Annotated in this window: 52 protein-coding genes and 2 tRNA genes (1 of these 54 running past the window's edge); 35 read left to right on the forward strand and 19 right to left on the reverse strand. The window is 61.4% G+C overall.

From position 1 onward, the window contains the following. Positions 1-102 precede the first annotated feature (102 nt). The 4 genes from CN673_RS17515 to CN673_RS17530 form a co-directional block, all read right to left on the reverse strand. On the reverse strand, positions 103-474 hold the full coding sequence (locus CN673_RS17515) for a hypothetical protein (protein WP_099867706.1): 372 nt from the start codon (positions 472-474) through the stop codon (positions 103-105). A gap of 141 nt (positions 475-615) precedes the next feature. Then, positions 616-1194: a transglycosylase SLT domain-containing protein gene (locus CN673_RS17520; RefSeq protein WP_099867707.1), complete on the reverse strand. Its 579-nt coding sequence runs from the start codon at positions 1192-1194 to the stop codon at positions 616-618. A gap of 77 nt (positions 1195-1271) precedes the next feature. After that, positions 1272-1421, reverse strand: coding sequence for a hypothetical protein (locus tag CN673_RS20945; protein ID WP_157928938.1), 150 nt, complete (start codon positions 1419-1421; stop codon positions 1272-1274). 166 nt (positions 1422-1587) lie between these two features. Continuing rightward, entirely contained in the window at positions 1588-2775 is a 1188-nt protein-coding gene (locus CN673_RS17530; RefSeq protein WP_099867808.1) for a cystathionine beta-lyase, read from the reverse strand. 324 nt (positions 2776-3099) lie between these two features. Between CN673_RS17530 and CN673_RS17535 the strand changes: the two genes are divergently transcribed. The 4 genes from CN673_RS17535 (at position 3100) to CN673_RS17550 (ending at position 7467) form a co-directional block, all read left to right on the forward strand. Beyond that, positions 3100-4119 (forward strand): amino acid ABC transporter substrate-binding protein, encoded by a 1020-nt coding sequence (locus CN673_RS17535; protein WP_099867709.1) that lies wholly within the window; start codon positions 3100-3102, stop codon positions 4117-4119. A 177-nt stretch (positions 4120-4296) separates the two neighbouring features. Continuing rightward, positions 4297-5496 (forward strand): amino acid ABC transporter permease, encoded by a 1200-nt coding sequence (locus CN673_RS17540; protein WP_099867710.1) that lies wholly within the window; start codon positions 4297-4299, stop codon positions 5494-5496. Between the two features lie 15 nt (positions 5497-5511). Then, positions 5512-6666: an amino acid ABC transporter permease gene (locus tag CN673_RS17545; protein WP_099867711.1), complete on the forward strand. Its 1155-nt coding sequence runs from the start codon at positions 5512-5514 to the stop codon at positions 6664-6666. Between the two features lie 15 nt (positions 6667-6681). Further along, positions 6682-7467, forward strand: a complete 786-nt coding sequence (locus CN673_RS17550) for an amino acid ABC transporter ATP-binding protein (protein WP_099867712.1) — start codon at positions 6682-6684, stop codon at positions 7465-7467. A 21-nt stretch (positions 7468-7488) separates the two neighbouring features. Here CN673_RS17550 and CN673_RS17555 read toward each other — a convergent pair whose 3' ends face one another. Continuing rightward, positions 7489-8649, reverse strand: a complete 1161-nt coding sequence (locus CN673_RS17555) for an FAD-dependent oxidoreductase (protein ID WP_099867713.1) — start codon at positions 8647-8649, stop codon at positions 7489-7491. Positions 8650-8664: 15 nt separating this feature from the next. Then, positions 8665-8910, reverse strand: coding sequence for a zinc-finger domain-containing protein (locus tag CN673_RS17560; protein WP_099867714.1), 246 nt, complete (start codon positions 8908-8910; stop codon positions 8665-8667). A 170-nt stretch (positions 8911-9080) separates the two neighbouring features. Between CN673_RS17560 and CN673_RS17565 the strand changes: the two genes are divergently transcribed. The 9 genes from CN673_RS17565 to CN673_RS17605 all read left to right on the forward strand — a co-directional run bounded on the left by CN673_RS17565 (position 9081) and on the right by CN673_RS17605 (position 20947). Further along, complete coding sequence (locus tag CN673_RS17565; RefSeq protein ID WP_099867715.1) at positions 9081-9863, forward strand: alpha/beta fold hydrolase; 783 nt, start codon at positions 9081-9083, stop codon at positions 9861-9863. A 103-nt stretch (positions 9864-9966) separates the two neighbouring features. Continuing rightward, positions 9967-10040 (forward strand) — tRNA-Cys (locus CN673_RS17570). 123 nt (positions 10041-10163) lie between these two features. Continuing rightward, the gene (locus CN673_RS17575) at positions 10164-10838 is read left to right on the forward strand and encodes a protein-L-isoaspartate O-methyltransferase family protein (RefSeq protein WP_099867716.1); all 675 of its coding nucleotides are present in this window, start codon (positions 10164-10166) and stop codon (positions 10836-10838) included. 201 nt (positions 10839-11039) lie between these two features. Next, positions 11040-12392, forward strand: coding sequence for a TolC family outer membrane protein (locus CN673_RS17580; RefSeq protein WP_099867717.1), 1353 nt, complete (start codon positions 11040-11042; stop codon positions 12390-12392). 154 nt (positions 12393-12546) lie between these two features. Further along, entirely contained in the window at positions 12547-13401 is an 855-nt protein-coding gene (locus tag CN673_RS17585) for a PopZ family protein (protein WP_099867718.1), read from the forward strand. 140 nt (positions 13402-13541) lie between these two features. Then, on the forward strand, positions 13542-16448 hold the full coding sequence (locus tag CN673_RS17590) for a valine--tRNA ligase (RefSeq protein ID WP_099867719.1): 2907 nt from the start codon (positions 13542-13544) through the stop codon (positions 16446-16448). Between the two features lie 421 nt (positions 16449-16869). Next, complete coding sequence (locus CN673_RS17595; RefSeq protein ID WP_099867720.1) at positions 16870-18147, forward strand: OmpP1/FadL family transporter; 1278 nt, start codon at positions 16870-16872, stop codon at positions 18145-18147. Positions 18148-18417: 270 nt separating this feature from the next. Beyond that, positions 18418-20142 (forward strand): dihydroxy-acid dehydratase, encoded by a 1725-nt coding sequence (gene ilvD / locus CN673_RS17600; protein WP_099867721.1) that lies wholly within the window; start codon positions 18418-18420, stop codon positions 20140-20142. Beyond that, complete coding sequence (locus CN673_RS17605; protein WP_198586045.1) at positions 20129-20947, forward strand: tetratricopeptide repeat protein; 819 nt, start codon at positions 20129-20131, stop codon at positions 20945-20947. The genes ilvD and CN673_RS17605 overlap by 14 nt, the downstream gene beginning before the upstream one ends. 21 nt (positions 20948-20968) lie before the next feature. Here CN673_RS17605 and CN673_RS17610 read toward each other — a convergent pair whose 3' ends face one another. Both CN673_RS17610 and CN673_RS17615 read right to left on the reverse strand, forming a co-directional pair. Then, complete coding sequence (locus CN673_RS17610) at positions 20969-21274, reverse strand: hypothetical protein (protein ID WP_099867723.1); 306 nt, start codon at positions 21272-21274, stop codon at positions 20969-20971. A 199-nt stretch (positions 21275-21473) separates the two neighbouring features. Further along, positions 21474-21548: transfer RNA gene (locus CN673_RS17615), tRNA-Asn, on the reverse strand. 162 nt (positions 21549-21710) lie between these two features. Here CN673_RS17615 and CN673_RS17620 point away from each other — a divergent pair. Beyond that, positions 21711-21995 (forward strand): hypothetical protein, encoded by a 285-nt coding sequence (locus CN673_RS17620; RefSeq protein ID WP_099867724.1) that lies wholly within the window; start codon positions 21711-21713, stop codon positions 21993-21995. Between the two features lie 37 nt (positions 21996-22032). Here the strand turns inward: CN673_RS17620 and CN673_RS17625 are convergent, their stop codons facing one another. The 3 genes from CN673_RS17625 to gltX form a co-directional block, all read right to left on the reverse strand. Beyond that, the gene (locus CN673_RS17625; RefSeq protein WP_099867725.1) at positions 22033-22656 is read right to left on the reverse strand and encodes a MarC family protein; all 624 of its coding nucleotides are present in this window, start codon (positions 22654-22656) and stop codon (positions 22033-22035) included. A gap of 69 nt (positions 22657-22725) precedes the next feature. Next, the gene (gltA, locus tag CN673_RS17630) at positions 22726-24018 is read right to left on the reverse strand and encodes a citrate synthase (RefSeq protein ID WP_099867726.1); all 1293 of its coding nucleotides are present in this window, start codon (positions 24016-24018) and stop codon (positions 22726-22728) included. Positions 24019-24220: 202 nt separating this feature from the next. Continuing rightward, on the reverse strand, positions 24221-25642 hold the full coding sequence (gene gltX / locus CN673_RS17635; RefSeq protein ID WP_099867727.1) for a glutamate--tRNA ligase: 1422 nt from the start codon (positions 25640-25642) through the stop codon (positions 24221-24223). Between the two features lie 163 nt (positions 25643-25805). Here gltX and CN673_RS17640 point away from each other — a divergent pair, with 163 nt between their 5' ends. Beyond that, positions 25806-28256: a ComEC/Rec2 family competence protein gene (locus CN673_RS17640; protein ID WP_210200121.1), complete on the forward strand. Its 2451-nt coding sequence runs from the start codon at positions 25806-25808 to the stop codon at positions 28254-28256. A gap of 7 nt (positions 28257-28263) precedes the next feature. Here the strand turns inward: CN673_RS17640 and lexA are convergent, their stop codons facing one another. The 6 genes from lexA to CN673_RS17670 form a co-directional block, all read right to left on the reverse strand. Continuing rightward, positions 28264-28980, reverse strand: coding sequence for a transcriptional repressor LexA (gene lexA / locus CN673_RS17645; RefSeq protein WP_099867729.1), 717 nt, complete (start codon positions 28978-28980; stop codon positions 28264-28266). A gap of 106 nt (positions 28981-29086) precedes the next feature. Beyond that, on the reverse strand, positions 29087-30301 hold the full coding sequence (locus tag CN673_RS17650; protein WP_099867730.1) for a molybdopterin molybdotransferase MoeA: 1215 nt from the start codon (positions 30299-30301) through the stop codon (positions 29087-29089). Positions 30302-30305: 4 nt separating this feature from the next. After that, complete coding sequence (gene moaC / locus CN673_RS17655; RefSeq protein ID WP_099867731.1) at positions 30306-30812, reverse strand: cyclic pyranopterin monophosphate synthase MoaC; 507 nt, start codon at positions 30810-30812, stop codon at positions 30306-30308. After that, positions 30812-31630 (reverse strand): indole-3-glycerol phosphate synthase TrpC, encoded by an 819-nt coding sequence (trpC, locus tag CN673_RS17660; protein ID WP_099867732.1) that lies wholly within the window; start codon positions 31628-31630, stop codon positions 30812-30814. The genes moaC and trpC overlap by 1 nt, the downstream gene beginning before the upstream one ends. Positions 31631-31640: 10 nt before the next feature. After that, the gene (gene trpD, locus CN673_RS17665) at positions 31641-32660 is read right to left on the reverse strand and encodes an anthranilate phosphoribosyltransferase (protein WP_099867733.1); all 1020 of its coding nucleotides are present in this window, start codon (positions 32658-32660) and stop codon (positions 31641-31643) included. A gap of 18 nt (positions 32661-32678) precedes the next feature. Then, on the reverse strand, positions 32679-34559 hold the full coding sequence (locus CN673_RS17670) for a peptidylprolyl isomerase (RefSeq protein WP_099867734.1): 1881 nt from the start codon (positions 34557-34559) through the stop codon (positions 32679-32681). Between the two features lie 157 nt (positions 34560-34716). Here CN673_RS17670 and tpiA point away from each other — a divergent pair, with 157 nt between their 5' ends. From tpiA to CN673_RS17750, 16 genes are all read left to right on the forward strand, one after another. Further along, positions 34717-35481 carry a triose-phosphate isomerase gene (gene tpiA, locus CN673_RS17675; RefSeq protein ID WP_099867809.1) on the forward strand — a complete coding sequence of 255 codons (765 nt, stop codon included), beginning with the start codon at positions 34717-34719 and terminating at the stop codon, positions 35479-35481. Between the two features lie 120 nt (positions 35482-35601). After that, entirely contained in the window at positions 35602-36093 is a 492-nt protein-coding gene (gene secG / locus CN673_RS17680) for a preprotein translocase subunit SecG (protein ID WP_099867735.1), read from the forward strand. A gap of 147 nt (positions 36094-36240) precedes the next feature. Beyond that, entirely contained in the window at positions 36241-37869 is a 1629-nt protein-coding gene (gene pyrG / locus CN673_RS17685; protein WP_099867736.1) for a CTP synthase, read from the forward strand. 109 nt (positions 37870-37978) lie between these two features. After that, positions 37979-38854, forward strand: a complete 876-nt coding sequence (locus CN673_RS17690; RefSeq protein ID WP_099867737.1) for a VOC family protein — start codon at positions 37979-37981, stop codon at positions 38852-38854. A gap of 4 nt (positions 38855-38858) precedes the next feature. Next, positions 38859-39689, forward strand: coding sequence for a 3-deoxy-8-phosphooctulonate synthase (kdsA, locus tag CN673_RS17695; protein WP_099867738.1), 831 nt, complete (start codon positions 38859-38861; stop codon positions 39687-39689). Positions 39690-39855: 166 nt separating this feature from the next. After that, complete coding sequence (locus CN673_RS17700; protein WP_099867739.1) at positions 39856-40416, forward strand: DUF992 domain-containing protein; 561 nt, start codon at positions 39856-39858, stop codon at positions 40414-40416. A 166-nt stretch (positions 40417-40582) separates the two neighbouring features. Continuing rightward, positions 40583-41857 (forward strand): phosphopyruvate hydratase, encoded by a 1275-nt coding sequence (eno, locus tag CN673_RS17705; RefSeq protein ID WP_099867740.1) that lies wholly within the window; start codon positions 40583-40585, stop codon positions 41855-41857. 154 nt (positions 41858-42011) lie between these two features. Next, positions 42012-42320: an FtsB family cell division protein gene (locus CN673_RS17710; protein WP_099867741.1), complete on the forward strand. Its 309-nt coding sequence runs from the start codon at positions 42012-42014 to the stop codon at positions 42318-42320. Between the two features lie 150 nt (positions 42321-42470). After that, complete coding sequence (pdhA, locus tag CN673_RS17715; RefSeq protein WP_099867742.1) at positions 42471-43547, forward strand: pyruvate dehydrogenase (acetyl-transferring) E1 component subunit alpha; 1077 nt, start codon at positions 42471-42473, stop codon at positions 43545-43547. 19 nt (positions 43548-43566) lie between these two features. Next, the gene (locus CN673_RS17720) at positions 43567-44976 is read left to right on the forward strand and encodes a pyruvate dehydrogenase complex E1 component subunit beta (protein WP_099867743.1); all 1410 of its coding nucleotides are present in this window, start codon (positions 43567-43569) and stop codon (positions 44974-44976) included. Between the two features lie 15 nt (positions 44977-44991). After that, positions 44992-46365, forward strand: coding sequence for a pyruvate dehydrogenase complex dihydrolipoamide acetyltransferase (locus tag CN673_RS17725; protein WP_099867744.1), 1374 nt, complete (start codon positions 44992-44994; stop codon positions 46363-46365). Between the two features lie 10 nt (positions 46366-46375). Further along, positions 46376-47014, forward strand: a complete 639-nt coding sequence (locus tag CN673_RS17730) for an SGNH/GDSL hydrolase family protein (RefSeq protein WP_099867745.1) — start codon at positions 46376-46378, stop codon at positions 47012-47014. 20 nt (positions 47015-47034) lie between these two features. Further along, positions 47035-48480, forward strand: a complete 1446-nt coding sequence (gene lpdA, locus CN673_RS17735; protein ID WP_099867746.1) for a dihydrolipoyl dehydrogenase — start codon at positions 47035-47037, stop codon at positions 48478-48480. A gap of 103 nt (positions 48481-48583) precedes the next feature. Beyond that, entirely contained in the window at positions 48584-48838 is a 255-nt protein-coding gene (locus CN673_RS17740; RefSeq protein WP_099867747.1) for a GlsB/YeaQ/YmgE family stress response membrane protein, read from the forward strand. 127 nt (positions 48839-48965) lie between these two features. Beyond that, complete coding sequence (lipA, locus tag CN673_RS17745; RefSeq protein ID WP_099867748.1) at positions 48966-49937, forward strand: lipoyl synthase; 972 nt, start codon at positions 48966-48968, stop codon at positions 49935-49937. A 6-nt stretch (positions 49938-49943) separates the two neighbouring features. Beyond that, positions 49944-50423, forward strand: a complete 480-nt coding sequence (locus CN673_RS17750; RefSeq protein WP_099867749.1) for a type II toxin-antitoxin system RatA family toxin — start codon at positions 49944-49946, stop codon at positions 50421-50423. Here the strand turns inward: CN673_RS17750 and CN673_RS17755 are convergent, their stop codons facing one another. Both CN673_RS17755 and CN673_RS17760 read right to left on the reverse strand, forming a co-directional pair. Next, on the reverse strand, positions 50424-50921 hold the full coding sequence (locus CN673_RS17755) for a CinA family protein (protein WP_099867750.1): 498 nt from the start codon (positions 50919-50921) through the stop codon (positions 50424-50426). Further along, entirely contained in the window at positions 50918-52144 is a 1227-nt protein-coding gene (locus CN673_RS17760; protein WP_099867751.1) for a bifunctional 2-C-methyl-D-erythritol 4-phosphate cytidylyltransferase/2-C-methyl-D-erythritol 2,4-cyclodiphosphate synthase, read from the reverse strand. Before CN673_RS17760 ends, CN673_RS17755 begins: the two co-directional genes overlap by 4 nt. 261 nt (positions 52145-52405) lie before the next feature. Here CN673_RS17760 and dusB point away from each other — a divergent pair, with 261 nt between their 5' ends. From dusB to CN673_RS17780, 4 genes are all read left to right on the forward strand, one after another. Then, positions 52406-53407, forward strand: a complete 1002-nt coding sequence (dusB, locus tag CN673_RS17765) for a tRNA dihydrouridine synthase DusB (RefSeq protein WP_099867752.1) — start codon at positions 52406-52408, stop codon at positions 53405-53407. A 41-nt stretch (positions 53408-53448) separates the two neighbouring features. Continuing rightward, positions 53449-54579, forward strand: coding sequence for a two-component system sensor histidine kinase NtrB (locus CN673_RS17770; RefSeq protein WP_280951200.1), 1131 nt, complete (start codon positions 53449-53451; stop codon positions 54577-54579). Then, on the forward strand, positions 54576-56030 hold the full coding sequence (gene ntrC / locus CN673_RS17775; RefSeq protein WP_099867753.1) for a nitrogen regulation protein NR(I): 1455 nt from the start codon (positions 54576-54578) through the stop codon (positions 56028-56030). Before CN673_RS17770 ends, ntrC begins: the two co-directional genes overlap by 4 nt. A 100-nt stretch (positions 56031-56130) precedes the next feature. Next, a protein-coding gene (locus CN673_RS17780; protein WP_099867754.1) for a sensor histidine kinase NtrY-like crosses the window boundary here: on the forward strand, positions 56131-57671 show its 5' portion. It continues 739 nt past the right edge of the window; 1541 of the gene's 2280 nt are visible here — the first part of the coding sequence; it begins with the start codon at positions 56131-56133; its stop codon lies off the right edge, out of view.

Below are 57671 nucleotides of genomic sequence, written 5' to 3' on the forward strand. Positions count from 1 at the left end.
CTGATGCGCTCGATCGCGATGCCGAGCCTTAGCCAGAACACCGACAGCTTCGACAGGTTGTAGAGCCCGTTCGGCGAAGTGAGTTCAAGGAAATTGCTCTGGTCATCCCAGGGCGATGATCACATCATCCGGACAAAGAGGACGATTCATCCAGATGCGCACCCTTGTCCGCGCATCGGGAACCTCCATCGAGAGAATCTCCGGCATGTTGGCGTCGAAGAGGTCCACTCGATATTCCGGGGTACGGAGCACGCCATCAAATCTCGGGAGAGCGGCCTGCGGAGGCAGTTCCTCGAAACGACCGAGCGTGATGGTCGTTTCGCCCTCATTCCAAGGAAGGGCGCTGACGTTGATGCAGTTGTCCGAAGCCACGACACCACGCAGGTCGTGGTCGAGGGGGACGCTCACTTCGTCCACACCTGCAATGTAGAAGCTGCAATAATCGAGCAACACAGCGGCTCTTTTGATCGTCATTCAGAAATCCTCCGGCGATAGGCTCCAACCAGCCCGCCCTGGCTCGCGCTGCAATGGAGGCAATGCGGATAGATTCTCGTCGGCGTTCCCATCGACTTTGGCACCTGATGGTCGCCGATGAAAAAGCCCGATTTCGAGCGGTCAGGTCATGCCGCAGGCACGCATCTGATTGGCGTACTTTTGGGCCATGCCGGCGGCGCGGCTGGCGCCGTTTTTGGCGATGGAGCTGTTTCGCCAGGCGCCGCGTGAATAGCCGCCGTGGCCGGAATAGTAGGCGAGGTAGAGATTGTACATGTCGTTGAGCGCGATGCCGTTCCGCCGGTTGCTCTGCGCGTGGTACCAGGCAACGAACTGGACGGCGTCGCCGAAATCGGCGCGTCTGGCGCCGAACCGCCCGGTCTTCGTCTGATACTCCGACCAGGTTCCGTTGAGCGCCTGGGAATAGCCATAGGCCGTCGACTGGCGCTTCCACGGAATGACGCCGAGCAGCTTCTTGCGCGGCGGACGGGCGCGCGCCTTGAAGCTGGATTCGGTGTTGATCGTGGCCATCAGGATCGGCACGGGCACGCCATACATGCGCTCGGCGCGCTTGGCATCCCGGTACCAGTTGTTGATGAAGCCACTTTTCTGATCGAAGACCGCGCAGACGTTACCCGTTTGCGACGGCGCGCTTGCGCAGCCCCCGATAATCAGGAGCAGTGCGATGAGCATGGTACGCATTCAACAACCTCATGCTTTGGCGCGTACCATTTGATGAAAAACGTAACGATCGCGTTAATGCGATCGCCGATTTCTGCTCAGCACGATTCCTCTCCCTGAAAGTCCCGCGAAGCGCAGGCAAGATCGTCAAAGCTGTCGTTGACGTTCGGCATGGCGCCGGCGCCGCAACCAGTGAGCGCGGCGACGGCAAACAGCAGGAGAATGGCATGCCGGCTTATATGTGCCATCAGCGTTGCGGGCGCTGAGGCTGAGTGCCGCGACGGCGGAACCAGTTCCACAGGCGCTTGGCGATCAGGGCGTAGATGATCTTCTTCATCGGGTGTCTCCTCGGTGTTCGCTCTGGTGTCGTCCGAGGAAGAAGCCGGAACGGAGGCGATGGTTCCGGCGTGGCGGTCAAGCAGCGGCCGCCGCCGCCAGTCCGCGCTCCAGATCGGCAAGCAGGTCGTCTTCATCCTCAAGGCCGATCTGAAGGCGGATCACCGGGCCTTCCGTTGGCGGCGAGGCGACGGTGCGATCGGACAGATTGGCGTGGACGGCAAGGCTTTCGTAGCCGCCCCAGGAGTAGCCGAGGCCGAATATGCGCAGGGCATTGAGGAAAGCGTGGGCCTTCGGCTTGTGATGATCGGCGTCGGCACCTGCAAGGACGATTGCGAAAAGGCCGCTCGCACCCTTGAAGTCACGCTTCCAGAGATCATGGCCGGGATGGCTCGGCAGGGCCGGGTGGAGAACGCGCGCCACGCCCTCACGCCCTTCCAACGCACGGGCAAGGGCAAGCGCGGTTTCCTGGTGACGCTCCAGCCGGATGCCCATCGTGCGCAAACCCTTGAGCACGGCATAGCAATCGTCCGGCGCGGCGCAGACGCCGAGCGCGTATTGGGCATCCTTGAGTGTCTGCCATGTCCGGGCATTTGCCGAGACTGTGCCGAGCAGGACGTCGGAATGGCCGCCAGGATATTTGGTCGCCGCATGGATCGAGATATCGACGCCGTGATCGAGCGGCTTGAAGAAGAGAGGCGTTGCCCAGGTGTTGTCCATCATGACGACCGCGCCATGGGCATGGGCGGCGGCGGCGACGGCGGGAATGTCCTGCATCTCGAACGTGTTGGACCCGGGCGATTCGGTGAGCACCACCTTGGTGTTCTGCTTCATCATCTTGGCGATGTCCGCGCCGAGGGCCGGATCGTAATAGTCGACCGCGACGCCGAGCCGCTTCAACATGGTGTCGCAGAAGTGGCGCGTCGGAAAATAGACCGAATCGACGATGAGCGCGTGATCCCCTGCGCTGAGGAAGGCAAGCAGCGGCACTGTGACAGCGGCAAGGCCGGAGGGCACGACGATAGTCCCGGCCGATCCTTCCAGATCGTCGATGGCGCCGGCCAACGCGTCGGTCGTCGGCGTGCCGCGCGTGCCGTAAGTGTATTTCTGGTCGCGCGTCTCCATGGTCTTGGCATCGGGAAACAGGACGGTCGAGGCATGGACGACGGGCGGATTGACGAAGCCGTGGAAACTGCGCGGATCGTATCCGGCGTGGGTCAGGCGCGTGTTGGGGCCAGCGATTGTCGTCGTCGCCTTCTTGTTCATGCTCATCAGCCTTTCATGCGTTGCGCGGCGCGTGGCCGCCATGTCTGCGCCGAACCATAAAAGGCGCAGCGCCAATGTCCAATTGGCAGGCCGCCCGGTGGACGGCAAGCGGCCCGAGCGAAAATCGCGCCCGCCGAGATTCGCGCCCAAATTTTGTTACTGCCTTCTATTTCTGCATTGCGTGCACTTGACCGGGGACGGATTTCAGCATGTGATAGTGCGGCCTGACGGAGAGAAAGAGGGATTTGGCGCCATTCAAAGCGCTTCGAAGGACCGGTTTTCCCGTCAGGATAAAACAGAGGGCAACAGTTAAAAGGTACAGAGATGACAAAGATTATTCTGTCGGCTGCGGCGGGCGCTGTCGCGTTGGGACTCGGCGCGCAGGTGGCGTCGGCGCAGACGCTCGAGAGCGTGCAGGAAAACGGTTACGTCCAGTGCGGCGTCTCGACGGGTCTGGCCGGCTTCTCCAACACCGATGACGCGGGCGACTGGACCGGTCTCGACGTGGACTATTGCCGGGCACTGGCCGCGGCGATCTTCGACGACCCGGAGGCCGTTCGCTTCACGCCGCTCTCCGCCGTCGAGCGCTTCACGGCACTGCAGTCGGGCGAAATCGACGTGCTTTCGCGCAACACGACATGGACGATGAGCCGCGATACGGACCTCGGCCTCAACTTCGTCGGCGTGACCTTCTACGACGGTCAGGGCTTCATGGTTCCCAAGGAACTGGAAGTGACCTCGGCCCTGCAGCTGTCGGGTGCTTCGGTCTGCGTTCAGTCCGGCACCACGACCGAGCTCAACCTCACCGACTACTTCAACGCCAACAACATGGACTATAATCCAGTCGTGTTCGAAGGCCTTGAAGAGGTCAACGCTGCCTACAACGCCGGTCGCTGCGACGTCTACACGACGGACAGCTCCGGTCTTGCCTCGATCCGCCTCCAGCTCGACAATCCGGACGATCACATGATCCTTCCCGAGCTGATCTCCAAGGAGCCGCTCGGACCCTCGGTCCGCCAGGGCGACGAGCAGTGGTTCGACATCGCGAAGTGGGTCTATTACGCGCTGGTTTCGGCTGAAGAGCTGGGCGTGAACTCCGAGAACGTCGAAGAAATGACGGAATCGGAGAACCCGGATATCCGCCGTCTCGTCGGCTCGGAAGGCACCTTCGGCGAGGACATCGGTCTTGAGAACGACTGGGCTCTCAAAGCGATCAAGCATGTCGGCAACTATGGCGAGATCTTCGAGCGTAACGTCGGTCCGGAGACGCCGCTGCAGATCGAACGCGGCCTGAATGCGCTCTACACGGATGGCGGCGTCCAGTACGCCATGCCGGTCCGCTAAGTGGAGCGCCACGGCTTCTAGCCGAACGCGACATGGCTCCGGTGCGCCCCCTGGCGGCGCACCGGAGCTGCTCTCAATGATTGCGCAGCAATGCGCAGGCCAATTGTTCAGGCTTTTTTCGGCGACATCGCGCCCATGTGCGCGGGCGAGCGCTGCCGCAATGGAAAGTAGGCCATCATGGCTGTGACAACACTCGATTCCGACGCGTCCCAACCCGCGCGTGCCTCCCTGCTGTACGATCCGGTGATCCGGGGCATCGTCTTCCAGGTGCTGCTGGCTCTCCTCATCCTCTATCTCGTGGTTTCCGGCATCGCGAATGCCGCAGCCAATCTGGCCAATGCCGGGATCGCATCCGGTTTTGGCTTCCTGGGTGAGCGCGCCGGCTTCGATATCGGCCAGACACTCATTCCGTACACCAGTGACAGCTCGTATCAACGCGCGTTTTTCGTTGGTCTCTTGAACACCATTTTCGTGGCGGCGATCGGCATTGCCTGCGCGACGGTGCTCGGCTTCATCGTCGGTATTGCCCGGCTTTCGAAGAATTTCCTGGTGCGTAAAGTCGCCTCCGTTTACGTCGAGACGCTGCGCAACATTCCTCTGCTGCTTCAGTTGCTCTTCTGGTACAAGGCGGTCCTGTCGACGCTGCCGGCGCCGCGCGGGTCGCTGGAACTCTTTAATGCCTCGGTGCTGCTCAACAACCGTGGCCTCATCATCCCGCAATGGCTGCCCGAGGCCGGTGCCGGCATCGTCTATGCCTCGATCGCGATCGGGATCGGCGCGGCGATCGTCATCGCCCGCTGGGCCAAACGACGGCAGATGGCGACCGGTCAAGCCTTTCCGACCATCCGCATGGCGCTGGGGCTCGTGATCGGCCTCCCGCTCGTCGTCCTTTTCCTGATGGGTACGCCGTTCACGCCGCAATATCCGGAACTTAAAGGCTTCAACTTCGTCGGCGGGTCGACGTTGCGGCCCGAATTCATGGCGCTTCTGCTCGGCCTGTCGCTTTATACGGCGGCGTTCATCGCCGAGATCGTCAGGGCCGGTATTCTGGCCGTATCGAAAGGGCAGACGGAAGCTGCCTACTCGCTCGGCATCCGTCCCAATACGACGATGCGGCTCGTCATCATTCCGCAGGCGCTCCGCGTGATCATCCCGCCGCTGACCAGCCAGTATCTCAATCTGACGAAGAACTCATCGCTGGCGATCGCCGTCGGCTATCCCGATCTCGTCTCGGTTTTCTCTGGGACGGTCGCGAACCAGACGGGGCAGGCGGTGGAAGTGATCTCGATCACCATGCTTGTCTATCTCTCGCTGTCGTTGCTCACATCGGCATTCATGAACTGGTTCAATTCGCGCGTCGCGCTGGTCGAACGATAGGACGGGAGCCGCGACATGTCTGATACACACTCCGAAGCGGATCTCGCGACAACCAAGCTGGCGTTCGTGCGGGACGATTTCATCGAACAGCAGGAAGCTCCGACGCGCGAAGGCGGCATCGGGCAATGGATTCGGGTCAATCTCTTTGCCAGTGTCCCAGATACGATCCTGACTGTCGTCATGATCCTCTTTCTCGCTTGGATATTGCCACCCTTGTTGAACTGGGCGTTCTTCAACGCGGTATGGGACGGGGCGAACCGCGAGGCCTGCCTGGGCGAGGACCGCGGCGCATGCTGGGCGTTTGTGGAAGCGAAATTCGCGCAGTTCATGTACGGCCGGTATCCATTGGGTGAGCGCTGGCGAGTCGACCTGACGGGCATATTGCTGATCGCCGGTACGATCCCGATGCTCATTCCGCGCGTGCCCTTCAAGCGTCTCAACGCGATCTTCCTGCTGATCGTATTCCCGGTCGTGGCCTATGTGCTTCTTGTCGGCGGATACTTCGGCCTGCCGGTCGTCGTGACGGACCGCTGGGGCGGTTTGCTGGTGACCCTCGTGGTGGCGATTGTCGGCATTGTCGTTTCGCTGCCGCTCGGCGTGATTCTGGCTCTCGGCCGACGGTCGCGGCTGCCGTTCGTCAAATACGCGTCAATCGTCTTCATCGAATTCTGGCGTGGTGTTCCCCTGATCACCATCCTGTTCATGTCGTCGGTGATGTTGCCGCTTTTCCTGCCGGAAGGCGTAAGCTTTGACAAACTGCTTCGCGCACTGGTCGGCGTGGCCTTCTTCGCCTCGGCCTATATGGCGGAGGTCATTCGCGGCGGCCTGCAGGCCATCCCGAAAGGCCAGTACGAAGCGGCGGATGCGATGGGGCTCGGCTTTTGGCAGAAGATGCGTCTGATCATCCTGCCGCAGGCTCTGACGATGGTCATCCCGGGGATCGTGAACACCTTCATCGGCCTTTTCAAGGACACCAGCCTGGTTCTGATCATCGGGCTGTTCGACCTGCTCGGCATCGTCCAGCTCGGCTTTACCGATCCGAATTGGTCGTCGCCGCAAACGGCAGTCACCGGCTTCGCCTTCGCGGCGCTCGTCTATTTCATATTCTGCTTCGGCATGTCGAAATACTCCATCTACATGGAGAACCGCCTCGACACGAGCCATCGATAAGTGAGGAAGAACACCATGGCTGACACCGCAGCTGCCGTCGATCACTCAAAGATGACCGTGTCGGACACGGATGTCGCGATCGATATCATCGGCATGAACAAATGGTTCGGCGATTTTCACGTGCTTCGGGACATCAATCTGCGCGTCATGCGCGGAGAGCGGATCGTCATTGCCGGGCCGTCCGGCTCCGGCAAGTCCACGATGATCCGCTGCATCAACCGGCTGGAGGAGCACCAGAAAGGCCGCATCGTCGTCGACGGCATCGAGCTTACCAACGATCTGAAGAAGATCGACGAGGTGCGCCGTGAAGTCGGGATGGTGTTCCAGCACTTCAACCTGTTTCCGCATCTGACGATCCTTGAAAACTGCACGCTTGCGCCGATCTGGGTTCGCCGGATGCCGAAAAGCAAGGCCGAGGAGATTGCGATGCACTATCTGGAGCGCGTCAAGATCCCAGAGCAGGCCCACAAATATCCGGGTCAGCTGTCGGGCGGGCAGCAACAGCGCGTGGCCATCGCGCGCTCGCTCTGCATGAGCCCGCGCATCATGCTTTTCGACGAGCCGACCTCAGCGCTCGATCCGGAAATGATCAAGGAAGTTCTCGACACGATGGTCAGCCTCGCTGAAGAGGGGATGACGATGCTGTGTGTGACCCACGAGATGGGTTTTGCCCGCCAGGTGGCAAACCGCGTGATCTTCATGGATCAGGGACAGATCGTGGAACAGAACGAACCGGCGGAGTTCTTCGACAATCCGCAACACGAGCGGACCAAGCTTTTCCTCAGCCAGATCCTGCACTGAGCGGCCTGGGCCGACATCTTCTCAGGCTGACGGATGCTCGCCGTAGAGCCAATCGAAGTCGGCAGCGAGGTGCTCGGGCGGGCGCAGGGCGAGGACCACGTCCCGTCCAAGACGCAAGGGACCCCTTGCGTGATAGGCGAGGCGGTTGACCGCGCCGCGCCGGCGGACTTTATCGATGCGCGGCCTGCGCCTGGCTTCGTAGAGACGAAGTGTCGCCTCTATGCTCCTGGTGGCGGAGACCTCTGCGATGCATTCGGCCAGTGCCAATGCGTCCTCGATCGCCATCGCCGCGCCCTGCGCCGCATAGGGGGGCATGGCGTGGGCCGCATCGCCGATCAACACGACCCCGTCATTGCGCCAAGGGCCGTCGGTGACGTCGTAGATCGGCCACGCGCCGAGGTCGGTGCCTGAGGAGAACAATGATCTTATCTCGCCGTCCCACCTGGAGAACGCTGCTCTCAGCAATGGCAGAGCGGCCGGTTCGCGGCCGGATCCGGCGCAGATTGCCACGAGGTTGATTTCGCCTTGTCGCTTCATCGGATAGGCGACGAGATGGGCCGATGGACCGAAGAAGACGGTCAGTTCCTCAGGATCGAGCCAGCGCGGGAGTGCCGCATCCTTGAGGGTCATGCGCATGGCGATGCGCCCGGTCGACCTGGGATTGTTGGCGGGGGCGATAAAGCGGCGCGTGGCGGAGTGCACGCCATCGGCACCGACAATGAGATCAACGCTTTCGTCGATCGCCGCGGCCACTGCCTCGCGGGGCGATCGCTCTTCACCTTCATGCCATCGACTGTTCATGACGAAGTGGACGAGACCGGACGCTTCGGCCGCGCCCAGCAGGATGCGCTGCAGATCGGCCCGGTGCAGCACACCATAAGGGGCTCCCCAGCGCCGGCGCGCAAAATCACCCAGCGGCATCTCGGCAATCTGGCGCCGGTTTCGTCCGGAGGACAATCTTATCCGTGGAGGTTCATGCCAGGCGGCGACAAGTGCCTGCTGCAGGCCGAGCTTGAAAAGACACCGCGAGGCGTTCGGCGAGAGCTGTATGCCGGCTCCGACTGCCTCGAACCGACTCGTCTTTTCGATCACGGTCGTGCGGATGTCGAGGCGGGCGAGGGCGAGGGCTGTCGTGAGGCCCGCGATGCCCCCGCCGACGATGGCGACATGCCGGATGGTCATTGCCGATCGATCGGATCAGGCGACGTGACGATCAAACACGGATCCTGCGGGCCTGGTCTCGGCAGCACCAAGATCCGGATTGAACCGGTAGAGCGTCGAGCAGTAGGGACAGACCTTCTCGCTGTCATCGCCCATGTCGAGAAATTCGTGGGGGTGGTCGAAGGGCGGCGTGGCGCCGACGCACATGAACTCGCGCACACCGATCTCTATCGCTTCGTGCCCCGCGTCGTTCTGGAAATGAGGAATGCCGTGACCGGCCATGGGAAGGCTCCGTTTGGATGACAATTTGCGCCGGACCTTATAGCGGGGCCGCCGCATTGTGTAGACCCCGGTGCCGTCCTCATCGGCCACAAGCACTCTCTCCGCTTTTCACGACCGGGCGCAGCCGTTAGAGGAGGCTCAGTGAAACTTGGCCAGGATCAGGACACGTCATGAATTTCGACCGCATGCCCATGAAGACTTTCAACGCTGGCGGACTGAACCTTGCCTATATCGAGGACGGACCAGCGGCTGGGCGGCCGGTGGTGCTGGTGCACGGCTTTGCATCGAATGCGCATGTCAACTGGGTCTATCCGGGTTGGGTCAAGGTGTTGCGGGAAGCCGGCTACCGCGCCATCGCGCTCGATCATCGCGGCCACGGCGATAGCGACAAACCGCATGATCCCGAAGCGTACCATCCCCACATCATGGCAAAGGACGTTGCAGCGCTGATCGATCACCTCGGTCTCGGCCAGGCGCATGTGTTCGGCTATTCCATGGGAGCGCGAATCTCGGCCTTCCTGGCTCTCGAACGTCCGGAGCTTGTGCGCTCTCTCGTTTTCGGGGGTCTTGGCATGGGCATGATCGAAGGTGTCGGCGATTGGGCACCAATTGCCGAGGCGCTGAGGGCGCCATCGATCGAAGACGTCGATGATGAGAAAGGCCGCATGTTTCGCTCCTTCGCCGAGCAGACAAAAAGCGACCGGGAGGCGCTTGCGGCCTGCATCACGACATCGCGGACCCTGATTGATGCAGACGCGATCTCGAAGCTCGACATGCCGGTTCTGATCGGTGTGGGAACACGCGACGATATTGCAGGCTCTGCAAAGGGAATGGCGGACCTGCTGCCCAATGCCCGCGCAGTCGATATCCCCAACCGTGACCACATGCTCGCTGTCGGAGACCGCGTCTTCAAGAAGGCAGTTCTCGACTTTTATGCCGAGATGGATGCCTGACGCCATATGATGCCAGCAAAAACCTGAGGATGGCGGCCGGCGGACTTGATGTGCGCGCTCATTGCGGCTAAATGCCGAACGTCGCACGGATGAGCGGCAGCGAGGCCTCGTGGCGGAGTGGTTACGCAGAGGACTGCAAATCCTTGTACCCCGGTTCAATTCCGGGCGAGGCCTCCAAACATTCCCTGAATAAAGACTGGTAGCGATGACGGGACACTCGGGTGTTCAAATCGGCTCGATCGCGCTTGAAACCGTGCGGCGCCCGGCCTATCAGACAGTCAACGCACGGGGAATTGGCTCATGACCACAGATTTCAAGACAGCGCGCGCCAGGATGGTCGACAATCAGATCCGGACGATGGACGTGACGTCGCATCCGGTGCTTGACGCATTTGGCGATGTGCCGCGCGAAGCTTTCGTGCCCGAGCATCTGCGCGATCTTGCCTATATCGACGAGGATATCCAGATCGCGCCGGCTGGCGAAAGCGCACCGGCACGCTACGTCATGGAGCCGGCCCCGCTCGCCAAGCTCGTGCAGCTTGCCGATATCAGAGCAAGCGACGTGGTCCTGGAGATCGGTTGCGGGACCGGCTACGGTTCGGCCATCCTGTCGCAGTTGGCGAGTTCGGTCGTGGCACTCGAAAGCGATGCCGCCCTGGCAGCCAAGGCAGGCGAAACGCTTTCCGAACTTGGCTGTGACAACGTCGTTGTCGTGCAAGGCCCATTGGCTGAAGGCTACGCTGACGAAGCGCCCTACGACGCGATCGTCTTTTCCGGTGCCGTGGAATATGTGCCGCAAGTGATTCTCGATCAGCTGCGCGAGGGCGGGCGACTGGTCGTCGTCGAAGGGGCGGGCAATGCTTCGCGCGCCAAGCTCTATCTTCGCGACGGCGAGACGACGTCGCCGCGTGCGATCTTCAACACGGCGGTCCGCATGCTGCCGGGGTTTGAGCTGTCGAAAGAGTTTGTTTTTTAAGGCAGAAGTTCAGCTTGCAACGGTGCGTATTGCGCGTGATACGGGCTGTTGCGTGGCCGCAACGTCGGCAACCAGACTTCGTTGAAGCTTCAGCAATACCTTGTGCATATCCTTGGGTGGGGTGCATAAGCAGACTGTGGTTCTACGTTGGTTCGCATTCTCGCAGCGAGCTGCCTTTGTGAATCAATCAGGAGATCGAGTATGAGACGAATTCGTGCGGCGCTGTTGGCCTTTGCTGTCGTGCCGCTATTCATCGCCGCGCCGGGGGAAGCGCGAGCCGAATCGATCCTGGGGGCAATGTCGCAGGCCTATGACAACAATCCCGACCTGAACGCCGCGCGCGCTGGTCTCAGGGCAACAGACGAGGGGGTGGCGATCGCGAAATCGGGATACCGCCCTACGATCGGCGCCCAGCTCGACTATACCGCGACACAGACGAACCCCGACGTCGCAACCGATGACGGTGTGGACGCGGCGCTGGGCGTCTCGATCAACCAGACCCTTTTTGACGGCTTTCAGACGCGCAATGCTGTTCTCGGAGCGCAATCCGACGTCTTCGCCGGCCAGGAGCAGCTGCGCGATACGGAACAGGAAATCCTGCTTTCCGCCGTCCAGGCCTTCATGAACGTGGTGCGCGACCGCCAGATCGTGCAAATCCGCCGCCAGAACCTCGACTTCCTCAATGAGCAGCTTAACGCGGCGCAGGCGCGGTTCGACGTCGGTGAGGGGACGCGTACGGACGTGAGCCAGGCGCGCGCGCAGCTTGCTGCATCCGAGGCGGGCCTCGTGGCCGCGTCGGCGCAGTTGAAGTCATCCGAGGCGGTCTATTTCCAGATCGTCGGCAACGCTCCTCCGAGTTCGCTGACGCCATCCTCCGCGTCCAGCCAGTTGCTGCCCAATTCGCTGGAAAGCGCGATCACCATCGGCCTGGCTGAGCACCCGCTCGTGAAGTCTTCCCAATACGCCATGAATGCGGCGGACTTTGCCGTCAAGGAAGCGGAAGGCTCGCTGCTGCCCGGCGTCACGGTCAGCGGCTCGTTCGGCCGGGATCTGCAGACTGGCGGAACACAGGCAACCGTGGGCGCGCAACTCTCCGTGCCAATCTACCAGGGCGGGGCAGCATCGGCCCGCGTGCGTCAGAGCAAGGAGCTGCTTGGCCAGGCGCGCATCAACGTCGATGTCGCGCGCAACACGCTGCGCGAGGCAATCGTCACCTCCTGGACCCAGCTGGAAGCGTCGCGCGCCGCGATTTCGGCGAACCGCGCTCAGCTTGATGCATCCAATCTGGCGCTCTCCGGTGTCATCGAAGAGCGTGACGTTGGCCAGCGGACGACCCTCGACGTGCTCAACGCGCAGCAGGACGTACTCAATGCGCGGGAAACCCTCGTGCAATCCGAGCGCGATTCGATCGTGGCAAGTTATGCTGTCCTCAGCACGACGGGCCGGCTTCTGGTCAACCGACTTGGCCTGCAGGTCGCCGAGTACCGCCCGGAGGTTCACTACGAGGCAGTCAAGGACAAGTGGTACGGGCTGCGCACGATCGACGGCCGGTGACGCTGCATTTCCGATCGTAAGAATTTCTGTGCATCCCCCGTACCCCTTGGGTGCGGGGGATTCTTTTTGTGCCATCAATCTCTTATCATTGGACGAATGATTCGACGGGCCGGTTGGTGAACAGTCGCCCCGATGCAGGCAGAGGCACAGTCCCATGGCACAGACGAGCAGTGCGGCGCGCGAACCGACGATGGAGGAAATCCTGGCGTCGATACGCCGGATCATCGAGAGCAACGACACTGCCGCTTCAGAACCGGAACCGCGGCCGCAACTGGCAAGCGTGCCTCTCGAAACAGAGCCGGCGCAGGCCGCCGTGTTGGAAGCCGCGCCGGAACCGGCGTTCGAAGAACCAGATCCACTGCCCGAGCCGCAAGATGAGCGCGGCGCGCCTGTCCCCAGCCCGACGCGGGCCATATCGCTTGCAGACGTCGCTGCACGTTTGCGCGGCAATGCCGAGACCAGTGCCGGCCGAAGCGATCCGGTCGCTGTTGCAGCGGCAAACGATGTTGCCGCGGCAAACGACACGCGCTCAGTGGCCGAGACAGGGCGGGACGATGCTGTCGATGAGCTCGACGCGATCGAGCCGGTCGTGGCCGAGATGGTCGCAGCGCAATTGTCGACGCCATCCTGGCAGGACGAGCCGGAAATGGACGCGTCGGAACCAGCCGAGCAACCAGATGTCGAGCCTGCAGCCCCGTTCGCCGCAACCAGCCCTTCGTACGCTGAAACGGCTGCGGTGACGGAGGAGACGGCACCCCGGCAGCCAGAGCCGATCTCTTCTGCGGCGGATCAGGCGCTGGTCTCCCACGAGACGGGCGCGAAGGTCGCCGCTGCATTCGATGATCTCAATTCGGCAATGGCGAGCGGCCAGATGCGGTCCTTCGACGACATCGCCCAGGATTTGCTCCGTCCCATGCTGCGTGACTGGCTCGATGACAATCTCCCGACGCTTGTCGAGCGGCTGGTGCGCGAAGAGATCGAACGCGTTGCGCGTGGCAGCCGGCGCTGATCACGCGCGGTTCCTTTCCTCAGGTCGGCGTTTTTGAACGAGACGCGTCGACGGTTGCGCCTGCAACCGCCGCAGTTGACTTGGCTGCGGTCATCCGGTTTACACCGCCTTCGACAGTATCCTGACAAAGCGGCGTATCCATGCTCGACAAGACCTATGACGCGCGGGCCATCGAGCCCAAGATCACACAGCGCTGGGAGGCCGATGGCGCCTTCAAGGCCGGCGCCGGGGCGAAGGACGGGGCGGAACCCTACACCATCGTCATACCGCCGCCGAACGTCACCGGCTCCTTGCACATGGGCCATGCGCTCAACAACACGCTGCAGGATATTCTCATCCGCTTCGAGCGCATGCGCGGAAAGAATGTGCTCTGGCAGCCCGGCATGGATCATGCGGGGATTGCCACGCAGATGGTCGTCGAGCGCCAGTTGATGGAGCGCCAGGAGCCCGGCCGTCGCGAGATGGGGCGCGAGGCCTTCGTCGAGCGGGTCTGGGACTGGAAGGACGAGTCGGGCGGCATGATCATGAATCAGTTGAAGCGCCTCGGTGCTTCAGCCGACTTCTCGCGCGAACGCTTCACCATGGACGAGGGGCTGTCGAAGGCTGTCCTGGAAGTCTTCGTCACGCTCTACAAGGAAGGCCTCATCTATCGCGGGAAACGGCTCGTCAACTGGGATCCGAAATTCGAGACCGCGATCTCCGATCTAGAGGTCGAGAATCGCGATGTCGACGGCCATATGTGGCATTTCAAGTACCCGCTGGCTGCCGGCGAAACCTATGAGTATGTCGAGAAGGATGCCGATGGGAACGTCGTCTTCCAGGAGACGCGCGACTATATCTCGATCGCGACGACGCGTCCGGAGACGATGCTGGGGGATGGAGCCGTTGCCGTTCACCCCTCCGACGAACGCTATGCTCCGATTATCGGAAAGCTGTGCGAAATTCCGGTCGGACCCAAGGAGCATCGCCGCTTGATCCCGATCATCCGGGACGAATATCCCGATCCCGATTTCGGGTCCGGCGCCGTCAAGATCACCGGCGCGCACGATTTCAACGACTACGCCGTCGCCAAACGCAACGGAATTCCGCTCTATCGGCTGATGGACCTCACGGCGGCGATGCGGGCGGATGGCGAAGACTATGCCACTTGCGCTGCGCAAGCTGCCGAGATTGTCCGATCGGGCGACCTGCCGGATGAGGCAACTGTCGACGCGATCAACCTGGTGCCTGATTCCTACCGCGGGCTGGACCGCTATGCGGCGCGCGAAAAGATCGTCGCTGAGATCAACGCCGAGGGCCTGGCTGTCATGGCAGGCGGGCCGGACGGAGAGGCCATACCCTTCGTCGAGACGCGAAAGATCACGCAGCCTTTCGGGGATCGTTCCGGTGTCGTCATCGAGCCGATGTTGACGGACCAATGGTTCGCCGACGCGGCAACGCTGGCAAAGCCTGCGATTGCGTCGGTGCGCGAAGGGCACACCAACTTCGTCCCGAAGAACTGGGAAAAGACCTACTTCGAGTGGATGGAGAACATCCAGCCTTGGTGCATCTCACGCCAACTCTGGTGGGGTCATCAAATTCCGGCATGGTACGGGCCGGATGGGACTGTTTTCGTCGAAAAGAGCGAAGAGGAAGCGCTTCACGCCGCCATCCAGCACTACATTTCGCACGAGGGTCCATGGAAGGCCTGGGTCGAGGAGCGGCTGGAGAATTTCCAGCCCGGCGAATTGCTGACGCGCGATGAGGATGTGCTCGATACCTGGTTCTCATCAGCGCTGTGGCCGTTCTCCACGCTCGGCTGGCCGGACAAGACGCCTGAACTCGACACCTACTACCAGACCGACGTTCTGGTTACCGGCTTTGACATCATTTTCTTCTGGGTTGCCCGGATGATGATGATGGGTCTTCACTTCATGCATGAAGAGCCGTTCCACACTGTCTACGTGCACGCACTCGTGCGGGACAAGAACGGTGCCAAGATGTCGAAGTCCAAGGGTAACGTCATCGACCCGCTGGAGCTGATCGACGAATATGGCGCGGACGCATTGCGCTTCACGCTTGCCATCATGGCGGCGCAGGGCCGCGACGTGAAGCTGGACCCGGCACGGATCGCCGGTTACCGCAACTTCGGGACCAAGCTCTGGAACGCAACGCGCTTTGCGGAAATGAACGGTGTCGTCCATGGCACGGACTTCGATCCGTCGGCGGCGACGCTTCCCGTCAATCGGTGGATATTGACCGAACTGACCCGCACTGAGCAGGAAATGACCCGGGCGATCGAGGAGTACAGGTTCAACGAAGCAGCGGGCAGTGCCTATCGTTTCGTGTGGAACCAGGTCTGCGACTGGTATCTCGAGCTGTTGAAACCGATCTTCAACGGCGCGGACGAGGCGGCCAAGGACGAGGCTCAACGCTGCGCAGGGTATATTCTCGACAACATCTATCGGCTCCTCCATCCGTTCATGCCATTCATGACCGAGGAGCTTTGGGGGCACACGGCCGCCGCGCGCGGGCGTGATCAATTGCTCTGTCACGCCGGCTGGCCGAGGACCGATTTCGAGGATCGCGAAGCGGCCGACGAGACGAATTGGCTTGTTGAGGTCGTGTCCGGCATTCGCTCCGCGCGCGCGGAGATGAACGTGCCACCGGCGGCGACCGCGCCCCTTATCGTCGTCGGCGCAGACGATACGACGCGGACACGGCTGGATCGACATGCGGACGCATTCTCACGGCTCGCTCGGGTGGAGACCATCCTCCATGCCGATGATGCACCGCGCGGCTCGGCACAGATCGTTTCCGGAAACGCCACATACTGTCTGCCGCTCGGGCAACTGATCGATCTTGATGCCGAGCGCGCACGCATCGACAAGGCGATCGCCAAGCTTGATCAGGACCTGGACAAGATCGACCGGAAGCTCGGCAATCCGAAATTCGTCGCCAATGCCAACCCTGATGTCGTCGAGGCGGAGCGGGAAAAGCGAAGCGAACTGGAGGTGCGCCGCAACCAGCTCACGACGGCGCGCCAGAGATTGGACGAAGCAGTCTGACCAACGCCGAAGGGCCTTTTGGGCGATCGCCGCATGGCGGTCGCGTCCTGTCCCGAATCGAGATGGCGGCTTTCAAAGGGGTCCATACGATTGCTTGCGGCAAGCCGTCGATCACCGGATGAGCAAGTGACGTAAGGACAGATTACGTCAGGTTCAGCCGAGCCGGTGTCTTTTGCGGCAATTGTGACAGTTCCGCAACAAATGCCTCTATTGTGGCGAAAATTGCGCGATATTGGGGCCGGAATGCCTCGATCGAGAGACAGATCACGTCAATCCTTTCGAAAACCGGTCCATACCCCGCCATTCATCAGGCCTTGCCGGGAGCGCCGCAGGCGTTGCGTCGCGAGCCGCACTTGCGATCTGTTAGGAAGTTGCTACCCACAATGTCAGGATGAAGACTTTGCTCAGGGGAGGGAACTCGATGGTGCGGGGCGTACTGACACTTTCGGCGGCAGCACTTTTGATCACGGCGTCGAGCCAGGCGATGGCTGGGGGGCTGGAGCGTGGCGGATACAATATCGACCTGCTTTTCGATCCTTCGCGGTTCGCCGCCGACGCGACGGCGACATACGTCGTACCGCAGCGCGATCTGAACAACGCCGTCGACACTGATCCGACGGATGGGCTTGGCGCCAACGGCATCGGGGGCGGCGCCAGCGACGATGTCCGCGAGACAGAATCGTATTGGGTTCCACGCCTTGGCTTCAAGGCCGGTCTGACCGAGGACGTCGACTGTCTTGCCGGCTATGGCCAGCCCTGGGGCGCGCACACGAACCCGGGCGCAAACTGGGTGGGCGCGAACCACAACATCGAGACGAAAGTCGAGAGCTACAGCCTGGAATTGACGTGCTCCTACAGCCTGGACGCGGGGCCGGGACAGTTCCGCATCATCGGTGGCGGCTTCTATCAGGAAGTCTCGGGGTTCAAGAACCGTCTCGTTGCGCCGGTTCCACTCCTGGCGCCGGGCGCCGGCACCGGCATCGGCGGACTGGAGCTTGAAGGCGACGGATATGGCTACCGCGTTGGTGCGGCCTACGAAATCCCCGATATCGCGCTGAGAGCGAGCCTGGTCTACAATTCGGAGGTCGAACTCGACGACATCACGGGCTCGCTGGACCTTCGCCAGATTCCCGGCGCGATCGACCCGACCAATCCTTTCCTTGGCCTGTCGACGCCGATATTCGGCCAGACAACGATGCCGCAGTCGCTGGAACTCAAGCTCCAGTCGGGCATTGCGCCGGGCTGGCTGGCATTCGGTTCGGTCAAGTGGGTCGACTGGAGCGTGCTTCAGAACGTTGCCTTCTGCCCCGAAGTCACTCGCGGCGTTGCGGCGTGCAACTTCAACGGCGGTACGGATGTCACGTCGCTCGATCTTCTCTACCGCGATGGCTGGACCATCACCGGCGGCATTGGCCATCAGTTCTCCGAAACCTTGAGTGGTGCTGTCTCGCTGACATGGGATCGTGGCACGTCGACGGGCATCGGCTCGCAAACCGATACCTGGACCGTGTCTGGCGGCTTGGCCTATTCCCCAACCGAGACGGTCGAACTGCGCTTCGGCGGCGCGGTCGGCTGGCTGACGTCCGGCTCATCCGGCGTTGTTGTGCGCGATGGCGTCACCTTCGGTGATGATGTCAGTTACGACTTTGAGGACGACCTTGTAAGCGCCGTGCAGATCGGCGCAAAGGTTCGCTTCTAAGCTCCTCATATCGTGAGCATTTTAAGGGCCCCGGCATCGAAGCCGGGGCTTTTTGCGTTGCGCGTTTCACGGAGTGTGTCGCGATGAAACACTCTCGATTTGTGGCAGATCAGACACACTGATCGTTTCAGAACTTTGCTAGGATTTGGACAGTAGAAAATGCCGTTGTCCCGCCACAAACGGGGCGCAGCACTTTCACGGCCCACGGGGAATTCCTCCAGCTGACTGTTGGAATGAGGGGCTAGGATTCTGGTGTTTTGGGGTGAGGGAATGGACGCGAAAACGTTCGACAAATCGAGACTGCCGAGCCGACATACAACTGTAGGTCCCACACGGGCGCCACATCGCTCGTTTCTTTACGCGATGGGGCTATCGCGTGAGGAGATCAACCAGCCACTGGTCGGGGTTGCGAGCTGCTGGAATGAAGCCGCGCCGTGTAACATATCGCTGATGCGGCAGGCGCAGGTCGTCAAGAAGGGCGTTGCGTCGGCACATGGCACGCCGCGCGAATTCTGCACCATCACGGTCACTGACGGCATCGCCATGGGTCACCAGGGCATGAAGGCATCGCTCGTTTCGCGCGACGTGATCGCCGACAGCGTCGAGTTGACGATGCGTGGCCATTGCTACGATGCGATCGTTGGTCTTGCCGGTTGCGACAAGTCACTTCCCGGCATGATGATGGCGATGGTCCGTCTCAACGTCCCGTCGATCTTCATCTATGGCGGGTCAATCCTGCCGGGCACCTTCAAGGGGCGGCAGATCACCGTTCAGGACGTCTTCGAAGCCGTCGGTCAGCATTCGGTCGGTGACATGTCGGACGAGGACCTGCTGGAGATCGAGCAGCATGCCTGTCCGTCGGCGGGATCGTGCGGCGCGCAGTTCACGGCAAACACGATGGCGACCGTCGCCGAGGCGATCGGGCTGGCGCTGCCCTATAGCTGCGGTGCTCCCGCCCCCTACGAAATCCGTGACCGTTTCTGTTACGCATCGGGCGAGAAGGTGATGGAGCTGATCGCTGCGAATATCCGCCCGCGCGACATCGTCACGCGAAAGGCGCTCGAAAATGCCGCGGCTGTCGTGTCCGCATCGGGCGGATCGACGAACGCCGCGCTGCACCTTCCGGCGATCGCACATGAATGCGGGATCGATTTCGATCTGTTCGATGTGGCCGAAATCTTCAAGAAGACGCCCTATATCGCCGATCTGAAGCCCGGCGGAAAATACGTCGCGAAGGACATGTTCGAGGCCGGCGGCATACCCTTGCTGATGAAGACGCTGCTGGAGCACGGCCATCTTCATGGCGATTGCATGACCGTCACAGGCCGCACAATCGCCGAAAACATGGAGTATGTTTCCTGGAATGATCAACAGGATGTCGTCCGGCCTGCCAACACGCCGATCACCAAGACCGGCGGCGTCGTCGGCCTCAAGGGCAATCTCGCTCCGGACGGTGCGATCGTGAAGGTTGCCGGTATGGCGAACCAGAAATTCAGCGGGCCCGCGCGCTGTTTCGATAGCGAAGAGGAATGCTTCGACGCTGTCACCCACAAGCGCTACGAAGAAGGCGAAGTCCTGGTCATCCGCTATGAGGGACCGAGGGGCGGGCCTGGTATGCGCGAGATGCTGTCGACTACAGCCGCGCTTTACGGACAAGGCATGGGCGACAAGGTTGCCCTGATCACCGATGGTCGGTTCTCCGGGGCAACACGCGGATTCTGCATCGGCCATGTCGGCCCAGAGGCGGCCGTTGGAGGGCCGATTGCATTGATCCGTGACGGCGACATCATCGAGATCGATGCCGTGGAAGGTACGCTCGACGTGCGCCTCAGCGAGGACGAGCTCGCAGAGCGGGCGAAGGCCTGGACATCGCGCGAGACCGACTCGTCCTCGGGTGTCCTGTGGAAATACGCGCAAACCGTCGGATCGGCACGTCATGGCGCCGTCACCCATCCGGGTGGAGCCAAAGAAAAACACTGCTATGCCGATATCTGAGTCAGCCCACGCCAGGACCGGCCTGCCGCGCCTTGTTGGCGCGGTGGCAATGCTTGCCGCAACGATGATGCTTTCGCCGACGGCGCGTGCCTTCGATCCCGACGCGGGGGTCAACCGCGACTCCGGCCCGTTCGACCTCTTCAAGTTCGGCTTCTCAGCCTACAAGAAGGGGAACAAGGACGATGCCATGGAAGCCTACCGCTATGCCGCGGAGAAGGGCCACCCCGGGGCGCGTTGGGCGCTTGCCAGCATGTATGCGTATGGCGACGGGGTGAAGGAGGACGACTACGAGGCGTTCAAGATCTATGACCAGATCGCCCGCCAAGGCGTCGAACCCGGATCAGAGGATACCGGCTATTTCGTCAATGCTCTTATGGCGCTGGCGGATTATTACAAGCGTGGCATCCCCAACAGTCCGATTGCACCGGATCCTGTTCAGGCCCGACAGCTCTATTTTCATGCTGCCTCGGCTTTCGGGATATCCGATGCCCAGTTCGAACTGGCCCGCATGATGCTGGACGGTCGTGGCGGAGACGATGACGCCGATCAGGCCAAGCGGTGGCTCAATCGCGCTCGTCAGACGGGCCATGCCGGCGCGACGGCGCTTCTTGGTCACGTCCTCTTTCGCGAGGGGCACGCGGTGCGTGGCCTGGCTTATATGACGGCAGGACTGGCAGCTGCTGGCGAAACCGAAAAGATCTGGATTAGGACGCTGCAGGAGCAGGCCTTCTCGCTGTCGGACGAACAGGATCGCCGCACGGCGATTGCTCTTGCCCAGGATCTGGCGGCCAAGACGGTCGAATAGCCTTACGAGCACGATCCCGCGCTAAGGGCAGGCGGTGCCTGCGTCCTGGCGGATCCACGACGTGTTGTTGAGGCTCATGCCGCAAAGGGCCGAGAAGGTCTCGCCATTGGCGGTGATGCAAATCCTCTCACCCTGGGGGATGCGGTTGCCTTCGTGCCGGCACTCGCCACCGCGACCCATCGGTGGATCTTCGCGCTGATCGCTTTCGCCATCCGTGCCGACGGGTGCTGCTTCCGTAACGACGGACGCTGCTGGCGAACCATCCTGCGCCCAGCTTGGGATAGCAGGCATCAGCAAGAGAAACGATGCGACGAGCAGGATGCGCATAGCCTCACCATAGACGCATGTGCCGCGGGCGGGAAATCGATTCTGCGTGAACGTGGACTGCTCAGTCGGAGAAGTGATGCTGAAACTGCGATTTCGGCCTGGCGACAAAGCCCAATGTCCATGCAGCGTTCGCCCACCTCTGACGCGGCCATCTGCGCGACCAGGTTGCCGTGACGTACTGTTTCCTGGAAGGAAAAAGTGGCTCCCCGGGCCGGATTCGAACCAGCGACCGATCGATTAACAGTCGAGCGCTCTACCACTGAGCTACCGGGGAAAAGCTTGTTCAAAAGCTTGGCGTGGCTATAACAAAACCCTCTCCGATTTGCCAAGGCCTTTGTCAAAAAAAGTTCTAAAGGCTTGTGTAGGAACGTGCGCATTGCCATCTGGAGCGTCGCGGTTCGCTGGAAGCCGTCACCTTGAAGAGCCGGACCGTATCATGAGCACGACCACGAGACGTCGAACTTTCGACTACAATCCCGCAAGGGCCGAACTCCATGTGCTGGGGCGGGTGGTACGGCTTCCGCGTTCGCGGGGCTATCGCATAGCGGTCGGATGTGGCTTGATCGTCGGAGGGCTTTTGGGGTTCCTGCCGATCCTCGGCTTCTGGATGATCCCGGTGGGTTTGCTCGTCCTGTCGCAGGACTTCTCCTTCATCCGGCGGCGCCGTCGTTCACTGGCGCTTTGGTATGGGCGCAGACGCGCGCAGCGCCGCTCACAGTGAGGAAAGCGGGCGTTCGCGCTCGCAGTTGCCTCGCCCGTCAGATTTCGAGACTGGCGATCCCATCGACGACGAATTGAACCGCCAGCGCCGCCAGAATGACGCCCAGGAGCCGCGTGAGGATCATGCGTCCGGTTTCCCCCAGGAACCGGTCGAGCCTGTCAGCGATGACAAGTGCGGCAAAGAGGATGGCGATACAAAAGACGATCACGCCGACGAGCTCCATTCGGGCAAGGGGAGCAGCAAAAGAGCCCGACAGGAGGATGATCGCCGAAATCGCACCAGGACCTGCCACCAGCGGAATGGCGAGCGGGAAGACGGCGATGTTGGAGATATGGTCGGCCGTCACGGCGCGCTCCGCACTCTTCTCATGCCGCTCCTGACGCTTCTCGAAGATCATCTCGAATGCGATCCAGAACAGCAGCATGCCGCCGGCAATGCGGAAGGCGCCGAGGGTGATGCCGAAAAGAGAGAGGATGGCTGAGCCGGCCAGGGCAAACACGATCAGGATGGTGCCTGATATCAGGCAGGCGCGGAACGCGACCTGAATGCGCTGCGCGCGGCTCATGCCGGGAGTCAGCCCGAGAAAGATTGGAGCAAGACCCGGAGGATCGATCGTCACCAGAATGGTGACAAGCGCGTTGACGAGGAGTTCAAGATGCAAAGGGCCGCTCCGTCGTCCTGAAAAGGTGAGCCGTCAGCACACGCCGGGCGCGCGCTGACGGCATCTTCATCAGCCCCGCTTGGACACAGGGACGTAGTCGCGTTCGGTTTCGCCCGTATAGAGCTGACGCGGGCGTCCGATGCGCTGAGAGGGGTCCTCGATCATCTCGTTCCACTGCGCGATCCAGCCCACGGTACGGGCCAACGCGAAAAGCACGGTGAACATCGTGGTCGGGAAACCAAGCGCCTTCAAGGTGATGCCTGAATAGAAGTCGATGTTGGGATAGAGCTTCTTCTCGATGAAGTACTCGTCCGTCAGCGCGATGCGCTCCAGTTCCATCGCGACTTCCAGCAGCGGATCATCCTTGATGCCGAGCTCGGCCAGGACCTCATGCGTGGTCTTCTGCATGATCTTGGCGCGCGGGTCGTAGTTCTTGTAGACCCGGTGGCCAAATCCCATGAGACGGAAGGGATCGTCCTTGTCCTTGGCGCGCTTTATGTATTCGGGGATCTGATCGACGGAGCCGATTTCGGCAAGCATGTTGAGGGCGGCTTCGTTGGCCCCTCCATGGGCCGGTCCCCAAAGACAGGCGATGCCGGCTGCAATGCATGCAAACGGATTTGCGCCGGAGGAACCGGCAAGGCGAACCGTCGATGTCGACGCGTTCTGTTCGTGATCGGCATGAAGAATGAAGATGCGGTCCATCGCGCGGGCCAGGACAGGATTTACCTCATAATCCTCGCACGGAACGGCGAAGCACATCCGCAGGAAATTGGCCGTGTAGTCGAGATCGTTCTTCGGATAAACGAATGGCTGACCGACATGGTACTTGAACGCCATCGCCGCGATCGTCGGCATCTTCGCGATCATGCGCAAGCTGGCGACCATCCGCTGGTGCGGGTCCGTGATGTCTGTCGAGTCGTGATAGAAGGCCGAAAGTGCACCGACCACGCCGCACATGATGGCCATGGGGTGCGCGTCACGCCGGAAGCCGGTGAAGAATCGCGACATCTGCTCATGAATCATCGTGTGATGCGTCACGCGGTAGTCGAAATCATCCTTCTGCGTCTTGGTCGGAAGCTCGCCGTAAAGCAGGAGGTAGCAGACTTCCAGAAAGTCGCCGTGTTCAGCAAGCTGGTCGATCGGATAGCCGCGGTGCAGCAGGATTCCCTGGTCGCCGTCGATGTAGGTGATTTTCGATTCACACGATGCCGTCGACGTAAAACCGGGGTCATAGGTGAATGCACCGGTGTTCTTGTAAAGCGCGGCAATATCATAGACCTCAGGCCCGATCGTCCCCTGCCGAACGGGAAGTTCGACTTCCTTGTTGTCGACGGAGAGTTTGGCGCTGCTATCTGTCATACTGAACCCTTCCCAATGTGTAAGGCGGACGGGCGCGAGCAGCACCCATCGTAGCTGGCCGTTTTGCTATATGATTTCTCCCCCCCTGCCAAGTTATGCGCACGGCTAATAGTGCAGTGCCGAAATCGTGCAATTTCGGTCAACCGCATCGGCACGCGCGACAAATGAGCAGGCTTGAGAGATTTGCTCTGGATTCAGAATGTTATGCGGTCTGCCCGCGAATCCGCTTCAATGATTCTTCGCGGCCGAGGACCCACAGGACGTCGAATACGCCAGGCGATGTCGTACGGCCGGTGAGGGCCGCACGCAGCGGCTGTGCGACCTTGCCGAGTTTCAGTTCGAGGCTTTCAGCATGATCGCGTACCAGCGTCTCCAGCGTTTCGATCTCCCAGTCTTCCACTGCCTCCATACGCGGTAGAAGGGGCCTGAGGACATCGCGGCCGCCTTCGGCCAGGATCGCCTCTGCCTTATCCTCGTTCTCGATGGGCGCCTCGATGAACAGAAACCGCGCTCCGTCGGCCAGTTCCACGAGCGTGCGGGCGCGCTCCTTCAGTCCCGGCATGGCCAGAAGCAGCTGCTTTCGCCTCTCGGCGGTCATTCGGTCGAGGAACCATGCACCGCCTTCCATCTCGGGCAGAAGGCCGATCAGCGCGTCAACGAGCCGCTGGTCATCGGCCTGCCGGATGTAGTGGCCATTGATGGCCTCAAGCTTCTTGATGTCGAAACGTGCCGCGCCCTTGTTGATGTCCTTGACGTCAAACCATTCGATCATCTGGTCGATCGAGATGATCTCGTCGTCGCCATGGCTCCAGCCGAGACGAACGAGATAGTTGCACAACGCTTCCGGCAAGAAGCCCATGGCTCGATAAGCCTCTGCGCCAAGCGCGCCATGGCGCTTGGACAGCTTCGCGCCATCGGGTCCGTGAATCAGCGGAATGTGCGCCATCGATGGCACGTCCCAATCCATGGCCTTGTAGATGATGGTCTGGCGGGCAGCGTTCGTCAGATGATCGTCGCCTCGGATGATATCGGTCACCGCCATGTCGTGATCGTCGACGACGACGGCGAGCATATAGGTCGGGTTGCCATCGGACCGCAGAATGATGAAATCGTCGAGGTCGGCGTTGGGAAAGCGGACGTCGCCCTGGACAAGGTCGCGTACGACGGTCTCGCCCTCGCGCGGCGCCTTGATGCGTATCGCCGGCTTGATGTTCGTCGGCGCCTCTGACGGATCGCGGTCACGCCACCGGCCGTCATAACGCGGCGGCTTGCCGGCGGCGCGCTGGGCTTCGCGCATATCGTCGAGCTCTTGCGCCGACGCATAGCAATAATAGGCCTCGCCACGGCGAACGAGTTCTTCGGCAATCTCGCGATGGCGGTCGACGCGGCCATATTGCGAGATCGGCTCGCCGTCCCAGGTCAGTCCCAGCCATGACAACCCATCGAGGATCGCGTCGACGGCCTCATCGGTCGAGCGGCTGCGGTCGGTGTCCTCGATCCGAAGCAGCATCTTGCCGCCCCGGTTTCTCGCATAGAGCCAGTTGAACAGCGCAGTGCGGGCGCCGCCGATATGCAGAAAGCCGGTGGGCGAGGGCGCAAAGCGCGTGACGATGCCATCTGACATGCAAAAATACCTTGAGATGTGCGGATGTCGCGGGTCCGGCCAAGGCCGTCCCATTCGTGGCGGTCATGTAACATAGTCGGGCGACAGCGCAAGAGCGAGCATGTATGCTCGCCTTGAGGTTGCACTTCGGCGGATAGCGGTTGCCGAAGAAGGGGGCAAGCCGATGGGGGTAGCACAGCATCGATCTGTTCGGAGCCATGCCACAACGCCCGGATGGGATGCGGCACGTGTCTGGTCCCGTCTGACGGCGCTCTGGGCGCGTGCACTCGTAGCGGAGCAGGCGCATGGGCAAGGCTTCCTGTGGTACGCCGTGGCATTCGGCATCGGGGCCGCTCTTTGGCGCGGGCTCGATCGCGATGTCGCACTGATCGTCCTCGTTTTGCCGCCTGTGGTCCTGGCGCTGCTTGCATGGGCGGTGAGCGACCGCGCGCCGAAATGGCGCTACCTTCTTCAACTGCTCGCCATCGTCGGTGCCGGCTTCGTCTGCGCGCAGATTGAGGTGCTGCGCAAAGAGACGGTCCTGCTCGACAATTCGGTCGTCACCAACATCACCGGTGTCGTCGAGGCGCGGGAGATCGATTTTCGCGGCCATTGGCGATATACGATCGCGGTTTCTCAAACTGACGACCCCATGCTTGGGCGCCCGCCCGAGCGCGTCCGGATCCTGGCAAGAAGCGATCACGACGTGGCCGCCATCGGTCAGCAGATCAGCGGCCTTGCCCGCCTGTCTCCACCCTCGGGTCCGGCGATGCCCGGAACATTTGATTTTTCCTTCAACGCCTATTTCGGTGGCATCGGGGCATTCGGCTTTTTCTACGGACCACCGGACAATCTGGGTGATGCCGATCAGCGGCTCGGCGTGTTGGGAACGATTGAGCGCCAGATCCGATTGCTGCGGGAAACGATCGCTTTCCGCATGCGCGATGTCATGGAAGGCGATGCCGGAGCGGTTGCTGCTGCCATGACCGTCTCGGATCGGCGCGCAATCAGCGAGGAGACCATAGAAGCGTTCCGAGTGACCGGACTTGCCCATATCCTGTCGATCTCCGGGCTGCATATGAGCCTTGCCGCCGGGATCATGTTTCAAGGCTTGCGATGGTCGTTGGCCTTGCTGCCGGGGCTGGTGCACCGTCACCCGATCAAGAAGTTTGCCGCTCTTGGCGCCATAGGATCGTCGACATTCTATCTTGCGATCTCTGGCGGCGTGGTCTCGGCGCAGCGCGCCTGGATCATGGTCGTCATCATGCTGGTCGCCGTGTTGTTCGACCGCCAGGCGCTGACCATGCGCAACGTGGCGATTGCCGCGATCCTGATCCTCATCATCGCGCCGTCGGCGGTCACGTCGCCAGGATTCCAGATGTCCTTCGCTGCGACAGCGGCACTGATCGCAGCTTACGGCGCCTGGTCCCGCCGCCAGCTGTTGCGGCCCGACATCGAAGAGCGCAGCAGCTCCAGTGGATGGGGGCGGCGGCTGCTTGGCTTCGTCATTGCGATGGCAATGACCTCGCTCATTGCGGGCCTGGCAACCGGAATTTTCTCGGCGCACCATTTTCATCGAATGTCGGGATACGGCTTGATCGCCAATATCGCAGCCATGCCCATCATCTCGGCGATCGTCATGCCGGCGGGCGTGCTTGCGCTGCTGTGCATGCCGTTCGGACTGGACCGGCCGTTCCTGACGCTCATGGAACTCGGACTTAACGGCGTTATCGCCATCGGCCACACGGTGGCCAGCATCGGCGGCGATGTGGCAACGGGACAGGTTCCGCTCGTCGTTACAGCGCTGCTCAGTGCTTCGCTCGTCATTCTGGTCTTCACGCGAACCGCGATCTGTGCTGCTGCGCTGGTTCCGCTGGCTGCGGTGGGATTGCTGCTGATGCAGGATGACCTTGTCCGACGTCCGGTCGTCCTGATCTCCGAGGACGGCCGCCTGGTGGCACTGGACGCGCCGGGCGGACTTTCCACCAACAGGGCGCGGCCACCATCCTTCGTCTTCGACCAATGGCTATCGGCAACGCGTCGAGCGACGCATCATCCGCCAATCATTACGCCCGATAACCGCGTGGGCTCGGCTGGCGTGGACGACGGTCTGCGTGATCCGGACTATCTGCAACGAAGGCGCCTCGTCCGGGGGGAAATCGACGCGCTGAACGCCGATCCACAGTTCCGCTGCATTGACGATCGATTCTGTATCGGTCGCGACTGGCGTGGCGGCCTGATCGCGACCATCGAGGACCTGGCTTATATCGGCGTCGCATGTGATCTGGCCGATGTGATCATCACACCCGCGGCAATTGCCACGCCCGCCTGTCGATCCGGCGGGCTGCTCCTTACCGGCACCATGCTGCGTCAGACAGGCTCGGCGGCGCTCTATGCGCAGCGATCGGCGGATCGCGAAACAATTCTGGCGACGGCCGCACAGGCTGGGGACGTGGAAGGCGCGCACGACACCGCGCCAAATGGCAATGCGGCGGGGGTGCGTATCGGCAATGGCCCGATCAACTACGTCATAGAAACAGCGGTTGGCGGAACCGTTCGGCCATGGACCGTGCACCGCTATTATGACTGGCGCAGCCGAAGCTATTCAGCGCCGATCACCCCGCCGGGGACGTGACGATCAATCAGTGATACCGACGAATGAGACCGACGAGCTTGCCCTGAATTTTGACGCGGTCGGGCCCGAAAATGCGGGTCTCATAGGCGGGGTTTGCCGCTTCGAGCGCCACCGAGGCGCCTTTGCGCCGGTAGCGTTTCAACGTCGCCTCTTCGTCATCAACGAGTGCGACGACGATCTCGCCTGGCGTCGCGGTGACCGCGTTGCGGATGATGACGGTGTCGCCATCGAATATCCCTGCTTCGATCATCGAATCACCCTTCACCTCGAGAGCGTAGTGCTCTCCAGCACCAAGCATGTCCGGCGGAACGGTGATCGAATGGGTATTGTTCTGGATTGCGGAAATCGGCACGCCGGCTGCAATCCGGCCCATGACCGGCACTGAAACGGACGCGTTGTCCTGTGAAGGTGCCGGCTGCGGGAGTGAACGGGCAGGCTTTTGCTCTTTTCCCAGCGAGCCCTCGATGACGCTTGGTGAGAAGCCTTTGCGCGGGGATGACGCCGCATAGCTTTCAGGAAGCTTGATAACCTCAAGAGCACGCGCACGATTTGGTAGCCTGCGGATGAAGCCGCGTTCTTCAAGCGCGATGATCAGCCGATGGATGCCAGACTTCGAGGCCAGGTCCAGAGCTTCCTTCATCTCGTCGAACGAGGGAGGAACGCCGCTTTCCTTCAAACGCTCATGGATGAAGAGAAGAAGTTCCTGTTGCTTGCGCGTCAGCATGGCGTGCCTGATGCCCTTCTGCGGATGAGATCGAACGGAGAAACAAAGACGGAACAGACTGTATCTGTTCCAGTTGTGTTCCGCAAGTCCCACGCTGGATTCGTCTTCAGATGGGCCGCAGTCGCAGGACCTCGCACATGTCGCCGCTTCGCGCCGCCGGCGCATTTGGTGGACGCACGATAAGGCCGTCGGCTTCGGCGAACACGCGCATCATCGAGGAATCCTGTCGGGGTGCCGCTTCAGCGAAGAGCACACCGTCGTCGCCGCGTACCAGCCGCGCCCGCAAATAGTCTTGGCGGTGATCATTGGCCGGCACGTCCATCACCAAACGGGCGCTCTGGATGTCGTCACGATGAGCCTGGCCGCCCAATCGCGCGATCAATGGTTTCAAGAACAAGTGTGAACAGACCAGACTGGACACCGGATTGCCAGGCAATCCAAGCACATGGATCGGTCCGAGACGTCCGCTCATGAGCGGCTTGCCAGGCCGCATGGCAATCTTCCAGAAAGCCAGATTCATCCCGCGGGCGGCGAGGGCGGCCTGCACCAGATCGTGATCGCCGACCGAGGCGCCACCGAGCGTGACGAGGACATCGACGGCTTGGCTCTCGGCTTGAGCGATCGCGCCATCGAGCGCATCGCGCTGATCGGCGACAATGCCGAGGTCGATCGCCTCGGCGCCGCATGCCTCGGCGATCGCCATGACGCCGTAGCTGTTCGAGGCGATGATCTGATCCGGTGCCGGCATGCCGGAAGGTGCCACGAGTTCATCGCCCGTCGCCAGAACGGCAATGCGTGGCTTGCGGATCACCGGCAGTTCGGCAAGATTGGCCGCAGCGGCAAGCGTGACCCGGCCGGGATCAAGTGCACAGCCAGCCGCCAGAAGTGTCTCGCCGGCCCGGAAATCTAGGCCCGTCGGGCGCACGGAGCGGCCCTGATCGACGGATTCTCTTGCGACGATGCGATCGCTGGACACGACTTCCGCGTTTTCCTGAATGAGGATCGCGTCGGCTCCGTCCGGCACGGGTGCGCCGGTGAATATCCGCACGGTCTGGCCTTCTCCAATCCGACCGCTGAAGCGATGGCCGGCGGCCGCTTCGCCCATAACCTGAAGCGTTCGGCCCGGCGCCACGTCCGCGGCACGAACGGCATATCCATCCATGGCAGATGCAGGGAAAGGCGGTTGATCACGCTGTCCGACGAGATCGCGTGCAAGAACCCGGCCACAGGCGGCGCGCAGGGGCACCATCTCGACCGTCTCGATCTGTGCGGCGTTGGCGAGGAGACGCTCCAGGGCTTCGGCCACGGGCAAGAGCGACACCGGATCAGTCCTCCGTACCGCCGGGCCGCCGCCAGTCGCCGGACTTTCCGCCCGATTTGGAAACGAGCCGAACCGCGCCGATCTCCATGGCCTTGTCGACGGCTTTCGCCATGTCGTAAATCGTCAGGCAGGCAATCGAGACCGCAGTCAGTGCCTCCATTTCCACGCCGGTGCGTCCGGTAAGCTTCACGCTCGCCTCAACCCGAAAGCCGGGAAGATCGGGTGCATCGGCAATGTCTACCGTCACCTTGGTCAGCATGAGGGGGTGGCAAAGAGGGATAAGGTCGGATGTCCGCTTGGCGGCCATGATGCCGGCGATGCGGGCGGTGCCGAGGACGTCGCCCTTGGCCGCATTGCCGGCAAGGATCAGATCACGCGTCGAATCCTTCATCTTAACATAGCCTTCGGCCACCGCGAGACGGGTGGTTTCAGCCTTGTCGCCGACATCCACCATGTTGGCTTGGCCGGAGGCATCGATATGCGTCAAATGCGGATTTGCGCGGCTCGTCATCAAACGGCCGCCCGCGATAGCGTCTCGGAGCCTTCAATCAGATCACGGGTTGCCGCTTCGACATCATCAGCGCGCATCAGGCTTTCGCCGACCAGGAAACTGCCTATGCCTACGGTCGAAAGGCGTGCGCAGTCACTGTTGGTGAATATGCCGCTTTCGGCGACGAGATGGTGCCTGTCGGACACCATGCCGGCCAGCGTCTCGCTCGTTGCCAGGTCGACCTCGAAGGTGCGCAGGTTTCTGTTGTTCACTCCAATCAAGGGGGATGTCAGGCGCAAGGCACGCTCCATCTCCGCTGCATCATGCACTTCCACCAGCACGTCCATGCCGAGTTCCATGGCTGCAGCTTCGAGCCGTGCGGCCTGGTCGTCGGTGAGGCATGCCATAATCAGAAGAACGGCATCCGCGCCCCATGCTCGCGCTTCGAAGACCTGATACGGGTCGAACATGAAATCCTTCCGCAGCGCCGGAAGGCTGGTCGCAGCCCGCGCCTCGGTCAGATAATCCGGGGCGCCCTGGAACGACGGCGTGTCGGTCAGTACGGAAAGACAGGCGGCGCCGCCCTGTTCGTAAGCCCTGGCCAATGCCGGCGGGTCGAAATCGGCCCGGATCAGCCCCTTCGATGGACTGGCCTTCTTGATTTCGGCAATCAGCGCGTATTTGCCGTGTGACCGCTGTGTCTCCAGGGCATTGAGAAAACCACGCGGGGCGGTCACATCACCAGCTGCCGCCTTCAGATCGGCCAACGGACGGGCAAGTTTGGCGGCTTCGATCTCCTGGCGCTTGTAGATTTCGATCCGAGCGAGAATGTCGGTCACGGTGATCCTCCTAGACGCCTTGCCGATTCGATACGGCAACGAGCGTGTCGAGCACCGCCAGCGCGCGCCCTTCATCGATCGCCTGTTGTGCCATCACGATTCCATCCTCGATCCGGTCCACCTTGCCGCCGATGACCAGCGATGCTGCGGCATTCAGAACGGTGATGTCCCGATAGGCATTGTGCGCGCCCGACAGCACTTCACGCAACGCCCGGGCGTTGTGCGCCCCATCGCCGCCTTTCAGGGCATCGAGTTCAACACGGGCCAGGCCGACCGATTCCGGTTCGATAGTGAACCGCGACAAGGTCCCATTCTCCAGCGCGACGACTTTTGTCGTTCCTGTTGTCGTCATCTCGTCGAGGCCATCACCATGGACGACCCACACGCGCTCGGAGCCTAGGTCCTTCAAGACATTGGCCATCGGCTCGAGCCAGTCGGCGGAGAAGACGCCGAGCAATTGCCGTTTGGCACCGGCCGGATTGGCAAGCGGTCCGAGCAGATTGAATATGGTGCGCGTACCGAGTTCGACGCGGCTCGGGCCGACATGGCGCATGGCGGCATGATGGGACGGGGCGAACATGAAGCCGATGCCGGCTTCGCGAATGCACGCAGAGATTCCCGCAGGCTTGAGTTCGATGTTCACACCGAGCGCCATCAAGGCGTCGGCCGTACCGGATTTGGACGAAAGGGCGCGGTTGCCGTGCTTTGCCACGGGTATGCCGCATGCGGCGACAACGAAGGCGGTACACGTGGATACGTTGTACGTGCCGGAGCCGTCACCGCCGGTGCCGACGATGTCCATCGCATCTGCGGGCGCTTCGACCGGCGTCATCTTGGCACGCATCGTTCCAACCGCGCCGACCAGTTCGTCGACCGTCTCGCCCCGGACGCGCAATGCCATCAGCAGGCCGCCGATCTGCGTCGGGGTCGCATTGCCCGACATCATCACGTCGAAGGCGGCGCGTGCTTCTTCGCGACTGAGGGCCTCGCCCGATGCGGCTTTTGCGATGTAGCTCTTCATATCGGCCATTGGACGTCCTGCCGGTGTCTAGAACGACAAGGCCTGCTGGCCGAGCGACTGGTTGATCTGAACCGGATAGCGCGTCTGCAGCGAATTGACGAGCTGGTCGAGCAGGTCGCTGTAACCGCTTTGCGCAATCGCCTCTCGTTCCTCGTCCGACAGTGCATTGGAGGCAGACATCGCGACCTCTTCGACCTGCATCAATACATGGCCGGAGCCGTTGGCGGCTCGGCTGGTGGCCACGTGTCCCTCGGGACCGCCGAATGCCGCGGCAATGGCGGCCGGGCCAAAGATCTGATCCTCGGACGTGCGCTGGAGACCATATTCCGTCTGCACCGTCGTATCGAGATCGGCAGCGATCGCCTGCAGCGCCTCACCATCGGTCAGTCTTTCCTGCAGTTCCGCGGCGCGCGCCTCCAGCGCGGCAGCAGTCTGTTCCGCCTGCCAATCAGCGACGACTTCGTCGCGAACCTCATCGAGAGACTGGTCGCGCTCCTCTTCGATGTCGAGGACTTCGAACCAGACATAGCCATTCGACCCGATCGAGAGCGCCGGTGCTTCGACGCCGATGTCACTTTCGAAGACGTCAGCGATCAATTGCTGCGACAGTGGCAGATCTTCAAGGATCTCGCCGTCCGGCGTCTGACCGCTGCGATCGATCGCCTCAACGACGACCGGCTCCAGTTGCTGCTGCTGTGCCGCTTCCTGCAGGGACGCACCACCGGCGCGCGCATCCTCGTAGCTGTTGTAGACATCGAAAATGATGTCGCTTGCGTCACGAAGGGCCAATTCTTCGCGGATCTGCTGCTCGACCTGTGCCAAAGGTTCGCTGCTGCCTTCCTCGATCTCCGCAACGCGCAAAATCACGGGGCCGAAAGGTCCCTCTACGACATCGCTGACGCCGCCTTCCGCGGGAATGGCGAAGGCCGCCTCGGCAAGGGCGGGATTGGACATTGAGTCGCGGGTGAAGCTGCCGATGCGGACATCTTCCATGGTCCGCCCGGCATCGGCGACGACATCTTCGAAACTGGCGCCATCGGCGATCGCGTCAGCGGCGGCCTCGGCCGCTTGCGGGTCGGAAAAGACGAGTTGGTCCAGCGTACGACGCTCCGGCGTCGTGAATTGGTCTGCATGCGCCTCGTAATCGGCCTTTACGGCTTCGTCCGAGATTGACTGCGGATCGGCCACTGCTTCAGGCGTCAATGTGACATAGGCGAAACTACGATACTCTGGCGCACGGTAGCGATCGCTGTTTTCTTCGAAATAGGCCTGCAGGGTTTCGTCGTCCGGAGTGCCGACCGGTTCGATCATGGATTCGTCGACGAGAACGTAATCGAGCGTTCTGGTCTCTGCCCGGTGGCGCGCAATCGCATCCAGCATTGTATCTGGATAGGCGAAGCCGTCGCCCACGGCTTCGATGATCTGCGTGCGAACCGCATCTTGCTGGCGGCTGCGAATATAGTCGTCTTCGCTCATGCCGACATTGTTGAGGACCATCGCGAAGTTCTGTCGGTCGAAACGTCCGTCAGTGCCCTGGAAGGCCGGATCTTCCGCGATGAGGCCTGCCAGTCGATCCTCCGACAGCCCGAGTCCCATCTCGCTCGCCTGTTCGTCGAGCGCCGCGCCGGCCACCATCTGTCGATAAACCTGGTTCTCGACGCCGAATGCGCGTGCCTGTTCGCTGGACAAGCGCTGGCCGAACTGCTGGGAGAGCAGCGACAACTGGCGATCGTAAGCAAGACGGAACTCCGTCGCCGACACCTCGGTATCGCCTACGGTGACCACCGTGTCGCCGCCGCCTGAAAACATCGATCCGCTTACCCCCCAGACGGCAAATGACGCCAGAAGCAGGAGAAAGAGAATTTTTGCCACCCAGGTCTGGGCGCCTTTTCGCAGCAGTGTCAGCATGTCTTTTCGTTGTTCCCTTGATGGCGAATGCCAGTGCGTCCGTGTTCTAGCGACGAAGGGTCCCGGCGTAAATGCCAGTTCCTATCGTGCGTTTGCTTTGCAGCGCCAGTTTGATAGAGCGAAGCCGATCAAGGCCATCGAGCGAGAAGAGGAAGGCATGACCCCAGGCATCAAGCCGCTGGTAGCGGGCAACTGGAAGATGAACGGGCTGCGCGAAAGCCTCGATCAGGTCCGCGATATCGCCGATGGGGCGGGCGCCTCGGCCTTTGAAGCCATCGACATGCTGCTTTGCCCGCCAACGACGCTGCTTTATGTCGCGACGGCGATTGCTGAGGACAGTCCGCTTTTTGTCGGTGCGCAGGATTGTCATTGGCAGGAGGCCGGTGCGCACACCGGCGACGTTTCCGCCGAAATGATCGAGGATTGCCAGGGCACTCACGTCATTGTCGGACATTCGGAAAGACGCGCCGATCACGGGGAAGACGACGAAACCGTTTCTCGCAAGGCAGAGGCGGCCTGGCGCGCCGGACTGTGCGCGGTGATCTGCATCGGGGAAACGGAGGCAGCCAGAAAGTCCGGCAACACGCTCCCGGTGATCGGTGAACAGCTTGCCGGGTCGGTTCCCGACGGAGCGACGGCAGAAAATACGATCATTGCCTATGAACCGGTCTGGGCGATCGGAACCGGGGTGACGCCGACAGTCGCCGACGTGGCGGAGGCTCACGCGTTCATACGGGACTGTCTGCTCGAGCGTCTTGGTGAAGAAGCCCGGCATATGCGTCTGCTCTACGGCGGATCGGTCAAGCCTGGCAATGCGGCCGAGCTCATGGCGATCCAGAACGTCGACGGGGCACTTGTCGGTGGCGCCAGCTTGAAAGCAACCGACTTTCTCGCCATCTGTGCCGCGTACAACTCGCTCTGACATCTTGATGGGCCACGGAAAAGACGCCGGGCCCCACGCAATGGGGTTGGAAAGCCGACGGTGCTCGTGTAGAGCAGCCGCTGATTTCCCGAACATTGCCAAATCCGGCAGGAATTGCCTATGCAAACCGTATTGATCGTCATCCACCTCATGATCGTGCTCGCGCTCGTCGCGGTCGTTCTGTTGCAGCGCTCCGAAGGCGGCGGCCTGGGGATTGGCGGTGGTGGCGGCAACATGATGTCGTCGCGCTCATCGGGCAACGCATTGACGCGGATAACCGGCATTCTGGCGTTTGCCTTCTTCATCACCTCCCTGTCGCTGGGCATTCTGGCTCGCTATTCAGAGGGACCGAGCAGCATCCTCGACCGGATCGAGCAGCAGACGGAAGGCAGCGGCGAGGGGATTCTTGACCAGCTCGGCGGTTCGGGTGCGCCTCAGACGGAAACGACTCCCGATGGCCAGGCCGACGTTCCCGCAGCATTGGACGAAGGCGAGGCGGCCCCTGCCACAGGCGCCGACGCTGACACCGATCAGGTCGCGCCGGAAGGTGATGCGGGTGATAGCGCGCCACAGAGCGAGCCGGCCAGCCCCGGTGTTCCGACCGGCCAATAATCCGGCTGGGTCAACCATTTTCGATGCGGTGCCGGTTCGGCGCCGCATTTTCTTTGTGCATCGCGCGACGATGCGTCCACAGAATTTGCCACGCCAGCGCATTTTCGACTGGCGGAATCATGACTGAGAGACTAACGAGGTAAGCCCATGGCGCGATATGTATTCATCACTGGCGGCGTGGTTTCCTCACTCGGCAAAGGCATTGCAGCAGCGGCACTTGGCGCACTGCTGCAGGCGCGCGGTTACCGCGTGCGGCTGAAGAAGCTCGATCCCTACCTCAATGTCGATCCGGGCACGATGAGCCCGACCCAGCACGGTGAGGTTTTCGTTACCGACGATGGGGCGGAGACCGATCTTGATCTCGGCCATTACGAGCGATTTACCGGCCGTTCGGCGACGCAGTCGGACAACATCACCACCGGCCGGCTCTACAAGAACATTCTCGACAAGGAACGCCGCGGCGACTACCTCGGCGCGACCGTCCAGGTCATTCCGCACGTCACCAACGAAATCAAGAATTTCGTGCTGGACGGCAATGACGAGTATGATTTCGTGCTCTGCGAGATTGGGGGGACGGTCGGCGACATCGAGGCAATGCCGTTCATCGAGGCGATCCGCCAGCTCGGCAATGACCTGCCTCGTGGCAATGCGATCTACGTGCACCTGACGTTGATGCCATTCATTGCGGCGGCCGGTGAACTAAAGACCAAACCGACGCAGCATTCGGTGAAGGAATTGCAGGCCCTCGGCATCGCGCCGGATATCCTGCTCGTGCGTGCTGATCGAGAAATCCCGTCGGACGAGCGCCGCAAGCTTTCACTGTTCTGCAACGTCCGCCCCTCGGCCGTCATTCAGGCGCTTGACGTTGCCAACATCTACGATGTGCCGATGGCGTATCACAAGGAAGGTCTCGACGACGAGGTGCTCGCTGCGTTCGCCATCGAACCGGCCCCAAAGCCGCGGCTGGAGCGCTGGCAGGAGGTCTCGGATCGGATCCATACGCCGGAGGGCACCGTCACGATTGCCATCGTCGGCAAGTATACCGGCCTCAAGGACGCCTATAAGTCGCTGATCGAAGCGCTGCATCATGGCGGGATCGCCAATCGCGTGAAGGTCAAGCTCGAGTGGATCGAGTCGGAGATTTTCGAGAAGGAGGATCCGGCGCCCTGGTTGGAGAAGGTGCACGGCATTCTGGTTCCCGGCGGCTTCGGCGAGCGTGGCGCGGAAGGCAAGATCTTCGCCGCCCGGTTCGCGCGCGAGCGCAAGGTGCCCTATTTCGGCATCTGTTTCGGCATGCAGATGGCGGTCATCGAGGCGGCCCGGTCGCTTGCCGGCATGGAGGCAGCCTCGTCCACCGAATTCGGTCCGGCAAAGGAACCTGTCGTCGGATTGATGACCGAATGGCTCAAGGGCAACATGCTGGAGAAGCGGTCCGCGGCAGGCGATCTCGGCGGCACGATGCGTCTCGGCGCCTACAAGGCAGACCTCAAGGCAGGTACGAAGATCGCCGAAGTCTATGGTTCGACGGACATTTCCGAGCGCCATCGCCACCGCTACGAAGTCAATGTCGACTACAAGGAGCGGCTGGAGGAGGCGGGGCTCACCTTCTCCGGCATGTCGCCGGATGGTGTGCTGCCGGAAACCATCGAATATGCTGATCATCCCTGGTTCATTGGTGTTCAGTATCACCCGGAGCTGAAAAGCCGCCCCCTGGAGCCGCATCCGCTCTTTGCCAGCTTTATCGAAGCGGCGGTGGAGCAGAGCCGGCTGTTCTGAACCGCTCATGCCCGCGCACCTTGCGCTTGCGCAGGCAGGAGTTGACGAGGAGGCGATCTGCCGTGCATGAGCAGCCATTGTTTTCGCCCGCTCGCATGGTTGGTCCCTGATGCTTCATTCCCTCGATCACCTCGTTTTGCCGGTTGCCGACCTCGATGCATCGCGCGAACGCTATACGGCGCTGGGCTTCACCGTCGCTCCGCGCGGCGAACACCCTTTCGGCACCGAGAACGCCTGCGTGTATTTCGCGGACGATACCTTCGTTGAGCCGTTGGCGATCCATCAGCGCGAGACCTGTGAAGCCGAGGCGCGCGCCGGCAACGTTTTCGTGGCTCGCGACCAGGCGTTCCGGTTCCGCCGAGGACTGGAAGGCTTCTCCGCCATCGTCATGGGTACCGACGATGCGGAGGCTGATCATCGCGCCTTCGCGGCGGCAGGGATTTCCGCGGGCGACATGCTGACATTTTCCCGCGCGTTTCGCGCACCGGACGGCGCGGAAGAAGAGGCATCCTTCCGCTTGGCGTTCGCGGCGGATTTGCGCGCGCCGGACGCGTTTTTCTTCACTTGCCAGCGCATCAACGTGCCGAGGGTCGACCGGTCGGCCCTGCAGCGGCATGACAATGGCGCGATGAGCATTTCTCGCGTTGTTGCCGTGGAACCGAACCCCACGGATTTCCAGTATCTGCTCCAGGACGTCATTGGCCAGCGCGAGGTTCAATCGCACTCCTTCGGGATGGACCTCGCATCGGCGAATTCAACGATATCCGTCCTGACCCCTGAAGGGTTTCGTGCCTATTTCGGCTCCACACGTGCCCCGCATGGCCGGGGCTTGCGATTTGAAGGTATCGTGTTCGGGGTCGAGGACCTTGCTATCCCGACCGCGGCATTCAATCGCAATGGCATTAGTTATCGACAGATCGGTGAGCGCATTGTCGTCGATCCGGCGATCGGCCAGGGCGCATTCTTCATCTTCGAGCAGGAGTAGACTGATGGTCGCGCCCAATGCCGAGGTCAAGGCGGGTTCCGCCACTTTTTCCAACAGCGGACCGCTGACGCTGATTGCCGGGCCATGTCAGATGGAAAGCCGCGAGCACGCGTTCATGATGGCGGGCAGCCTGAAGGAGCTTTGCAGCGAACTTGGCATCGGTCTTGTTTACAAGTCCTCCTTCGACAAGGCCAATCGCACCTCGCTCGGCGGGACGCGCGGCCTTGGGCTGGAAAAAAGCCTTGCGGTGTTTGCGGACATCAAGAAGGAGCTTGGGCTGCCGATCCTGACGGACATTCACAATGAAGCCCAATGCCCGGTGGTCGCGGAGGTCGCGGACATCCTTCAGATCCCGGCCTTTCTCTGCCGCCAGACGGACCTCCTCATCGCCGCCGCACGCACCGGCCGGGTGATCAACGTGAAGAAGGGGCAGTTCCTTGCGCCATGGGACATGCGGAACGTGCTGGAAAAGATAACCGAAAGCGGCAATTCCGACGTGCTGCTGACAGAGCGCGGCGCGTCTTTTGGCTACAATACGCTTGTTTCGGATATGCGGTCCTTGCCGATCATGGCGGCCCTCGGAGCACCGGTCATCTTCGACGCGACGCACTCGGTGCAGCAACCGGGCGGGCAGGGTGGTTCGAGCGGCGGCCAACGCGAGTTTGTCGAAACCCTGGCCCGCGCCGCCGTTGCCGTGGGCGTTGCCGGCGTATTCGTCGAGACTCACGAGGATCCCGACAACGCGCCGTCCGATGGGCCAAACATGGTGCCGCTCACGGAGATGCGTCGCCTGCTTGAGCGCTTGATGGCATTCGACGCCGTGGCAAAACGCTGAGCCAGCGACAACCCGAGGCAATGTCGCGATCAACACGCTTGGTAATTCTGGCTGCCATCAGATCGCCTTGATTGTGCAGGGATCGATTGTTCCTCACGTGCGTTTCCGGGCAGGTGCGCGGGTGGAACGCCGCTTCGCCCAGCGCAATGCATCAAGGAGTATCAGAATGAAGAAGCTAGTCGCCACCGTGACGTTCCTCTCCGCAACACTCGGCGCAGCAGCGCTGGCCCAGGCCGCGGACATGGGCGCGCCGGCTCCCGCGCCGCAAGCGCCTATGGTCTATCAGGAAACGGGCCCGCGGGATGGTGTTCGCATCGGCTTTCTCGACTGCTCGGTCGGCAGCGGGCTTGGCTACGTCATCGGGTCGGCCAAGTCGGTCGATTGCGTTTTCCGTTCAGCCATGGGCAGCGAACCGCTGGATGCCTACAGCGGGACGATCCGCAAGCTTGGCGTCGATCTCGGCTATACGTCGAACCAGCGGCTGGTCTGGGCTGTGTTCGCCCCGACTGCAGGCTATCACGAAGGTTCGCTCGGCGGCCTCTACGAAGGCATTTCCGCAGAGGCAACGGTTGGCGCCGGTGTGGGCGCAAACGTTCTGGTTGGCGGAACATCCGGATCTGTTCACCTCCAGACGGTGAGCGTCACCGGACAGCTCGGCCTGAACCTTGCGGCCGCCGGTACGTCAATGACGCTCAATCCAGTCAATCAAGCCGCCAGCGCCTACTGATCAACGGTATAAAAGCTCGGAATGACGGCTTCGTTTCCTGGAACGGAGCCGTCTTCGTTTCGCAGCCGCACAGCCCGGCTGCTCGGGCGCATTGTGTTTTCCTTCATCTGCGTTAAGAGGGCAGGCAATTCAGCGCTTGCCTGCCAACGGCCAGAAAGGAAACGCCATGACCGCCATCGTCGACATCATCGGACGTGAAATTCTCGACAGCCGGGGAAATCCCACCCTCGAAGTCGATGTCATACTGGAAGATGGGTCGATGGGGCGTGCGGCGGTGCCGTCCGGCGCCTCGACCGGAGCCCATGAGGCGGTCGAACTGCGTGACGGCGGCGAGCGGTATCTCGGCAAAGGTGTCGAGCAGGCCGTCGAGTCGGTAAACGGCGAAATCTTCGATGCCTTGTCCGGTCTCGAAGCGGAAAACCAGATACACATCGACAACCTGATGATCGAACTCGACGGGACGCAGAACAAGTCCCGCCTCGGCGCCAACGCAATCCTCGGCGTGTCGCTCGCCGTCGCCAAGGCAGCCGCGGAGGCGAATACACTGCCGCTCTACCGCTATGTCGGCGGGATCCATGCGCACACCCTGCCTGTGCCGATGATGAACATCATCAACGGCGGCGAGCATGCCGACAATCCGATCGACTTCCAGGAATTCATGATCATGCCGGTCGGCGCGCCGACGTTGAAGGATGCGGTAAGGATGGGCGCCGAGGTCTTTCATACGTTGAAGAAGGAACTCAAGGCGCAAGGCCACAACACCAATGTCGGAGATGAAGGCGGATTCGCCCCCAACATCGAAAGCGCCCCCGCCGCCCTCGATTTCATCATGAAGGCGATCGAGAAGGCGGGCTATGCGCCCGGCGAGGACATGTTCCTGGCTCTCGACTGCGCGTCCACCGAATTCTTCCAGGACGGGAAATATGTGCTGAAGGGCGAAGGGCGCACACTCGAGCCGGAAGCCATGGCCGATTATCTGGTCGAACTGGCCGGCAAATATCCCATCATCTCGATCGAGGACGGCATGGCCGAAGACGACTGGGATGGCTGGAAGGCTCTGACCGAAAAGATCGGCTCCAGGTGTCAGCTCGTCGGGGATGATCTTTTCGTCACCAACCCGGCCCGCCTGAGGGACGGCATCAAGATGGGCGTAGCGAACTCGATCCTCGTCAAGGTCAACCAGATCGGCACATTGAGCGAGACCCTCGAAGCGGTGACGATGGCGCACAAGGCGAATTACACCGCCGTGATGTCACATCGCTCTGGCGAAACGGAAGATTCAACGATCGCCGACCTCGCCGTCGCGACCAACTGCGGTCAGATCAAGACGGGTTCGCTCGCCCGCTCCGACCGGCTCGCCAAATACAACCAGCTGATCCGGATCGAGGAAGAACTCGGCGTTCAGGCTAGGTACGCCGGGACCGACATTCTGCGGGCTTGAGCCGGCGATTGCTGCTCAGCGACGAGGGAACGTATCCAATCTCAAATGGCCCCGACAACGGACGGGGCCATTTGCATTCGGCCGCCGCTAACCGTCCATTAAGCACGTTCGTGGCATGCTCCAGGCGTTCCTCGATCCAGAAGTAGTGCGTAGAATGTGGACCCGGCAAAAAAAGAAATCCCCGATCGGCCGTCTCGTGGTGCCGGCCATCGCCATTGCGTTTTTCACCTATTTCGGCTTCCATGCCGTGCATGGCGCGTTCGGGTTGAATTCCAAGATGCACTTGGAACACCGATCCATGCAGCTCGAAGCGAAGCTTGCCGATCTGGTGGAGCAGCGCAAGCAGATGGAGCGGCGCGTTGCGCTTCTCGACAGCGCGACGCTTGAACGCGACATGCTGGATCAGCAGGCGCGCGCCCTGCTCAACGTCTCGCGCGATAACGAGATCACGATATACCGCTGATATGAATTAACGCAAATTCAGTTAATTCGAACTAAGTTCATAAAATTCAATGAGATAGCTTGCAAGCAAGCTATGCATTTGCGCTGTTGCTGCTTTCCAAGCTTTAGCTTACCTTTCCTGCAACAAGAAACGTTGTGTTGGGAGGAATGCATGGCTCCGCGCAAGTCCGCGTCGTCTTCCGCTCGTCGAGCGACATCGGCAAGAAAGTCTCCTGCAAGATCGACATCCGGCAGCGGCAAATCCTCAATCGCCGCGCCTGCGCCCGTCGACTTCAAGAAGGAGGAAGAGCTCCAGGCCTACAACGATATGCTGCTGATCCGCCGCTTCGAGGAGAAGGCCGGCCAGCTCTATGGCATGGGATTCATCGGCGGCTTCTGCCATCTGTATATCGGGCAGGAAGCGGTCGTCGTCGGCATGCAGATGGCGCTGAAGGAAGGCGATCAGGTCATCACCGGCTATCGCGACCATGGCCATATGCTGGCGACCGGCATGAGCCCGCGCGGCGTGATGGCAGAGCTGACCGGGCGAAAGGATGGCTATTCGCGCGGCAAGGGCGGCTCGATGCACATGTTCTCGAAAGAGAAGGGCTTCTACGGTGGCCATGGCATTGTCGGCGCACAGGTGTCGCTGGGGACCGGCCTTGCCTTTGCCAACCGTTACCGCGAGAACGACAACATCTCTCTGACCTATTTCGGTGACGGCGCGGCCAATCAGGGCCAGGTCTATGAGAGCTTCAACATGGCGGCGCTCTGGAAGCTACCGGTCGTCTACATCATCGAGAACAACCGGTACGCCATGGGTACGTCGGTGGCGCGCGCTTCGGCACAGCAGGATTTCTCGCAGCGCGGGGCGTCGTTCAATATTCCCGGCATTCAGGTCGATGGCATGGACGTGCGTGCGGTCAAGGCTGCGGGCGATCTGGCCGCCGAGCACTGCCGTTCCGGAAACGGTCCGATCATCCTGGAGATGCTCACATACCGGTATCGCGGGCATTCGATGTCCGACCCGGCCAAGTACCGCACGAAGGACGAAGTGCAGAAGATGCGCTCGGAACAGGATCCCATCGAGCAGGTTCGCAAGCGACTCCTCGACAAGAAATGGGCAAGCGAGGACGAACTCAAGGCAATGGACAAGAAGGTTCGCGACAACGTCGCCGACAGCGCTGATTTTGCCCAGCAGAATCCGGAGCCGGACGCGTCCGAGCTCTACACCGACATTCTGATCTAAGCGCGCGGGAGAGACGCACATGTCCGTAGAAATTCTGATGCCCGCGCTGTCGCCGACGATGGAAGAGGGCACACTTTCCAAATGGCTCAAGAAGGAAGGCGACAATGTCACCGCGGGTGACGTGATCGCCGAAATCGAGACCGACAAGGCGACGATGGAGGTCGAGGCGGTCGATGAAGGCACGATCGCAAAGATCGTGGTTTCCGAAGGAACCGAGAACGTCAAGGTCAATGCCGTGATCGCCATCCTTGCCGAGGAGGGCGAAGACGCTGCGGAAGCTGCCGCCAGTGGCGGCAAGAAGGATGCTGCCAAGTCGTCGGACGCTTCCGCATCAGATGCGCAGGACAACGACAAAGCCGAGGACGCGTCCGACAAGTCGGAAAAGGCCCCGGCGCTGCCGAAAGCGGACGTGCAGTCCGATCCCGACATTCCCGAAGGCACGGAGATGGTGCCTACCACCGTGCGCGAAGCGCTGCGCGACGCGATGGCCGAGGAGATGCGCCGCGACGGCGACGTATTCATCATGGGTGAGGAGGTCGCGGAATATCAGGGCGCCTACAAGATCACGCAAGGCCTGCTGGACGAATTCGGCGCCAAGCGCGTCGTCGATACGCCGATCACCGAGCATGGTTTTGCCGGTGTGGGCGTTGGCGCGGCAATGGCCGGGCTGAAGCCGATCGTCGAATTCATGACCTTCAATTTCGCGATGCAGGCGATCGACCAGATCGTCAATTCTGCAGCCAAGACGCTCTACATGGCCGGCGGCCAGATGGGTGCGCCGATCGTCTTCCGTGGTCCGAATGGTGCAGCGGCGCGCGTCGCCGCACAGCACTCTCAGTGTTATGCCGCGTGGTATGGTCATATTCCCGGACTGAAGGTCGTGATGCCCTATACGGCTGCCGACGCAAAAGGGCTGCTCAAGGCCGCAATCCGTGACCCGAATCCGGTCATCTTCCTGGAGAACGAGATTCTCTACGGACAGACATTCGATGTGCCGAAGATGGACGATTTCGTCCTGCCGATCGGCAAAGCGCGCATCCACAAGACCGGGAGCGATGCAACGATCGTCTCGTTCGGCATCGGCATGACCTACGCCGTGAAGGCCGCCGAAGAGTTGGCCGGCATGGATATCGATGTCGAACTGATCGACCTTCGCACGATCCGCCCGATGGACCTGCCGACCGTCATCGAATCGGTCAAGAAAACGGGGCGCCTGGTGACGGTGGAGGAGGGTTTCCCGCAGTCGTCCGTAGGAACGGAAATCGCTACCCGCGTGATGCAGCAGGCTTTCGACTATCTAGATGCGCCGATCGTCACGGTCGCCGGCAAGGATGTTCCGATGCCCTATGCGGCCAATCTGGAGAAGCTGGCACTGCCGAATGTCCAGGAAGTCGTCGATGCAGTGAAAGCCGTCACTTACAAAGCCTGAGGGAGGGCGGACGAGATGCCAATCAACATCACAATGCCCGCCCTGTCTCCGACAATGGAAGAGGGCAATCTGGCGAAGTGGCTCGTGAAGGAGGGAGATACCGTCTCCTCTGGCGATGTGATCGCCGAAATAGAAACCGACAAGGCAACGATGGAAGTGGAGGCCGTCGATGAGGGAACGGTCGCCAAGATCGTCGTTCCCGCAGGGACCGAGGGCGTCAAGGTCAATGCGGTCATCGCCGTACTCGCCGAAGAGGGTGAAGATGTGAGCGAGGCTGCCAAGGGCGGCGGATCGGACGGTGCGGCCGAGAAATCTGCAAAGGAAGAGCGTAAGAAGGATGCGCAGTCCGAAGCGGGCGCTTCGAAACAGGCGCAGCCGGATGGCGGGACTGCGCCGGCCGATGCCAAGCCTATCGCCGACAAGACACCGACTGCCGGCACCGAAGCGCCGAGGAAGAACGGCGAACGCATCTTTGCATCACCGCTCGCGCGCCGCATGGCGAAAGAGGCCGGTCTTGACCTCTCTGCCGTCTCGGGCTCAGGCCCGAAAGGCAGGATCGTGAAAACCGACATCGAGGCGGCTGCAAAGGGCGGTGCGGCGAAGTCGGCTGGCAGTGTCGGCGATGGCGCAGCCGCTCCGACGGCCAAGGCGCCGAGCGATGCGCAGGTTCTTAAGAATTTCGCCGAAGGTTCGTATGAACTCGTCGCGCATGACGGCATGCGCAAGACGATCGCCAAACGTCTCGTTGAAGCCAAACAGACGATCCCGCATTTCTACGTCGCGGTCGATTGCGAGCTCGATGCATTGCTGGCGCTGCGCAAGCAGCTGAACGAGGCGGCGCCCGCGAAGGACGAGAAGCCTGCCTACAAGCTTTCGGTCAACGACATGGTCATCAAGGCGCTGGCTCTCGCGCTCAGGGACGTTCCCGATGCCAATGTGTCGTGGACCGAGTCGGCAATGGTCAAGCACAAGCATGCCGATGTCGGCGTTGCCGTCTCGATCCCAGGCGGGCTGATCACGCCGATCATCCGCAAGGCCGAAGAAAAGACACTGTCGGCGATTTCCAACGAGATGAAGGATCTTGGCAAACGGGCCAAGGAACGCAAGCTGAAGCCGGAGGAGTATCAGGGCGGAACGACGGCGGTTTCCAACATGGGCATGATGGGCGTCAAGAATTTCTCGGCCGTCATCAACCCGCCGCATGCAACGATCCTGGCGGTCGGCGCGGGAGAGAAGCGTCCGGTCGTGAAGAACGGCGACCTTGCCATTGCGGAAGTCATGACCGTTACGCTTTCGACCGACCATCGCTGTGTCGACGGTGCGCTGGGGGCGGAACTGCTCGCCGCTTTCAAGCGCTATATCGAGCACCCGATGGGTATGCTGGTCTAGGAGAACGGTCATGAAGACCGTTCTGTGCTTCGGCGATTCCCTTACCTGGGGTGCCGACGCCGAGACCGGCGGGCGGCATCCCTTCGGGTATCGCTGGCCGAACGTACTGCAGAAGGCGCTGGGCGATGGCGTTCATGTGATCGCCGAAGGCCTCGGCGGTCGCACCACCGCCTATGACGACCCGACGGCACTGGCCGAGCGCAGCGGGACCAAGATGCTGCCAACGCTGCTTTCGAGCCATGAGCCGCTCGATCTGGTCGTCATCATGCTTGGCTCGAACGACATGAAGCCGAAGGTGGCGGGCCGGGCGATCGACGCCATGCTGGGCATGGAGCGCCTGGTCGAACAGGTGAAGCACCATGCCTGGCGCCAGGAAAGCGATCCACCCGACGTCCTGCTTGTCGCACCGCCAGTGCTCTGTGAAACGGCGAACCCCATCTTCGGGGCGATCTATGCCGGATCGATCGAGGAATCCAAGATGATCGCCTCCTACTACGCCGACCTGGCAGACGAAATGGGTTGTGGCTTCTTCGATGCCGCCTCCGTTGCCACCACGACGCCACTCGACGGCGTTCACCTCGACGCCGAAAACACGCGCGCCATCGGCAAGGGCCTGGCGCCAATCGTCCGGGTCATGCTCGGACTTTAACTTGCGGGAAGGAACGTTCCATGGCTGACAGCTACGACGTCATCATCATCGGCTCCGGGCCGGGCGGCTATGTGACGGCCATCCGCGCCGCACAGCTGGGCTTGAAGACGGCCATCGTCGAGCGCGAACACATGGGCGGCATCTGCCTCAATTGGGGCTGCATTCCGACCAAGGCCCTGCTGCGCTCGGCCGAAATCCTCGACCACGCCAATCATGCGAAGGATTATGGTCTTACATTGGACGGCAAGATGACCGCGAAAGTGGAGGATGTCGTCAAGCGCTCACGCGGCGTCTCGTTGCGGCTCAACGGCGGCGTCGGCTTTCTGATGAAGAAGAACAAAATCGATGTGATCTGGGGTGAAGCGGAACTGACCAAGCCCGGAGAGATCAAGGTCTCCAAGATGAAGAAGAAGGCCATGGAACCGCAGCCGCCGGCGCCGAAAGGCACCAAGGGCGAGGGGACCTATCAGGCCAAGCACGTCATTCTCGCAACCGGCGCCCGACCGCGCACGCTCCCGGGCATCGAGCCTGACGGCAAGCTGATCTGGACGTATTTTGAATCCATGGTTCCGAATGAAATGCCCAAGTCCATGATTGTCATGGGGTCCGGCGCCATCGGCATCGAATTCGCATCGTTCTACCGCTCCATGGGCTGCGACGTCACCGTCGTCGAGCTGATGTCGACGATCATGCCCGTCGAGGACGCGGAGATTTCCGCCATCGCCCGTAAGGCGCTGGAAAAGCGTGGTATGAAGATCATAACCGACGCCAAGGTCGCCAAGGTGGAAAAGGCGGCGAACTCCGTCACCGCCCATGTCGAGACGAAGGACGGAAAGACGCAGAAGATCACGGCGGATCGGCTGATCTCCGCGGTTGGCGTTCAGGGCAACACCGAAAATCTCGGACTCGAAAAACTCGGCATCAAGACCGAGAAGGGCTGCATCGTCACTGACGGCTATGGCAAGACGAATGTCGACGGCATCTATGCGATCGGCGATGTCGCCGGCCCGCCGATGCTGGCTCACAAGGCCGAGCATGAAGGTGTCATCTGTATCGAGAAGATCGCCGCCGTACCGGGCGTCCACGCAATGGACAAGAACAAGATTCCCGGATGCACCTACTGTCACCCGCAGGTGGCGAGTGTCGGGCTGACGGAAGCAAAAGCGAAGGAAGCGGGCCGTGATATCCGTGTCGGCCGTTTCCAATTCGGCGCGAACGGCAAGGCGATCGCGCTTGGTGAGGACAACGGTCTGATCAAGACGATCTTCGACAAGAAGACGGGGGAACTCCTCGGCGCGCATATGGTTGGCGCGGAAGTAACAGAACTCATCCAGGGTTTTGTAGTGGCCATGAATCTCGAGACGACCGAGGAAGAGCTCATGCACACCATCTTCCCGCATCCGACCTTGTCCGAGATGATGAAGGAAAGTGTGCTCGACGCCTACGGCCGCGTGCTCAACGCATGATGTGCAACTGGCGGATTTATCAGTAAAATCGCATTAACCGGGAACCGCCCCTTTCCTGCCACGTTTCTTGTTCGACTTCACGCACGCGAAAGGAGACGGGGTCATGGATCTGAACGGAATGGGGCTGATCGGCGCCATCATCGTAGGCGGCATTGCCGGGTGGCTCGCCGAAAAGTTCATGAAGACCGATCACGGTATCTTCATGAACATCATTCTGGGCATCATTGGTGCTGCGTTGCTCAACTTCCTCCTGAGCATCCTCGGCATCTATACGGGAACCGGCGTGCTGATATACCTGATCGTCGGGTTTATCGGCGCCTGCATCCTGATTGCGCTGGGTCGTGCGATCAGGCGATAGAAACCCTGTTCGCTATGCGTTTCAAGAAGGCCGCCATGCATCGTGGCGGCCTTACATTTGCATCGATGAGTGACTATAACCTGACCATGTGACGATGAGGCCCCATGGGCCGCAAACGGGAGCGATAATGGTCACCGTCCTCGATACGATCGCAAGCGGCACGGCGCGCGTGCGTCATCCGGAAAAGGCCCACCGGCCGGATACGGAGGTCGCCAGAAAGCCAGATTGGATCCGCGTCAAGGCGCCGACGTCCAAGGGCTACCGCGAAACCCGCGAAATCGTTAAGTCGCACAAGCTCGTGACCGTCTGTGAGGAAGCAGGCTGTCCCAACATCGGTGAATGCTGGGACAAGAAACACGCCACTTTCATGATCATGGGCGAGATTTGCACGCGCGCCTGTGCGTTCTGCAATGTCGCGACCGGTCTGCCCCATGCACTCGATCCCGACGAGCCGGAAAATGTCGGAAAGGCCGTCGCTCAAATGGGCCTGAACCATGTGGTCATCACATCGGTCGATCGCGACGATCTGGCAGATGGGGGCGCGCAGCACTTCGTCGAGGTGATCGAGGCGATCAGACGCCTGGCCCCTGGAACAACGATCGAAATTCTCACACCGGATTTTCTGCGCAAGCCCGGCGCGCTCGAACAGGTGGTGGCTGCCAAGCCGGACGTCTTCAATCACAATCTGGAGACGGTTCCCTCCAACTATCTGACCGTCCGCCCAGGCGCCCGCTATTTCCATTCGATCCGCCTGCTGCAGCGCGTGAAGGAACTGGACCCGACGATCTTCACCAAATCGGGGATCATGGTCGGGCTCGGCGAAGAGCGAAACGAGGTCCTGCAGCTCATGGACGACCTTCGCACCGCCGACATCGATTTCCTGACCATCGGTCAGTACCTTCAGCCGACCCGCAAGCATCACCGCGTCGTCAAGTTCGTCACGCCGGAAGAATTCAAGTCCTACGAGACGGTCGCGTACACCAAGGGCTTCCTGATGGTTTCGGCCAGTCCGCTCACCCGTTCATCGCACCACGCCGGGGACGATTTCGCCAAATTGCGTCTGGCGAGGGAAAAGAAATTGAAGCAGCAGGGCGTCTGACCGGCAATGCCTCAGTTTCAAACGACGCGCACCGCAGGCCATTCAGCAAGCGACATGTTCGCGCTCGTGGCCGATGTGGAGCGATATCCCGAGTTCGTTCCCTTGTGTGAATCGCTGTCCGTCCGCTCGCGCAAGGAGGGCGATGGGGGCAAGGCGCTGCTCGTTGCGGACATGACCGTCGGCTACAAGGCCATTCGCGAGACCTTCTCGACACAGGTGCTCTTGAAGCCAGAGGAAAACAGGATCAACGTGAAATACATCGATGGTCCATTTCGCTACCTCGACAATCGATGGGAATTTGAGCCGGTAGGCCCGGCCGCGTGCAAGGTTCATTTTTTCATCGACTACGAATTTCGAAGCCGCATGCTCGGGATGCTGATGGGCACGATGTTCGATCGTGCGTTTCGCACATTCGCCGAGGCTTTCGAGCGCCGTGCCGATGCGGTCTATGGCCGCTCGCAATCCGCCAGTGGGGCTTCCTCCTGATCAGTCGCCGTCCATCGCCGCCAGAAAGGCCTTGAGCGCCGCACCAACGGTCTGCCGCCGGATTGCGTCACGGCCGATATCGCCGAATTGGTGATCGACCACATGGGTCTTGCCGTCCAGTTCGGATACAGCCAGATACACAAGTCCGACCGGCTTTTCAGGCGAACCGCCGCCTGGGCCAGCTATTCCCGTCACCGAGACGGCGATGTCGGCGGAAGAGTTCGACAAGGCGCCGAATGCCATCTCCTGGGCTGTCTGGCTGGAGACGGCGCCGTGCCGTCCCAAGGTTTCGCTCTTCACGTCGAGCATCTGTTTCTTGGCATCGTTGGAGTAGGTGACGAAACCGCGATCGAAGATATCGGAAGCACCTGCGATATCCGTGATCGCGGCGGCGATCATGCCGCCGGTGCACGATTCGGCCGTTGCGAGGACCACCTTGCGTTCCCTGGCGCGCTTGACGACGTCCTCTGCCAGAGCTTGAATGTCGGCATCATTCATCTGTCGATCTCCGAATAGACCACTGTTGCCGTTGCGATGGCGGCGATCCCTTCCTCGCGCCCTACGAACCCGATCCTTTCATTCGTGGTCGCCTTGACCGAGCAGCGGGCTAGCGAAATCTGAAGATCCCGTGCCATCGCCGCACGCATGGCCGAACGGTGCGGACCGATGCGCGGCGCTTCGCAGATAAGGGTGACGTCGGCGTTCATGATCGTGCCGCCTGCCTTGGTGACGATATCACGGGCGCTGCTGAGAAATATGCGAGAGGCGGCGCCGCGCCATTTTTCATCGGTGGGTGGAAAGTGGTCGCCGATGTCGCCGGCGCCACACGTCGCCAAGAGCGCATCCGTCAGGGCATGATAGCCGACGTCGGCGTCGGAGTGGCCGGATAACGTCTTGTCGTGATCGATGGCGACCCCGCAAAGCGTCACCTGGCTGCCCGGAACGAGCGCATGCACGTCATATCCATTGCCGGTTCGAACGTCAGGCAGGACGGGTTTTTCCATGCCATTCAAACGATGCATCTTGCGATCGGCGATCGCGAGGTCCTCGCGCAGCGTGATCTTGAGATTGTCAGTTGAGCCATCGACAATCCGCACGACCATGTCCGCCCATTCGGCGATGGAGGCATCGTCCGTGAAGCCATCGTCCGCCGATACAGCGGCGCGCCTGTGTGCCTCGAGGATCGGGGCGAACGCGAAGCCCTGCGGCGTCTGTGCCGCATAGAGATTTTCGCGCGAAACGGTCCTGATCACACGGCGTCCGATGGTCGCCGCCTTCAGCGTGTCGTTGACGGCCTGAGCAGGCAGGATCGCGTCGCCGCCATCTCGAAGGCCCATCAGCACGCGGTCGATCATGGCAACGTCGACAAATGGGCGTACGCCATCGTGAATGAGGACGTGACTGGGCGCATGCGCCGCGAGCGCTTCCAGGCCACGGCGCACCGACATCTGGCGTGTGCGGTCACCGAAAACGGTCCGAAACCGATCTGAAACGGGCAAGCGTGCGACAGCCGTCGCGAACAACGCCTCATCATCCGGATGGATGACGACGACGATCGGTCCGATCGCGGGATGAGACGCGAACCGCTCGAGCGTCCAGCTGAGCACCGGACGCCCCGCGACATCGCGATACTGCTTCGGACCATTTCCTGGATCGCCGGCCCGTTCTCCGCGACCAGCCGCGACGATGACCGCGCCGACGCTCTTCATCTCCAAAGCCATCGCGTGAAACCGCCTTTCTCCTGACGCATTGCGACGCTCTAAGCGCGCTTCTGAATTTGCCATTCCATCGTCTAGTGCCTTTCCCTGGCAGGCGAAAGAGCTTCCCGCACCGCTGGGCAACTGTCGGCGGGTGTGCTGCGCCAATGCGCGAACGCCGAATGCCGCGTCACACGAAAATTCTGGCGCTAACGCCAATTGCCCCTTGGCAAGACCGGCTATCATGGCTAAAAAACAGGCACGATCGAAAGGTGCCTTTCACAGATGCATTCCACGTTGACGGATCTTTCCCGGCCTTTGCGCGTAGGCGGGGTAACACTGCCCAATCGTGTCGCGCTGGCACCCATGTCAGGCGTCAGCGATCTGCCATTTCGGCAACTTGCGCACCGGTTCGGGGCGGGAATGGTCGTGACGGAAATGATCGCCAGTCGCGAGCTCGTCGGTAGTTCGGCCGATTCGGTCCGCCGGATGCGCCGTGACGCCGGTTTCGTGCATATCGTGCAGTTGGCTGGCCGCGAAGCCGGATGGATGGCCGAGGCAGCGCGCATTGCGGAAGGTGAGGGCGCCGACATCGTCGACATCAACATGGGCTGCCCCGCCAAGAGGGTGACCGGCGGCTATTCCGGTTCGGCGCTGATGCGCGATCCGGATCACGCGCTTGGCCTGGTCGAGGCGACGGTCGGGGCAGTAGACATACCGGTGACGTTGAAGATGCGTCTCGGGTGGGACGACAATTCGATCAATGCGCCCATGATCGCGGCGCGGGCGGAGAATGCCGGTGTCGCGCTCGTGACCGTCCACGGCCGCACGCGCTGCCAATTCTACGAAGGGCGCGCCGACTGGCACGCGATCCGTGCCGTCAAGGACGTCCTCTCCGTACCTTTGGTCGCCAATGGGGACATCGAAAGCATCGCCGACTGTCGTGCGATCGTCGAGGCATCTGGGGCCGATGCCGTCATGGTCGGGCGTGCTGCGCAGGGCCGTCCATGGCTACCCGGCGCTCTCGCGGGATCGACGAACCATCCGACGCAGCCGGCCGCCATTCTTTCGATTGTTCTGGAACACTACGACATGATCCTCTCCCATTACGGCGCGGCGTTGGGCGTGCGGCAAGCGCGCAAGCATCTGGCGGCCTATATGGCTCTGCACGCGCCGGTGGCTCCTGAAGCGCTGAGGCGCAAGGTGATGACGTCACCGGATGCCGGTGCGGTTTCGGAGGCTCTGCAGAGCATCTTCAACGACTACGCAATGCCAGAGGCCGCATAGTGGCAATCGATGTCAAACAACGTGCATCTGGGACAGCGGCCTTGCCGGCCGGCGGCCTGACGATCACCGCGAATGTGCTGAACACCATCCAGCACCCGGTCATCATGGTCGACAAGAACGGCTTCATCGCCTACGCGAACTGGGCTGCCGAGACGTTTTTCGGCGTCAGCGCTGACATGCTGCTGCGTCATACCATCGATCAGTACATACCTTTCGGCAGCCCGCTTCTGTCGCTGATCGATCATGTCCGCGAACGCAGCGGTCCGATCAACGAATACAAGGTCGATCTCAGCTCACCCAAGCTGGGTACCGACAAGCTCGTCGATCTTTACGTGGCGCCTGTCGCCGGCGACGCGGATCATGATGATGCGGTCGTCGTCGTCTTCCAGATCCGCACCATGGCGGACAAGATCGATCGACAGTTGACGCACCGCGCCGCTGCCCGTTCCGTCACCGGGCTCGCCTCGATGCTGGCGCACGAGATCAAGAATCCGCTGTCCGGCATCCGCGGCGCGGCGCAACTCCTCGAAAGTTCCGTGAACGACGAGGATCGCGCGTTGACGCAGCTGATCCGGGATGAGACGGACCGTATCGTTTCACTGGTCGATCGCATGGAGGTTTTCTCCGACGAGCGACCGGTCGATCGTCAGCCGGTGAACATCCATTCGGTGCTTGATCACGTCAAGGCCGTAGCACGGGCGGGGTTCGCGCGGGATGTGCGGATTGCCGAGAGCTACGATCCTTCGTTGCCCTATGTGTTCGCCAATCGCGATCAGCTCGTCCAGGTGTTTCTGAATCTGGTGAAAAACGCCTGCGAGGCGATCGGTGATGCGCCGGACGGGGAGATTCAACTGACCACCGCGTTCAGGCCCGGCATCCGCCTTTCTGTGCCCGGCTCCCGCGAAAAGGTGTCGCTGCCGCTCGAATTCTGCGTCCACGACAACGGCCCTGGCGTGCCGGACGATCTTCTGCCGCATCTTTTCGACCCGTTCATCACCACGAAGACGAACGGCTCGGGCCTTGGGCTGGCGCTGGTGGCAAAGATCGTCGGAGCCCATGGCGGCATCGTCGAATGCGAGCGGCAGAGCCGCCGGACCACATTCCGTATCCTCATGCCGATGTCCAAGGAAACCGACTTCTGGCCAGACGACGGGACCGCGAAAAGCCGATGAAATCTGCAACCATTCTCGTCGCCGACGATGACGCCGCCATCCGCACCGTGCTCAATCAGGCGCTGACCCGTGCGGGCTACGATGTGAGAATCACATCCAATGCCTCGACGCTTTGGCGCTGGATTGCCGCTGGCGACGGCGATCTCGTGATCACCGACGTGGTCATGCCCGACGAGAATGCGTTCGATCTGTTGCCGCGTGTCAAGAAGGCGCGGCCGGACCTGCCGGTACTGGTCATGAGTGCGCAGAACACGTTCATGACCGCCATCAAGGCCTCCGAAAAGGGCGCCTACGACTATCTGCCCAAGCCATTCGATCTGACCGAGATGATCGGAATCATCGGCCGGGCTTTGTCCGAGCCGAAGCGCAAGGCGGCCACGGCCGAACCGGACCAGCATGAAAGCATGCCCCTGGTCGGCCGCTCCGCTGCCATGCAGGAGATCTACCGTGTCCTGGCGCGGCTGATGCAGACCGATCTCACCTTGATGATCACCGGCGAGTCGGGCACCGGCAAGGAGCTGGTCGCGCGGGCGCTTCACGACTACGGCAAGCGTCGCAACGGACCATTCGTCGCCATCAATATGGCGGCCATTCCCCGCGATCTGATCGAGTCGGAACTGTTCGGGCATGAGAAAGGCGCCTTCACCGGAGCGCACCACCGCTCGACGGGACGTTTCGAGCAGGCGGAGGGCGGCACGCTCTTTCTCGATGAAATCGGCGACATGCCGATGGAGGCGCAAACCCGCCTGCTGCGTGTCCTGCAGCAGGGTGAATATACGACCGTCGGCGGGCGGACGCCGATCAAGACCGATGTCCGTATCGTCGCGGCGACCAACAAGGACCTGAAGACCTCCATCAATCAGGGTCTTTTTCGCGAAGATCTCTACTATCGCTTGAACGTGGTGCCGCTTCGCCTGCCACCCTTGCGCGATCGTGCCGAAGACGTGCCGGATCTTGTTCGCCATTTCGTCCAGCAAGGAGAAAAGGAAGGGCTGGACGTCAAGCGCTTCGACGGCGACGCACTGGAGATGCTGAAGGTCTATGCCTGGCCCGGCAACGTGCGCGAACTTGAGAATGTCGTGCGACGGCTGACTGCGCTCTATCCGCAGGAAGTCATCACGCGCGAGATCATCGAGAACGAATTGCGCACCGAAGCACCGGCCAGCGTGCTGGATCGCGGCGAGGGGCTGTCCGGTCCCCTGAGCATTGCGCAAGCCGTCGAGGAGAACATGCGAACCTATTTCTCCCAGTTCGGCGACGATCTGCCTCCGCCTGGGCTTTACCACAGGGTGCTGCACGAGATGGAGCATCCGCTGATTCTGGCGGCCCTGACCGCGACGCGCGGCAACCAGATCCGCGCAGCCGAACTCCTGGGTCTCAATCGCAATACCCTTCGCAAGAAAATTCGCGAACTCGGCGTCTCGGTCTATCGCAGTCAGCGCTCGGCTTGACGCCGTTTCCCGAATAGTTGCACTTTCGCCACAAATCGTTGCTCTATGGCAACGTCGTACGGTCGATAGGGCCGTGATTCTTCAATGACTGCGGCGGGGCATGGCGATCAGCGAGACATTGCCAAATCAAATCCGTTCCGGGGCGACCCTGCCGGGGGGCGCATCCAGGGAACAGCGCAAACTCTGGGCATTGCCGGGCGTAATTCTCGTCATCGCCGCCCTGATCAGCGCGGTGGTGTCCTTCGTGGTCCTGATGGGCCTTACGCCGATCCCGCCGGAAAACGAAGTCGTGATGACGGCGGTGGTCGTCAATCTGGGCTTCGTGCTGTGCCTTCTCGGGCTGATCGGCTACGAGGTCCGCCGAGTCTTGATTGCAAGACGGCGCGGCAAGGCGGCGGCGCGCCTTCATGTGCGCATTATCGGGCTCTTCTCCATCGTCGCGATCGTGCCCGCAATCCTGGTCGCGATCGTCGCCAGCATCACGCTGGACATCGGCCTCGACCGATGGTTCTCGATGCGGACACAGGCGATCGTCAATTCCTCGCTGGACGTGGCCGAGGCCTACGTCATGGAGAACGCCCGCTATCTTCAGGGCCAGACCGTGTCGATGGCAAACGACCTCGACAATGCACGCTCCCTCTACAACCTGGACCGCAGCGGGTTCGAACTGTTGCTGACCCGACAGGCAACGGGCAGGGGGCTGCTTGGCGCATTCCTCGTGCGACCTGACGGCTCGTTGATCATGGAGGCCGATATCGATGTCGAACGGCCGCTGCCTGCCATTCCCCAGGATGCGTTGGAGGCTGCCGGAGACGGCCGTCCAACACTCATTCCGCCGGGCGTTACGAACCTCGTCGGAGCGGTCCTGGAACTGCAGGACATACCCGAGGCGTATCTTTATACGATCCGTGCGGTGGATCCCGACGTCATTCAGTCCATGCGTTTGATGGAGGAGAACACCGCGGAATATCAAACGCTCGAAGCCAATCGCGCGCCGCTGCAATTGGCGTTCGGCATTCTCTATCTCGGCTTCGCGCTGATCGTTCTCCTCGCCGCGATCTGGACCGCGATCGCCGTTGCCGACCGCATCGTCAGACCGATCCGCCTTCTCATTGGCGCCGCCGATGATGTGACTGCAGGGGATTTTTCCGTCAGCGTGCCGGTGCGGGGCTCCGACGGAGACGTGGCGCATCTTTCTCAGACCTTCAACAACATGGTGGTGCAGATCCGTACGCAACGCGACGAGATACTGACTGCCAAGGACGAGATGGACGAGCGGCGGCGCTTCACCGAGGCCGTGCTGTCAGGCGTCTCGGCCGGCGTCATGAGCGTCGAGCGCGATGGCCGGATCTCGATCAGCAACAGCTCAGCAGAGATCATGCTCGACGTGGATCCCGGCGCCCTTGTCGGCCATCGTCTCGCCGAGGTGTCGCCCGAGATCGATGCCGTTATGGCGCAGGCAGTCGCGCGTGCAAGGCCGGAAACGCGCCAGCAGGTCACCGTGATAAGGGCAGGCAAGGAGCGCACACTTAACGTCCAGGTGACGCGGGAAGAATCCTACGAGGAGCATGAATCCTACGTCGTCACGCTCGATGACATCACCGATCTCGTGATCGCCCAACGCTCGACCGCATGGGCGGA

The sequence above is a fragment of the Neopararhizobium haloflavum genome (assembly GCF_002750855.1).
GTDB lineage: Bacteria > Pseudomonadota > Alphaproteobacteria > Rhizobiales > Rhizobiaceae > Georhizobium > Georhizobium haloflavum.

What these genes read in the sequence shown, in the direction of transcription:
- CN673_RS17575 (WP_099867716.1), top strand. Translation starts at nt 10,164, where the DNA reads ATGACCACAGATTTCAAGACAGCGCGCGCCAGGATGGTCGACAATCAG.
- ilvD (WP_099867721.1), top strand. Translation starts at nt 18,418, where the DNA reads ATGGACGCGAAAACGTTCGACAAATCGAGACTGCCGAGCCGACATACA.
- CN673_RS17520 (WP_099867707.1), bottom strand. Translation starts at nt 1,194, where the DNA reads ATGCGTACCATGCTCATCGCACTGCTCCTGATTATCGGGGGCTGCGCA.
- CN673_RS17730 (WP_099867745.1), top strand. Translation starts at nt 46,376, where the DNA reads ATGAAGACCGTTCTGTGCTTCGGCGATTCCCTTACCTGGGGTGCCGAC.
- CN673_RS17555 (WP_099867713.1), bottom strand. Translation starts at nt 8,649, where the DNA reads ATGACCATCCGGCATGTCGCCATCGTCGGCGGGGGCATCGCGGGCCTC.
- pyrG (WP_099867736.1), top strand. Translation starts at nt 36,241, where the DNA reads ATGGCGCGATATGTATTCATCACTGGCGGCGTGGTTTCCTCACTCGGC.
- CN673_RS17755 (WP_099867750.1), bottom strand. Translation starts at nt 50,921, where the DNA reads ATGAATGATGCCGACATTCAAGCTCTGGCAGAGGACGTCGTCAAGCGC.
- CN673_RS17690 (WP_099867737.1), top strand. Translation starts at nt 37,979, where the DNA reads ATGCTTCATTCCCTCGATCACCTCGTTTTGCCGGTTGCCGACCTCGAT.
- CN673_RS17720 (WP_099867743.1), top strand. Translation starts at nt 43,567, where the DNA reads ATGTCCGTAGAAATTCTGATGCCCGCGCTGTCGCCGACGATGGAAGAG.
- dusB (WP_099867752.1), top strand. Translation starts at nt 52,406, where the DNA reads ATGCATTCCACGTTGACGGATCTTTCCCGGCCTTTGCGCGTAGGCGGG.
- moaC (WP_099867731.1), bottom strand. Translation starts at nt 30,812, where the DNA reads ATGACGAGCCGCGCAAATCCGCATTTGACGCATATCGATGCCTCCGGC.
- CN673_RS17545 (WP_099867711.1), top strand. Translation starts at nt 5,512, where the DNA reads ATGTCTGATACACACTCCGAAGCGGATCTCGCGACAACCAAGCTGGCG.
- lexA (WP_099867729.1), bottom strand. Translation starts at nt 28,980, where the DNA reads ATGCTGACGCGCAAGCAACAGGAACTTCTTCTCTTCATCCATGAGCGT.
- CN673_RS17565 (WP_099867715.1), top strand. Translation starts at nt 9,081, where the DNA reads ATGAATTTCGACCGCATGCCCATGAAGACTTTCAACGCTGGCGGACTG.
- CN673_RS17620 (WP_099867724.1), top strand. Translation starts at nt 21,711, where the DNA reads ATGAGCACGACCACGAGACGTCGAACTTTCGACTACAATCCCGCAAGG.
- gltA (WP_099867726.1), bottom strand. Translation starts at nt 24,018, where the DNA reads ATGACAGATAGCAGCGCCAAACTCTCCGTCGACAACAAGGAAGTCGAA.
- secG (WP_099867735.1), top strand. Translation starts at nt 35,602, where the DNA reads ATGCAAACCGTATTGATCGTCATCCACCTCATGATCGTGCTCGCGCTC.
- CN673_RS17760 (WP_099867751.1), bottom strand. Translation starts at nt 52,144, where the DNA reads ATGGCTTTGGAGATGAAGAGCGTCGGCGCGGTCATCGTCGCGGCTGGT.
- CN673_RS17700 (WP_099867739.1), top strand. Translation starts at nt 39,856, where the DNA reads ATGAAGAAGCTAGTCGCCACCGTGACGTTCCTCTCCGCAACACTCGGC.
- CN673_RS17535 (WP_099867709.1), top strand. Translation starts at nt 3,100, where the DNA reads ATGACAAAGATTATTCTGTCGGCTGCGGCGGGCGCTGTCGCGTTGGGA.
- CN673_RS17750 (WP_099867749.1), top strand. Translation starts at nt 49,944, where the DNA reads ATGCCTCAGTTTCAAACGACGCGCACCGCAGGCCATTCAGCAAGCGAC.
- lipA (WP_099867748.1), top strand. Translation starts at nt 48,966, where the DNA reads ATGGTCACCGTCCTCGATACGATCGCAAGCGGCACGGCGCGCGTGCGT.
- tpiA (WP_099867809.1), top strand. Translation starts at nt 34,717, where the DNA reads ATGACCCCAGGCATCAAGCCGCTGGTAGCGGGCAACTGGAAGATGAAC.
- CN673_RS17515 (WP_099867706.1), bottom strand. Translation starts at nt 474, where the DNA reads ATGACGATCAAAAGAGCCGCTGTGTTGCTCGATTATTGCAGCTTCTAC.
- CN673_RS17670 (WP_099867734.1), bottom strand. Translation starts at nt 34,559, where the DNA reads ATGCTGACACTGCTGCGAAAAGGCGCCCAGACCTGGGTGGCAAAAATT.
- CN673_RS17725 (WP_099867744.1), top strand. Translation starts at nt 44,992, where the DNA reads ATGCCAATCAACATCACAATGCCCGCCCTGTCTCCGACAATGGAAGAG.
- CN673_RS17590 (WP_099867719.1), top strand. Translation starts at nt 13,542, where the DNA reads ATGCTCGACAAGACCTATGACGCGCGGGCCATCGAGCCCAAGATCACA.
- CN673_RS20945 (WP_157928938.1), bottom strand. Translation starts at nt 1,421, where the DNA reads ATGGCACATATAAGCCGGCATGCCATTCTCCTGCTGTTTGCCGTCGCC.
- kdsA (WP_099867738.1), top strand. Translation starts at nt 38,859, where the DNA reads ATGGTCGCGCCCAATGCCGAGGTCAAGGCGGGTTCCGCCACTTTTTCC.
- lpdA (WP_099867746.1), top strand. Translation starts at nt 47,035, where the DNA reads ATGGCTGACAGCTACGACGTCATCATCATCGGCTCCGGGCCGGGCGGC.
- CN673_RS17640 (WP_210200121.1), top strand. Translation starts at nt 25,806, where the DNA reads ATGGGGGTAGCACAGCATCGATCTGTTCGGAGCCATGCCACAACGCCC.
- CN673_RS17550 (WP_099867712.1), top strand. Translation starts at nt 6,682, where the DNA reads ATGGCTGACACCGCAGCTGCCGTCGATCACTCAAAGATGACCGTGTCG.
- CN673_RS17530 (WP_099867808.1), bottom strand. Translation starts at nt 2,775, where the DNA reads ATGAACAAGAAGGCGACGACGACAATCGCTGGCCCCAACACGCGCCTG.
- eno (WP_099867740.1), top strand. Translation starts at nt 40,583, where the DNA reads ATGACCGCCATCGTCGACATCATCGGACGTGAAATTCTCGACAGCCGG.
- pdhA (WP_099867742.1), top strand. Translation starts at nt 42,471, where the DNA reads ATGGCTCCGCGCAAGTCCGCGTCGTCTTCCGCTCGTCGAGCGACATCG.
- CN673_RS17740 (WP_099867747.1), top strand. Translation starts at nt 48,584, where the DNA reads ATGGATCTGAACGGAATGGGGCTGATCGGCGCCATCATCGTAGGCGGC.
- CN673_RS17540 (WP_099867710.1), top strand. Translation starts at nt 4,297, where the DNA reads ATGGCTGTGACAACACTCGATTCCGACGCGTCCCAACCCGCGCGTGCC.
- CN673_RS17580 (WP_099867717.1), top strand. Translation starts at nt 11,040, where the DNA reads ATGAGACGAATTCGTGCGGCGCTGTTGGCCTTTGCTGTCGTGCCGCTA.
- trpD (WP_099867733.1), bottom strand. Translation starts at nt 32,660, where the DNA reads ATGGCCGATATGAAGAGCTACATCGCAAAAGCCGCATCGGGCGAGGCC.
- gltX (WP_099867727.1), bottom strand. Translation starts at nt 25,642, where the DNA reads ATGTCAGATGGCATCGTCACGCGCTTTGCGCCCTCGCCCACCGGCTTT.
- CN673_RS17595 (WP_099867720.1), top strand. Translation starts at nt 16,870, where the DNA reads ATGGTGCGGGGCGTACTGACACTTTCGGCGGCAGCACTTTTGATCACG.
- CN673_RS17610 (WP_099867723.1), bottom strand. Translation starts at nt 21,274, where the DNA reads ATGCGCATCCTGCTCGTCGCATCGTTTCTCTTGCTGATGCCTGCTATC.
- CN673_RS17585 (WP_099867718.1), top strand. Translation starts at nt 12,547, where the DNA reads ATGGCACAGACGAGCAGTGCGGCGCGCGAACCGACGATGGAGGAAATC.
- CN673_RS17710 (WP_099867741.1), top strand. Translation starts at nt 42,012, where the DNA reads ATGTGGACCCGGCAAAAAAAGAAATCCCCGATCGGCCGTCTCGTGGTG.
- CN673_RS17605 (WP_198586045.1), top strand. Translation starts at nt 20,129, where the DNA reads ATGCCGATATCTGAGTCAGCCCACGCCAGGACCGGCCTGCCGCGCCTT.
- ntrC (WP_099867753.1), top strand. Translation starts at nt 54,576, where the DNA reads ATGAAATCTGCAACCATTCTCGTCGCCGACGATGACGCCGCCATCCGC.
- CN673_RS17560 (WP_099867714.1), bottom strand. Translation starts at nt 8,910, where the DNA reads ATGGCCGGTCACGGCATTCCTCATTTCCAGAACGACGCGGGGCACGAA.